At 54.5% G+C, this 57671-nt stretch carries 48 protein-coding genes, 1 tRNA gene and 1 pseudogene (2 of these 50 cut by a window edge); 20 read left to right on the forward strand and 30 right to left on the reverse strand.

Annotation, left to right across the window (positions count from 1 at the left end; translation table 11 throughout):
- The 3 genes in view from gpM to EXW94_RS21410 are tightly spaced (at most 16 nt apart) and all read right to left on the reverse strand, a layout consistent with a single transcriptional unit that may run on beyond the window.
- Window positions 1–157, reverse strand: partial view of a phage terminase small subunit gene (gpM, locus tag EXW94_RS21400; RefSeq protein WP_174340954.1) — the 5' end (the start) only. The gene continues 494 nt to the left of window position 1, outside the view; the window shows 157 of its 651 coding nt (coding positions 1–157); its start codon is at window positions 155–157; its stop codon lies off the left edge, out of view.
- Between the two features lie 3 nt (window positions 158–160).
- Complete coding sequence (locus EXW94_RS21405) at window positions 161–1222, reverse strand: phage major capsid protein, P2 family (RefSeq protein WP_174340955.1); 1062 nt, start codon at window positions 1220–1222, stop codon at window positions 161–163.
- A gap of 16 nt (window positions 1223–1238) precedes the next feature.
- A complete protein-coding gene (locus EXW94_RS21410; protein WP_174340956.1) occupies window positions 1239–2072 on the reverse strand; it encodes a GPO family capsid scaffolding protein in 834 nt (277 codons plus the stop codon).
- A 141-nt stretch (window positions 2073–2213) separates the two neighbouring features.
- Here EXW94_RS21410 and EXW94_RS21415 point away from each other — a divergent pair, with 141 nt between their 5' ends.
- On the forward strand, window positions 2214–3980 hold the full coding sequence (locus EXW94_RS21415) for a terminase ATPase subunit family protein (protein WP_174340957.1): 1767 nt from the start codon (window positions 2214–2216) through the stop codon (window positions 3978–3980).
- Complete coding sequence (locus EXW94_RS21420; protein ID WP_155031592.1) at window positions 3980–5014, forward strand: phage portal protein; 1035 nt, start codon at window positions 3980–3982, stop codon at window positions 5012–5014. The genes EXW94_RS21415 and EXW94_RS21420 overlap by 1 nt, the downstream gene beginning before the upstream one ends.
- A 50-nt stretch (window positions 5015–5064) precedes the next feature.
- Here EXW94_RS21420 and EXW94_RS21425 read toward each other — a convergent pair whose 3' ends face one another.
- The 10 genes from EXW94_RS21425 to EXW94_RS21470 all read right to left on the reverse strand — a co-directional run bounded on the left by EXW94_RS21425 (window position 5065) and on the right by EXW94_RS21470 (window position 12978).
- On the reverse strand, window positions 5065–5955 hold the full coding sequence (locus tag EXW94_RS21425; RefSeq protein WP_174340958.1) for a hypothetical protein: 891 nt from the start codon (window positions 5953–5955) through the stop codon (window positions 5065–5067).
- Window positions 5956–5960: 5 nt separating this feature from the next.
- On the reverse strand, window positions 5961–6947 hold the full coding sequence (locus EXW94_RS21430; protein ID WP_155031594.1) for a DGQHR domain-containing protein: 987 nt from the start codon (window positions 6945–6947) through the stop codon (window positions 5961–5963).
- Between the two features lie 772 nt (window positions 6948–7719).
- The gene (locus EXW94_RS21435; RefSeq protein WP_174340959.1) at window positions 7720–10119 is read right to left on the reverse strand and encodes a replication endonuclease; all 2400 of its coding nucleotides are present in this window, start codon (window positions 10117–10119) and stop codon (window positions 7720–7722) included.
- On the reverse strand, window positions 10116–11126 hold the full coding sequence (locus tag EXW94_RS21440) for a phosphoadenosine phosphosulfate reductase family protein (protein WP_174340960.1): 1011 nt from the start codon (window positions 11124–11126) through the stop codon (window positions 10116–10118). Before EXW94_RS21440 ends, EXW94_RS21435 begins: the two co-directional genes overlap by 4 nt.
- Window positions 11127–11158: 32 nt before the next feature.
- Window positions 11159–11386 (reverse strand): TraR/DksA family transcriptional regulator, encoded by a 228-nt coding sequence (locus EXW94_RS21445; RefSeq protein WP_174340961.1) that lies wholly within the window; start codon window positions 11384–11386, stop codon window positions 11159–11161.
- Window positions 11386–11613, reverse strand: coding sequence for a DUF2732 family protein (locus EXW94_RS21450; protein ID WP_039025453.1), 228 nt, complete (start codon window positions 11611–11613; stop codon window positions 11386–11388). Before EXW94_RS21450 ends, EXW94_RS21445 begins: the two co-directional genes overlap by 1 nt.
- Window positions 11614–11680: 67 nt before the next feature.
- Window positions 11681–12022: a DUF5347 domain-containing protein gene (locus EXW94_RS21455; protein ID WP_047059350.1), complete on the reverse strand. Its 342-nt coding sequence runs from the start codon at window positions 12020–12022 to the stop codon at window positions 11681–11683.
- Window positions 11986–12186 carry a phage filamentation protein Fil family protein gene (locus EXW94_RS21460; protein WP_174340962.1) on the reverse strand — a complete coding sequence of 67 codons (201 nt, stop codon included), beginning with the start codon at window positions 12184–12186 and terminating at the stop codon, window positions 11986–11988. Before EXW94_RS21460 ends, EXW94_RS21455 begins: the two co-directional genes overlap by 37 nt.
- A gap of 7 nt (window positions 12187–12193) precedes the next feature.
- Window positions 12194–12703 carry a phage regulatory CII family protein gene (locus EXW94_RS21465; protein ID WP_174340963.1) on the reverse strand — a complete coding sequence of 170 codons (510 nt, stop codon included), beginning with the start codon at window positions 12701–12703 and terminating at the stop codon, window positions 12194–12196.
- Between the two features lie 32 nt (window positions 12704–12735).
- On the reverse strand, window positions 12736–12978 hold the full coding sequence (locus EXW94_RS21470) for a hypothetical protein (protein ID WP_029463825.1): 243 nt from the start codon (window positions 12976–12978) through the stop codon (window positions 12736–12738).
- A gap of 116 nt (window positions 12979–13094) precedes the next feature.
- Between EXW94_RS21470 and EXW94_RS21475 the strand changes: the two genes are divergently transcribed.
- The 5 genes from EXW94_RS21475 to EXW94_RS21490 all read left to right on the forward strand — a co-directional run bounded on the left by EXW94_RS21475 (window position 13095) and on the right by EXW94_RS21490 (window position 16145).
- Window positions 13095–13727, forward strand: coding sequence for a phage repressor protein CI (locus EXW94_RS21475; protein WP_174340964.1), 633 nt, complete (start codon window positions 13095–13097; stop codon window positions 13725–13727).
- Between the two features lie 2 nt (window positions 13728–13729).
- Window positions 13730–14746: a site-specific integrase gene (locus EXW94_RS21480; RefSeq protein ID WP_174340965.1), complete on the forward strand. Its 1017-nt coding sequence runs from the start codon at window positions 13730–13732 to the stop codon at window positions 14744–14746.
- Between the two features lie 10 nt (window positions 14747–14756).
- Window positions 14757–14993 (forward strand): hypothetical protein, encoded by a 237-nt coding sequence (locus EXW94_RS28320; RefSeq protein ID WP_254797868.1) that lies wholly within the window; start codon window positions 14757–14759, stop codon window positions 14991–14993.
- Between the two features lie 293 nt (window positions 14994–15286).
- Window positions 15287–16015 (forward strand): hypothetical protein, encoded by a 729-nt coding sequence (locus EXW94_RS28325; protein WP_254797869.1) that lies wholly within the window; start codon window positions 15287–15289, stop codon window positions 16013–16015.
- A gap of 40 nt (window positions 16016–16055) precedes the next feature.
- Window positions 16056–16145: transfer RNA gene (locus tag EXW94_RS21490), tRNA-OTHER, on the forward strand.
- A gap of 141 nt (window positions 16146–16286) precedes the next feature.
- Here EXW94_RS21490 and EXW94_RS21495 read toward each other — a convergent pair.
- The 9 genes from EXW94_RS21495 to EXW94_RS21535 form a co-directional block, all read right to left on the reverse strand.
- Window positions 16287–17333, reverse strand: coding sequence for a bifunctional transcriptional activator/DNA repair enzyme AdaA (locus tag EXW94_RS21495; RefSeq protein WP_174341026.1), 1047 nt, complete (start codon window positions 17331–17333; stop codon window positions 16287–16289).
- Complete coding sequence (locus EXW94_RS21500) at window positions 17317–18093, reverse strand: isocitrate lyase/phosphoenolpyruvate mutase family protein (RefSeq protein ID WP_174340966.1); 777 nt, start codon at window positions 18091–18093, stop codon at window positions 17317–17319. The genes EXW94_RS21495 and EXW94_RS21500 overlap by 17 nt, the downstream gene beginning before the upstream one ends.
- A gap of 559 nt (window positions 18094–18652) precedes the next feature.
- Window positions 18653–19663 carry a TauD/TfdA family dioxygenase gene (locus EXW94_RS21505; RefSeq protein WP_010434255.1) on the reverse strand — a complete coding sequence of 337 codons (1011 nt, stop codon included), beginning with the start codon at window positions 19661–19663 and terminating at the stop codon, window positions 18653–18655.
- 87 nt (window positions 19664–19750) lie between these two features.
- Window positions 19751–20290 carry a 3-isopropylmalate dehydratase small subunit gene (locus tag EXW94_RS21510; RefSeq protein WP_010434257.1) on the reverse strand — a complete coding sequence of 180 codons (540 nt, stop codon included), beginning with the start codon at window positions 20288–20290 and terminating at the stop codon, window positions 19751–19753.
- A complete protein-coding gene (locus EXW94_RS21515; protein ID WP_174340967.1) occupies window positions 20280–21635 on the reverse strand; it encodes an aconitase/3-isopropylmalate dehydratase large subunit family protein in 1356 nt (451 codons plus the stop codon). The genes EXW94_RS21510 and EXW94_RS21515 overlap by 11 nt, the downstream gene beginning before the upstream one ends.
- A gap of 108 nt (window positions 21636–21743) precedes the next feature.
- The gene (locus EXW94_RS21520; protein ID WP_174340968.1) at window positions 21744–22970 is read right to left on the reverse strand and encodes an MFS transporter; all 1227 of its coding nucleotides are present in this window, start codon (window positions 22968–22970) and stop codon (window positions 21744–21746) included.
- On the reverse strand, window positions 22967–23572 hold the full coding sequence (locus tag EXW94_RS21525; RefSeq protein WP_174340969.1) for an L-threonylcarbamoyladenylate synthase: 606 nt from the start codon (window positions 23570–23572) through the stop codon (window positions 22967–22969). The genes EXW94_RS21520 and EXW94_RS21525 overlap by 4 nt, the downstream gene beginning before the upstream one ends.
- A gap of 12 nt (window positions 23573–23584) precedes the next feature.
- The gene (locus EXW94_RS28540) at window positions 23585–24811 is read right to left on the reverse strand and encodes an HlyD family secretion protein (RefSeq protein WP_174340970.1); all 1227 of its coding nucleotides are present in this window, start codon (window positions 24809–24811) and stop codon (window positions 23585–23587) included.
- 10 nt (window positions 24812–24821) lie between these two features.
- Window positions 24822–25298, reverse strand: a complete 477-nt coding sequence (locus EXW94_RS21535; RefSeq protein WP_148400964.1) for a YbhB/YbcL family Raf kinase inhibitor-like protein — start codon at window positions 25296–25298, stop codon at window positions 24822–24824.
- Between the two features lie 234 nt (window positions 25299–25532).
- On the opposite strand from EXW94_RS21535, the gene EXW94_RS21540 reads away from it, so the two are divergent.
- Window positions 25533–26312 carry an L-threonylcarbamoyladenylate synthase gene (locus EXW94_RS21540; RefSeq protein WP_148400965.1) on the forward strand — a complete coding sequence of 260 codons (780 nt, stop codon included), beginning with the start codon at window positions 25533–25535 and terminating at the stop codon, window positions 26310–26312.
- A gap of 39 nt (window positions 26313–26351) precedes the next feature.
- The gene (locus tag EXW94_RS21545; protein WP_108416444.1) at window positions 26352–26945 is read left to right on the forward strand and encodes an L-threonylcarbamoyladenylate synthase; all 594 of its coding nucleotides are present in this window, start codon (window positions 26352–26354) and stop codon (window positions 26943–26945) included.
- Here EXW94_RS21545 and EXW94_RS21550 read toward each other — a convergent pair.
- Window positions 26929–27843 (reverse strand): LysR family transcriptional regulator, encoded by a 915-nt coding sequence (locus tag EXW94_RS21550; RefSeq protein WP_042713371.1) that lies wholly within the window; start codon window positions 27841–27843, stop codon window positions 26929–26931. The genes EXW94_RS21545 and EXW94_RS21550 overlap by 17 nt on opposite strands.
- Before the next feature lie 340 nt (window positions 27844–28183).
- Between EXW94_RS21550 and EXW94_RS21555 the strand changes: the two genes are divergently transcribed.
- The 10 genes from EXW94_RS21555 to nudI all read left to right on the forward strand — a co-directional run bounded on the left by EXW94_RS21555 (window position 28184) and on the right by nudI (window position 49435).
- Window positions 28184–29590, forward strand: a complete 1407-nt coding sequence (locus EXW94_RS21555; RefSeq protein WP_174341027.1) for an MFS transporter — start codon at window positions 28184–28186, stop codon at window positions 29588–29590.
- A gap of 184 nt (window positions 29591–29774) precedes the next feature.
- Window positions 29775–30131 (forward strand): hypothetical protein, encoded by a 357-nt coding sequence (locus EXW94_RS21560; protein WP_042713370.1) that lies wholly within the window; start codon window positions 29775–29777, stop codon window positions 30129–30131.
- 556 nt (window positions 30132–30687) lie between these two features.
- Window positions 30688–31493, forward strand: a protein-coding gene (locus EXW94_RS21565; RefSeq protein WP_174339605.1) for an IS5 family transposase whose coding sequence is annotated in 2 segments (ribosomal slippage) — window positions 30688–31038 and window positions 31041–31493 — 804 coding nt in all. Because the reading frame shifts where the segments join, the coding sequence is not laid out codon by codon here.
- A 250-nt stretch (window positions 31494–31743) separates the two neighbouring features.
- Entirely contained in the window at window positions 31744–43176 is an 11433-nt protein-coding gene (locus EXW94_RS21570) for a BapA/Bap/LapF family large adhesin (RefSeq protein WP_174340971.1), read from the forward strand.
- A 79-nt stretch (window positions 43177–43255) separates the two neighbouring features.
- Entirely contained in the window at window positions 43256–44659 is a 1404-nt protein-coding gene (locus tag EXW94_RS21575) for a TolC family outer membrane protein (RefSeq protein WP_174340972.1), read from the forward strand.
- Window positions 44656–46848 (forward strand): type I secretion system permease/ATPase, encoded by a 2193-nt coding sequence (locus tag EXW94_RS21580; RefSeq protein WP_174340973.1) that lies wholly within the window; start codon window positions 44656–44658, stop codon window positions 46846–46848. Before EXW94_RS21575 ends, EXW94_RS21580 begins: the two co-directional genes overlap by 4 nt.
- Window positions 46849–46858: 10 nt before the next feature.
- On the forward strand, window positions 46859–48028 hold the full coding sequence (locus EXW94_RS21585; protein ID WP_174341028.1) for an HlyD family efflux transporter periplasmic adaptor subunit: 1170 nt from the start codon (window positions 46859–46861) through the stop codon (window positions 48026–48028).
- 278 nt (window positions 48029–48306) lie between these two features.
- Window positions 48307–48606 carry a type II toxin-antitoxin system RelE/ParE family toxin gene (locus tag EXW94_RS21590; RefSeq protein WP_010434288.1) on the forward strand — a complete coding sequence of 100 codons (300 nt, stop codon included), beginning with the start codon at window positions 48307–48309 and terminating at the stop codon, window positions 48604–48606.
- Between the two features lie 10 nt (window positions 48607–48616).
- A complete protein-coding gene (locus EXW94_RS21595) occupies window positions 48617–48964 on the forward strand; it encodes a HigA family addiction module antitoxin (protein ID WP_010434290.1) in 348 nt (115 codons plus the stop codon).
- A gap of 45 nt (window positions 48965–49009) precedes the next feature.
- Window positions 49010–49435: a nucleoside triphosphatase NudI gene (gene nudI, locus EXW94_RS21600; protein ID WP_174340974.1), complete on the forward strand. Its 426-nt coding sequence runs from the start codon at window positions 49010–49012 to the stop codon at window positions 49433–49435.
- 46 nt (window positions 49436–49481) lie between these two features.
- Here the strand turns inward: nudI and EXW94_RS21605 are convergent, their stop codons facing one another.
- Together EXW94_RS21605 and EXW94_RS21610 are read right to left on the reverse strand one after the other, a co-directional pair.
- The gene (locus tag EXW94_RS21605; protein ID WP_174340975.1) at window positions 49482–50663 is read right to left on the reverse strand and encodes a PLP-dependent aminotransferase family protein; all 1182 of its coding nucleotides are present in this window, start codon (window positions 50661–50663) and stop codon (window positions 49482–49484) included.
- Window positions 50664–50683: 20 nt separating this feature from the next.
- A complete protein-coding gene (locus tag EXW94_RS21610) occupies window positions 50684–51571 on the reverse strand; it encodes a LysR family transcriptional regulator (protein WP_042715351.1) in 888 nt (295 codons plus the stop codon).
- Window positions 51572–51668: 97 nt separating this feature from the next.
- Here EXW94_RS21610 and EXW94_RS21615 point away from each other — a divergent pair, with 97 nt between their 5' ends.
- Window positions 51669–52271 carry a short chain dehydrogenase gene (locus EXW94_RS21615; protein ID WP_108416435.1) on the forward strand — a complete coding sequence of 201 codons (603 nt, stop codon included), beginning with the start codon at window positions 51669–51671 and terminating at the stop codon, window positions 52269–52271.
- Here the strand turns inward: EXW94_RS21615 and EXW94_RS21620 are convergent.
- The 5 genes and pseudogenes from EXW94_RS21620 to EXW94_RS21640 form a co-directional block, all read right to left on the reverse strand.
- Window positions 52265–52999 carry a bifunctional 2-polyprenyl-6-hydroxyphenol methylase/3-demethylubiquinol 3-O-methyltransferase UbiG gene (locus EXW94_RS21620; protein ID WP_174340976.1) on the reverse strand — a complete coding sequence of 245 codons (735 nt, stop codon included), beginning with the start codon at window positions 52997–52999 and terminating at the stop codon, window positions 52265–52267. The two genes, EXW94_RS21615 and EXW94_RS21620, sit on opposite strands and share 7 nt — an antisense overlap.
- A gap of 162 nt (window positions 53000–53161) precedes the next feature.
- Window positions 53162–54043 (reverse strand): DDE-type integrase/transposase/recombinase, encoded by an 882-nt coding sequence (locus tag EXW94_RS21625; protein WP_174340977.1) that lies wholly within the window; start codon window positions 54041–54043, stop codon window positions 53162–53164.
- Between the two features lie 104 nt (window positions 54044–54147).
- Window positions 54148–55606: pseudogene (ltrA, locus tag EXW94_RS21630) on the reverse strand (group II intron reverse transcriptase/maturase).
- Between the two features lie 369 nt (window positions 55607–55975).
- Window positions 55976–56218, reverse strand: a complete 243-nt coding sequence (locus tag EXW94_RS21635) for a helix-turn-helix domain-containing protein (RefSeq protein WP_174340978.1) — start codon at window positions 56216–56218, stop codon at window positions 55976–55978.
- A 103-nt stretch (window positions 56219–56321) separates the two neighbouring features.
- Window positions 56322–57671, reverse strand: the 3' portion of a protein-coding gene (locus EXW94_RS21640) for an amidohydrolase family protein (RefSeq protein ID WP_174340979.1). The gene runs 30 nt beyond the window's last position; only the last 1350 of its 1380 coding nucleotides appear in the window; its start codon lies off the right edge, out of view; its stop codon occupies window positions 56322–56324.

Genomic DNA, 57671 nt, shown 5'->3' on the forward strand with positions numbered 1-57671 from the left:
TCACAGTGGACTGGATACCCTTGAGGCGGCGGCGGTCTTCTGCCAGCTGCAGCAGCATAAGGTCATAGCCGGACGCATGGCGAACGCTGCCGCCCTCCCGGGCGGCCTGTTCGGCCTGAATGCGCAGGCGGTGCTGCCGTGCGGGACTCAGGCTCATGCGTTACTCCCCACCTTCCGGCGCAGCTGGGGCGGTGAAGTCACCGATAGTGATGTTTTCGACCAAGGCCGCACAGCGGTAGTCTTCAATCACGTACGCTTCGTTGACGGATTCGAAGTTCTCAATTCGGTCACGTTTTGGGTTGTCGATAACAGAACGGCGGCGGGTGTCCTCCTGCCAGTAAATGGACAGGTTATCCAAACGGGTGATCAGCAGGGCATTCGCCGGGAAGAACGGCGCACGAACCGCCTGCAACCCACCCATGCGTTTCTGGCTGATAATCAGATCGGCGGCGATTTTCTCGCTGTTTTCCTGCTCTTTGTTAACCAGCGGGAAATACTTGTCAGACAGCAGCTCGCGGCCGCAGATAACAACCATCTCGTCATCGTCCTGATAAACCACGTCGATCAGCTCGTTGACCGCATCCATCACCAAGGCGTCCAGGTTGGCATAGTCGCCGCCCTTGCCCACCTTCACCGCGCCTGCGGTGATGGTGCCGTCCAGGGTGGTGCTGCCCATAACGTGGTCCGGCGCATCTTCGCGGATTTTCTGCAGCCAGCCCTTATTCACGTCCTGCAGCAGCGGGTTTTCAGCGCGATTAGAGGTTTTGGCACGCTTAACGCCGTTGAAGCCGATCATGATGCGGTCCAGCGCCTGACGCTTGACGATGGCGTTACGGATACGCACCTGGAAGTCCTGGAATTTCGCCCACAGGTCCAGCTTTGCGTAGGTCAGCACCGTATCAAAGTTGGTCTGTTCGCATTTATATTCCACGTCCTCCATCAGCATCGAATCGATAGGTTCGCGCTCTTTGGTGGTGGTGTCGGTGGTCCCGGCAATGGAGGAGCCAACGCCCAGGCCAAGCAGCTGGCCGGACTGTTCCGCAACCGGCGTGATGTTAATCAGCGTCAGGAAAGCGGCGGACTGCTGGATCTGATCTTCCAGCGTCTGCTGTACGGACGGCTCTACGGTGAACTTGCTGGACAGTTCTTCCACTTCCACGTTGTTCAGGCGCGCCAGCTGCTGAAGGTAGGCGTTAAAGGCAAAGCGGGTATTCTTTTTCATCGGGTTTTATGCTCCATCAGCAATTGGTCAGGGTGCCAGCTGGTGCGTCACCGCCCGGCGCGCGCTGGCGGTAATCTTTACGGCTGTCTTCACGGCTCAGCTGCTGCTGAAGCTCGGCAAAGGCGGCCTGCTGCTCCTGCAGCGAGGATTCAAGCTCAGACATGCGCGCGTCCTGGTCGGACAGAGATTTATCAGTACGCTCGCTCAGGTTCTGCTGTTCGGTGACAACCAGCTCGACGGCTTTGTGCACGTCTGAAAAACGCGCATCGTCGGTCTGCTCTTTTTTGGTAAACAGCGCGGAAACGCGGGCAAAGAGGGACGGCTTTTCGTCCTGGGTTTCTTCCAGTTCGATCAGCGTTTCTTCAGCGGCGGTAAACAGGTTTTCAGGACTCTGCTTGCGGTTTGCCAGCGGGTTGTGCTCGGCACTGGCGCTGAAGGTCAGCATCTCAGTGCCCAGGCTCGCCGGATCGTCAGTGGCGGCCAGGCCCACAAGGTAGGCTTTGCCGGTGTCGGCAAACTTCGGGCTGACTTCCATAGAGGTGAAAAGCTTCTGGCCTTTCTTGACCAGTTCAACCAGTGCGCTGGTCGGCTCCACGTCGGCATACAGCGCCATTTTGCCCTTCAGCGGGCCGTCCTGAATTTCTTCAGCAACCAGCCCTGCCACCCTGCCGTAGCGGTTGAAGGTGCTTTCCGGCAGATAAGACTTGATGTGCTCAAGGTTAATCAGCGCGGTGTAGACCTCCGGATTGTAGCTGGCCGCCATCTGCTCCAGCCATTCGCGCTGGATTTCGCGTCCGTCGGTGGTGGCACCTTCCACCCCGATGCGGAAACGCTTTGCTTTCACTGTCATGAGCCGTGCTCCGTTAGAAAAAACTTACTGGAGCCTTATGTTTGCGGTGATGGGGGAGTGAAACAACGCGCGGCGCTTGTAAGGTCCGCCACACAAACCGCAGCCGGGGAAAGCCGACCGGCAAGGCCGTATGTTTGGGCCATGAACACGACAATGCCCCCCGCAGACCTCGATCCCCGTCGGCAGGCCATGCTGCTGTACTTTCAGGGATACCGCGTAGCCCGCATTGCAGAAATGCTGGGCGAGAAAGTTGCAACCGTTCACAGCTGGAAGAAGCGCGACAAATGGGGCGAGTATGGGCCGCTGGATCAGATGCAGCTCACCACCGCCGCGCGCTACTGCCAGCTCATTATGAAGGAGCAAAAAGAAGGGAAAGACTTCAAGGAAATTGACCTGCTGGCGCGCCAGTCAGAGCGCCACGCCCGGATCGGTAAATTTAACGATGGCGGCAACGAGGCTGATTTAAATCCGAAGGTTGCCAACCGCAACAAAGGCCCGCGCCGTCAGCCCGAAAAGAACGTTTTCACCGACGAACAGATCGAGAAGCTGCAGGCGGTTTTCCACGGCTCGATGTTCGCCTACCAGCGCCACTGGTACGAGGCAGGCAACCGCCACCGTATCCGCAACCTGCTCAAATCGCGCCAGATCGGGGCGACCTTCTTTTTTGCACGGGAGGCGCTGATTGACGCCATCACCACCGGCCGCAATCAGATTTTTCTCTCAGCCAGCAAGGCGCAGGCGCACGTCTTCAAGCAGTACATCATCGACTTTGCAAAAGAGGTGGATGTGGAGCTGAAAGGCGACCCGATGACGCTCAGCAACGGTGCGTGCTTGTACTTCCTCGGCACCAACGCCCGCACGGCGCAGAGTTACCATGGCAACCTCTACCTGGATGAATATTTCTGGATACCGAAATTCCAGGAGCTGCGCAAGGTGGCCTCCGGTATGGCCATCCATAAAAAATGGCGGCAGACCTACTTTTCAACCCCGTCCAGCCTAACACACAGCGCCTATCCGTTCTGGTCCGGCGCGCTGTTCAACCGGGGCCGCGCCAAAGCGGACAAGGTGGATATTGACCTGACCCACGGCAATCTGGCCCCGGGCCTGCTTTGCCCGGACGGCCAGTACCGCCAGATCGTCACCGTGGAGGATGCGGTGCACGGCGGCTGTAACCTGTTCGACCTGGACCAGCTGCGCATGGAGTACAGCCCGGACGAATACCAGAACCTGCTGATGTGCGAATTCATTGACGATCTGGCGTCAGTATTCCCGCTGAGCGAACTGCAGGTGTGCATGGTGGACAGCTGGGAAGTCTGGTCCGATTTTCAGGCGCTGGCGCTGCGCCCGTTTGGCTGGCGCGAAGTGTGGATCGGCTATGACCCGGCCAAAGGCACGCAGAATGGCGACAGCGCGGGCTGCGTGGTCATGGCTCCGCCTGCCGTGCCGGGCGGAAAGTTCCGCATTCTGGAGCGTCACCAGTGGCGCGGGATGGACTTCCGCGCCCAGGCAGACGCTATCAAAAAACTGACGCAGCAGTACAACGTGACCTATATCGGCATCGACTCCACCGGCGTTGGCCACGGCGTGTATGAGAACGTGAAGGCGTTCTTCCCTGCCGTGCGCGAGTTCGTCTACAACCCCAACGTCAAAAACGCCTTAGTGCTCAAGGCCTACGACATTATCAGCCACCGCCGTCTGGAGTTTGACGCAGGGCACACCGACATAGCGCAATCATTCATGGCAATCCGCCGCGCCACTACCGCTAGCGGGAACCGCCCCACCTACGAAGCCAGCCGCAGCGAAGAAGTTAGCCACGCAGACCTGGCCTGGGCAACGATGCACGCGCTGTTTAACGAACCGCTGCAGGGCGAAGCCGCCAATACAAGCAACATTGTGGAGATTTTTTAATGAGTGAACACGACGCCCTGACCAGCACTGCGCTAGTACAGGAAGCCGCGCAGCAGAAGAATACAACTCACGCCGAAGCGTTCAGCTTTGGCGATCCGATCCCGGTACTGGACCGTCGCGAGCTGCTGGACTATGTGGAATGCGTGCAGATGGATAAGTGGTATGAGCCTCCCGTGAGCTTTGACGGCCTAGCCCGCACCTACCGCGCCGCCGTGCATCACAGTTCACCGATTGCCGTTAAGCGCAACATCCTGACCAGCACGTTTATTCCCCATCCACTGCTGAGCCAGCAAGCATTCAGCCGATTTGTGCAGGATTATCTAGTATTCGGTAACGCCTATCTGGAGAAGCGCACCAACCGGCTGGGTGGCATTCTTTCGCTGGAACCATCACTGGCGAAATACACCCGCCGCGGGATCGATCTCGACACATACTGGTTTGTGCAATACGGCATGACCACACAGCCCTACGAGTTCACCAAAGGCAGTATCTTTCACCTGATGGAGCCAGACCTTAACCAGGAGATTTACGGCCTGCCGGACTATCTTTCAGCCATCCCTTCTGCCCTGCTGAATGAGTCCGCCACGCTGTTCCGCAGGAAGTACTACATCAACGGTAGCCATGCGGGTTTTATCATGTACTTGACCGACGCAGCGCAGAACCAGGAGGACGTGAACAACATCCGCCAGGCTATGAAAAGCGCCAAAGGACCAGGCAACTTCCGCAACCTGTTTATGTACTCGCCCAACGGCAAAAAGGACGGCATTCAGATCATCCCACTGTCGGAGGTGGCGGCAAAAGATGAGTTTCTGAACATCAAGAACGTGAGCCGGGACGATATGATGGCCGCGCACCGCGTTCCGCCACAGATGATGGGGATTATGCCGAGTAATCTTGGGGGGTTTGGGGATGTTGAGAAAGCAAGTAAGGTTTTTGTAAGAAATGAATTGCTTCCACTACAGGAGAGAATTAAGGAGTTGAACTATTGGCTGGGCATAAATGCAATAGTATTCAAACCCTATAAGTTAAACTAATAGTAAAAACGCCGTAAAAGGCGTTTTTTTTTACTAAATTGCTAAATTAATTATGTTACACATAATCTCCCACTTAAGCTTTCAATCGTTCTATAAAGAACATGATAAATATAGGACAAACTAGCTACAATATTTTTTTCATGTGGTTGTAATGTCCGGTTTCCGGCCCAAGATAAAGAAGAACCGTAACTTCTAATATTCCTATAGAATATTCCCCCAAGGTCCTGTCCTTTTTCCCCGTAATAATTAGAATATCTATAGTTCCAATCATTCCTTATTCTACTGGGTTTATGCCAACGAACATCATCTTCATCACATATATTAAGGAACAATTCCTTTAACTGTACATCCTCGTCTTCAACATCCAATCTCCGTACAATTTCAGCAATATTTTTCCAAACTTCAACATGTACTCGAGGAGATTTTTTCTCGAAATAAACTTTAACCCTCTTATCATATTGTGAATTTTTCAGAACAGCTTGATATCCATAATTAGAATCATTTAATACCACACTCGAAGCTGAGGGATTTGATGACCTTCTAATTATTTCCTTCATATCATCATTTGAAAAATTGATGATATACCTACCACATAATTTTGTAATCTCAGTAGCCATAAAAAAGGCTGCATAATACGCAGTAACTAATACCCAAGATGTTTGACAAGAATTTGAAATTTGCACTTGCAAATTCTTGACCTGCTCTTCAATTCTAACCCTCCCAAAATGGAAGTCTGAAAATAATGCATCCCTATATAATTCAGAAGATAACTCGACCGAAAATGAACTTAAATCTCCAAAATCAAAAATCAAATCATGCCCTGGATCTAATAACACCTCTTTAATAGTATCTTTAGAACGATATTCTTTACCAGGTTCAGGTGAAAGAGAATGCTGACTAATGGCTTTAATCGTCCTGCTAAATAATTTATCAGGCAACATAGTTATTAACCTAACAAGTCATCTGGGGTTTCAAGGGTTCTAATATTAAGCTCAATGAGGTTTTTCAAATCATCAGCCAATGCTTTTACATTTTGAGAGTTCGTGCCGCTATGCAATTCAAAATTAATTTTATTCGCACCAGACAAAACCTTATAAAAAGATGACTGCGAATAATTTCTGTAATAGGTAATTGAGTACGAACAAACATCTTCAAATATTAAAAACAACGCTTGAAAAAACACCGATGTTGCTAGGCGCTTGTCATTACCCTCTATCTCCTTAAGAATATCTGAAGCAGCATTTAAATAATGCATGACTAATATTTTCTTTTTCTCGTAATCAAATTTCTTCAAAGTCCCGCTATCAATAAGTTTTTCTAAACTAGAATGAAATGGCACATGTGATAATTTGCCAGGAATAGATGCCGTTGGTGCTATTCTACCATACAATGGCGACGCAACATCATCCCCCAACTCACGGAACATTCTGACTAAAATAGATTCTTTAGACTCCGGTTCAGACAAGAACTTCAACAATTCAATTCGTAAAGTTTTTGGCACACCAACTTGATTCGAGTTTATATCTAGGAAGTATTGCACTTCTTGCTTAAGATTTAAACCACTAAAGATACAAACTGGCAATTCAATATCATTTTTACTTATGCTCGCACCAAACAATCTATGTTGTCCATCAATAACAAATAACTTCCCTGCAATATCTTCAAAATCTAACATTTTTTCAGCTTCATTATATTTAAGCTTGCATCCTTCCTTAGTACTTAAAATTATCGCACCTGGAATTATATTACCTTCATCAAGATAAGCAGCAATGGATTTCGCTCTTTTATCACTAAGAAGTCTTTGATAACCCTCTTTAGGATTGTCATCGGCCCTGGAAACCTCAGAAATATCAAATAATTTCTTCGCATTCATGACTGTTACGAAACAATCAACATCGCCATTACCTATATTCCATGCTAGAACTTTATTCATGTAACACTCTCAATTCAAAAGGAAAAAGTCAGTTAATGTTAATAGATGCTTGAAAAATTTCAAGTACAGAAATCATGAATCTCATCTAACCAAGAAGCTGAGCACATTTTGTCACTTATTCTAAATTTACTCGCAAAATCTTGACTATGCCCAGTTGACACCGAGTGAGTTAATCTTGAGATTGAACATCGTCTTCAAGGATATCACTCATAATAATCGAGTCAGTGAAGTGTCTATCTCAAAAGCAGATATAAAGCATTTAGCGCGCGCTCGTATCCCCGCCACGCCTGCCCACTTTGTGTAGAGGTTTTCATGCAGGTGCATGACAGGTCGGAAAGCGCGCCAGTTCTGGCGGCCCCGGCCCGTTGCGATCCTTTTTGGATCATGCGAATCCATGCACCATAGACATGCACTGAGTTCTCAAACCGCAGGATGCCATATGGGAGGGAGTTTCCCATGGTGCGGAATCACTAATGCGTACTCTCATCCTGCCCTACTCCATATTCATTCAGCCTGGTAACCAGATCGCTTGTCAGCTCCGACAGCCACGAAATCGCAACCTCCTTGTCGTCATCGCTACAATCTGAGCTGGCAACCAGCCGGGCCATAAGTTCTATCCGCTGCAGTGCAAGTGACTCCATGAACAAATCGTTCACAACTCCCTCCCAATATTACTGTTTATATATACAGTACATCATATAATTTTAAAGCTGAAATAGTTTTTTTACTCAGCTAACTCTTTGATTAATAGATATGCCCTTTCTCTGAGCCGTCAGTACCACTGGCGCCATTTGTCATCCTCCTGTAGGCGCTGGTTCCGGTAGAACAGGCGCAGCCCGGCTCCAGATGGCAGGCTGCCGCCACGCAGAAGCAGATCCACTTCCGTTTCGCAGGCGTCAAAACCTCTGGACAGCAACTCCGCATCGAGCTGTAGCCGTTGGTGCTCCGTAATTTCCTGTTTGTAGCCTTTTCGGCGCTTCGGTTTAACCAGCCGCAGTCTTGCCGTCAGCTCGCGCAGTTCCGTTTTGCTCATGTTTTCAAAGTCTGGCAGCGCTGCAGGTTCTTCGTTGCCCGGTAGTTCGCCCCCTGTTTTAACAAGGGGACAGTTATTGCCACGAGTCCAAGGGGCGCAAGCGCCCTGGTCGGCTGTCGCCTCCTGAAGGTCAACGGCTTTTCGAACCATTTTCCACTTCACTGCATGAGTGCAGATCCGGCCCTCAATGATCGGGGACCAGATACCATAAATACGAACACCGTGATCGCCGTAGGCGCTCGGCTCGTCGTTCAGTTCATAGGCAGTTCTGACCAGGTGATGCTTGCGCGGAACAAGAACGCCGCCCTGCTTCATGATGTAGGTGGCAAAACAGCCAGCATCAGCTGCGGCCAGCACAGCATCCAGACGCGGGTTTTCCAGTACGGGCGCGCCGGCCTTCTTGTCACCCTGCACCCTGGCAGCCTGACCGGCCAGCAGGCGCAGCTCGCGGTACGCCTGGCGGCCAGGAATACCAAAGAAGCGGAATTGCTGGACACGGTGCAGCGAAGCCCAGGCGTTTACATTCTCAGCGTTATCGCGCAGTGATCTGCCTGTTTCTTTGCTGACTTCCTGCGCCAGCCCGCGCCCGTCGATATTCTTGCTGATGTATTTGGCGATATAGCTGGTCGGTGTACCCTTGCGCGGGTTGATAAGCTCAGACTTGAATCGCGGCCCGGTATTGGTGCCCAGTTCCTCCCGGTCCTCACGAATGGCGAATTTACGCAGTAGCGCGGTAATGGATTTGCGGTCTTTTTTGCGCATGAAGCAAAGCAGGTGCCAGTGCACGGTGCCGTCATGGTGTGGTTCGGCAACGCGGACGCCATACCAGCGCAGCCCGGCTTTGTGCATCGCCTTACGGAAGGCAGCGAACATATTCACCAGGTAATCGCTGCTCTGGCGGACCGTGGCACTGGTCCATTTCGGGTTTGGCCTGCCGTTATTAAGCGTCGCGTGAAAGCGTGATGGGCAGGTAATGGTATAGAACACGGCGCATTCACCACGCATTTCTGCGATCAGCTCCAGCCCCTTAACGCAGGCCATCATTTCGTTGCGCCGGTGTGCCGGATTGCTGCTGCTGGCGTTTACCACTTCTTCCATATCCAGCGTGTCACCTTCGGCGTTAACCAGCTCATGCGAGCGGAAAAACTCCAGTGATTTGCGGTGCTGTTCGCGTTTGTGGATCACGGCTTCATAGCTGACATACGGGGACGCCTTTTTGTTAACCAGGCAGACAGCGCGCAGCTGTTCTTCCCGCCATTCACATCGCATCTGCCACAGCTTGCGATACCACCAGTCCGCGCAAAGCATACGGGCAAGCGAGCCCGGAATAAGCTCGTAGGGGACCGGGTTACGGCGGCGCTTTTTCCGGCGCAGTTGCTCGAAAGCAGGCGGGATAACATCAAGGCGCATAGCCTCAGCGGCCACCCTTTCCCATGACCGGCGGATCTCTTCCGGCGTAACGTCTTCATCCGTAAACAGCTCACCGCAGGCAGCATCCAGACACATGCTCATGTGTGCCGCCACCAGGGTAGATAACCGCTTGACCTGCTCCTGGTTCATTTCTGGCAGGACCAGTAAGCCCTCCAGCCCCTCATGGCTCGCCATAAAACGAAATGAAGCAGAAATCTGGCTAGTACGCACGCGCTCCAGGCGTTCAAGGCACGGTCTGATGGTTTCACGCAGATAGCGGGAATATGCCTTCGGTTTACCCAGGCCCTCGAAATATTTAATCCGCTCAAGCAGCGGCTTATTGATATGTGCTGGCTGAGCGCTCACGTCAGCAACGATAACCAGGTTGGGGTTGAATTGCTGCTGTTCGCGGGCCATTTTGGCGCGGCTTAACAGCAGGTCCTGCTCCATTTCTCGCTGAACAGGATCACGGAATTCAATGAAGAAATAGCGATCCCAGACCTCATTACTCAGGGCCTCGCGGCGCAGCTGTTCCTGTTCGTTGTCCGCAGCATAGAGAGTAATGAGGTTTGAAAGCGCTGACTCCGGCGCTACTTCCGCCGGTTCCAGATAGGGGTTAATTGCCTTTTTAGGCGCGGTCCAGGGATACGCCCCGGTAGTTTTACCTCCACTACCGGGGAGTTCTGATACAAGAGGCGCGACGGGACGGCCTGAGCTAATATCCGTCACTCGCAAACTCCTGCGTAAACACTGCTGCAAACCGCGCTGTCATTTGCACTCGCCAGCAAATCAAACTGCGCGCCGCCTCGTGTCGTCAGTGCCCAGTCGCGATAGGTCTCAATGCCATAAGCATCAACAGTGATGACCTCAATACGCTTTTCAGCCCGGCGTGAATCATGCGTGGAGGGAAAGAAAGTTGAATTACCGCGGCGCGAACAGTCCGCAACCATTCTTTCCCATTCAGCAACCCGGCGAACCTCTTCTGGCCAGCGCTGGAAAATTTCAGCAAGTTCAGATTTACGGGCGTGAATGCAGGGCATACAACCGACACGGCTGCAGCCCTGCAGATATAACGGGTTAGGCTTAATGCCATGGCGCTTTGCAATTGCAAAGACATCCTCATGCAGCCAGTTAAGGATCGGACGATAGACGTGCAGGCCCGGCGTGTTGTCTGCATCTTCCTCCCAGTCCGGCAGCAATGCGCGTGCAGGTGATTCCTGAGCCCTGACCCCCTGCCAGCTGATAACCTCGTCATACTCTTCCAGGGCAGGAACGACAACCTGAGTCCTGACAGGCTCATGCTTGAGGTCAAAGGTGCAGAAACGGGCTTTTGTGGTAGGGAACCGGCCTTTCCACATGCACAGGTCCAGAAAAGGAATGCCGGTGGGCTTCAATATTTCCAGGGCACGGTGCACACGTTCTGCCGCCTTATCGGCAGACATACCGCATTCCTGAACCAGAGAAACGGGCCATTTCTCTGCAATGAATTTCCGTTTGCCTTCGATCTGGCGAGTGAAATCAGCTTTAACACGGATAACCTTGCCCAGCTTTGATTCCAGATAGTCCAGATATTCCATCGTCTGGGGGTGTTCATGGCCCGTATCAGCGAAGACAGAAATATGAGGAACATCGTTTTCAATGGCCCGCAGCCACTGGGCAAGGCTATCCTTTCCGCCTGAAATACTGATGGTATTGATGGTGCTGGAAGCAAAGCAGCGCGGATCGATAGAATTCATACGCGCACCACTCAAAGGGTGATTTTTGATATTCATACAGCACCACCGTTGTAGTGTTTGCCTTTAAGCTCTGCGATTTCCTGACAGGTGACGCAGCACTGCGCCCCCGGAATGGCACGACGGCGCGCTGAAGGGATCGGTGCATCGCATTCGATGCAGAGCACACGTGAAACGCCCGGGGCTCTATTGCGGGCAGTGTGGATGTGGCGCTGACGTTCTTCTTCAACGCGCTGTTGTACGAGGTCCATAGAGTCAGCCATTAGTGGAGCTCCTGAGATTCGTTTTCGTAGCGGGTTGCTTCGCAGCGCAGTAGTTCAGCTGCTTCAACACCGTTTAACCCTTTGTTGGTGATGTGGGTTGCCAGCGCCTCAAGGCGTATTGAAACTGCGAGCGCGCGGCCTTTGCGCTCCTCACGTTTGGCAATATCGATCACCGCCATAAGCGAATCGGTTTCGGCTACAAACATTTTTCGTAATTCTTTCTGCATTGTTCTCTCTCCTAAATTTGGGCAAAAGAATGCCCGGCGGGTTTACGCCATTAATTTCTGTTGTGGGTTAGTTCGGCATGGTTAGCCGTTTGGGAAATAAGCTCACCACTGCACGAAAATGATTCATTGCTTTAACCAGTTCCCGCTTTTCGTCAGTAGTTAGATCACTAATATTGATGCCGTGACGTTCTGCCGGAATTTTTGCCATAAAGAATATGGCAGCCAGTGCACGCTCATTTTGTTTATGGTTTATATCGCGACGGTCGCGCATATCTTTAATGAACCTTTCAAGCTCTGGCTCAATATTCAGACCAAACACACTCGCCCTTAATTCAGCTATATGGTTCAGTCCTTCAAGCCGTTGACCCGGGCTTAGTGGAACAGTCGCAGAAGTACCTTCAATAGCCATGGTTTCACCTGTTTGGTAGTGGTCATCCCTGCCAGTAGTTCTTCCTGAGAGCGGGACGGGTGCCAGCGCTTGCCATCTTTCCCGATAATCCAGCCATGGCCGCAGTGCATACCCTTGCTTTGTTTAACCAAAAGCGATGCGAATGAGGGTTCTTTATTAAGCATGAGCACCTCAGATCAGACCAAAAGACGCGCTGAGGCCCGTCACTGTATCAACAGCACTTGCCATTGCCGGGTTGTACTGCAGGCGCGCATGCATGGAAACAGCTGTAAGTGCCATTAAGCGAGTGACAGAATTGATGCTTTCGATAACCTGCCGACGTTCCGTTGTTGTCTGGTGTTCGCCAGAAACAGCGCTTGCTGCAACACGACCAATCTCTGCTGTAGCATTCAACACGTAATGAGGCATTTTCTCGCTGGCAACTTCGTTCAGCGGCACGCATGGCAAGCAATGGATTTGCGCCAGAAACCCATCAACCAGCGTGGAGTCCTCGGTGATATCCGTCAGCAGCCAAATTTCCGGCGCCGTGAGTTGATGCGGCTGGTCCGGGTTCAGCTTATTGCGCAGAGTCTGGACATTCATTCCCGCGCGTTCTGCCAGCTTCGCCATGTTGTGACGCAGTGCGAAAGCCCGACAGGCCTCTTCAAAGTGTGGATGTTTGGAAATCTTATAATCAAACATGTGAGCCTCTTAGAAAGTTCTCATAATTGAAGTTACTGACCAACAACAACGCGGAAGTTGGAATGACCTAGGGACTCACGAACCTGATCGGTTTTGTACATCAAGTAACGAAGACATACGCGCCCCTTATTTTTCTCCTTTTTGACCATGTACTTAGCCAATTGGCCATGGTGGATTTTTTGATAAACAGAGCCGCGAGAAATGCCTTCCCATTCCGCGAACTCTGCAGGTGTAGCCATCTCTTTTGGTACTCGAATTGAAATATCTGTGCTCATAGTGCAGTATCTCTTAGTTTGTTTTCGTTTCATCTCGTTTTATGTGGTTTGGTTTTGCTTTTCAAACCATGAACGGATATTAGGATCACTTTTTATATGCGTCAAGAGGTTTGATTATGAGTTTAATCAAGGCAGGGAATGACAGTGGTGGACGTGATGCAATCAATAGGCTTATTAAAGCCTACAATTTCAGCTCACGTCAGCAGCTCTGCGAACATTTGGACGTATCTAAAAGCACTATGGCTAACAGATACTTAAGAGATAGCTTTCCCGCTGAGTGGGTAATTCAATGCGCCCTAGAAACAGGAATTTCCCTTCTATGGCTGGCAACCGGCCAGGGGGATATGTATGCGAGTGAGAACGAAGAAAAGAATCTCAAAAACGAAACCTCCGTCACGGTAAGACCACTTTCTAAAATCGTTGCTCCCAGTATCAAACATGCTGAGCTCAAGAACGGCGAGCTTCAGCCGTGTGATGAAATCCTTCTCGATAGCAGACTGCTGGATAGTGAATCTTCCAACTCTCTTTTTGTAAAAACAGCTAGTGATAGTTTCGTTGTGGATACGTCAGTGAAACAAATCAGCAATGGTTATTGGCTGGTAGACATCGACGGCGTTAAAAGCTTCGTTAAGATAGCCCGTATTCCTGGCAATAAAATTGTGGTTCATCAGGATGAAGCATCCTTTGAGTGCGCTGTAGATGATGTAGAGGTAGTTGGCCGCGCAGTAAAAGTCATTAAGAGCATCTAACTATGACGATTAGAAAGCAGCCGAACGGAAAATGGTTGTGCGAATGTTACCCAAACGGGCGTGATGGCAAGCGCGTGCGCAAGCAATTTGCGACAAAGGGCGAGGCTGTAGCATTCGAAAACTTCACCATGGATGAAGTGAACAAAAAGCCGTGGCTGGGTGAAAAGGAAGATCGGCGGCATTTGTCAGAATTGATTGAGCAGTGGCACTCCCTTTATGGCCAGACGCTCGCAGACCCCAAGCGCCTCATGGCGAAATTGAACATTATCTGTAATGGATTAGGCGATCCCGTCGCTTCTGAGTTAACAGCCGGTGAGTTTACCAAATATCGTGAAGCACGATTAAAAGGTGAGGTACGTAACGAAAACGGTGGGCTAATGTCACCAGTTAAACCTCGTACGGTAAATCTTGAGCAGCGCAACCTTTCATCTGTTTTTGGCACATTGAAAAAGCTGGACCACTGGTCAGCCCCTAACCCACTCGCCGGACTACCCACTTTCAAAATCGCAGAGGGGGAACTGGCGTTCCTAGCCCCGGACGAGATTAGACGCCTACTGGATGCCTGCGCTGATTCTCAAAGCCCGAGCCTTTTGATGATCGCAAAGATATGCCTGGCAACCGGGGCACGGTGGAGTGAAGCCGAAAACCTTCAGGGCCATCAGTTATCAAAATACCGGATTACTTATACCAAGACCAAAGGCAAGAAAAACCGTACAGTGCCAATATCACAGGATCTGTATGACGAACTTCCCAAGTACAGAGGGAAGTTATTCACGCCATGCAGAAAAGCCTTTGAGCGGGCAGTAAAGAGGGCTGGTATTGAGTTGCCGGAAGGTCAGTGTACCCACGTTCTGCGTCATACATTCGCCAGTCATTTTATGATGAACGGCGGAAACATACTGGTACTAAAAGAAATCTTAGGTCACACTGATATTAAAATGACAATGATATATGCCCATTTTTCTCCAGAGCATCTCGAAGATGCAGTGACGAAAAATCCATTAATCAACCTTTCTTGAAAGAATTATCATGCGCAAATATTCTGAACTAAAAGAAATATCAGATTCACTATTACAATATGAACTACTCCAGCCACCATTCAAGGCCAACGGCGATATTGTATCCAACTTTAAAAACAGGATTAATTGTTACCTTGAAGCTATTGATAAAATAAGAAAGGACTACCCAGAAAACGAAACAATAAAAGAGGTAAAAAAAGATCGAGTTCAATCACAACCTTCTCCAATAAAATCTCTGAAACGTTAACCCATTATCTTAACGGTAATATCAAAGAAGCTTATAACACATTCAACCAAGCTATAATAGGTTCGCCAGCAATGAAGAACCACATTTATCAAATGACAGTTCCGTTAACAAAACTTTGTAATAGACGAACACCGTTATTTCGCGTTAGGAAAAGTGATAACATACTAAAAAACAGAAAGGAATTATTCCACATTCCTTTTAGTCAAAGACATTTAGTAAGCGCACAACGCTTCTCAGTTTCAGGTTTACCATGTCTATATCTTGGGACATCAATATTTGTTTGCTGGCAAGAGATGGGAAAACCAGATTTCGACAAACTTTATATATCATCATTTATAACTGATGACGAATCATCACAAATCAGAATACTCGATCTCGGATACAACTTAACATCAGCACTACGTTCCGCCCCAAGTGAGCATTCTTTTTCATTTGAGCCTGAGCGTGTAGATGAGTATAACAATGAAGATTATACTGATTTTCTTGACCCGATTAATGATAAGGTTTCAAAACTAATCGCATGGCCTCTAGTATTAGCCTGTAATTATACAAAAGATCATGAACATGCAAATTTCCACAAAGAATACATTATTCCAAACTTATTAATGCAATGGATTAGCAGTGATAGCAACAAGAATATTTCAGGAATATCATATCGTTCAACAAAAATACTCAATCAAAAAGATAGCGATATCGGTATAAATGTAATATTACCCCCAAAAATGGAACGAATAACTGTACCAGACACGTTGTACTGCCCTGAATTGAAGAGAACATTTAAAGTTACTAATCCAGTATCATGGGCTGTGTTTAGCACCTTAAAGGCCACTCCCAACTTCCACTCACCAACAGCTATCAGATATCAAACAAATGGCCCAGCAAAAGGCTGGATAGAAGATTTCGATGAATCCCTTGTAGATTACTATGACAATACAACCTTCAGAAAAGTAGAAGTTCTTATCCATCAAATGATGAAATATGAACATCTACCTGATGGCGGCAATTTGGCGGCAGAGCAGTAAAAACTCGTGAAACCATCAAACACCAAATAACACCAAGATACTGTTTTTAAACGAAAATTACTGTTTTCATTATGGTAAAAATGGTATGTAGAAATTTCGGACGCGGGTTCAACTCCCGCCAGCTCCACCAAAATTCTCCATCGGTGATTACCAGAGTCATCCGATGAAGTCCTAAGAGCCCGCACGGCGCAAGCCTTGCGGGCTTTTTTGTGCCCTCAATTTGTCCCGCGAAGTCCGTAAATTTTCCCGACCATACTGGAGCATCACGCCATTAAACATTATTTCTCTCATGCTCAATGAGCCATTCTTTTCGAGAAATACCGCCGCCATAACCTGTCATCGCGCCATCTTTTCCAATTATCCTGTGACAGGGGATCACAATCGCAACCCGGTTTGCACCATTAGCAGCAGCGACGGCGCGCACAGCATTTGGCTTATTCATCCGTTGTGAAATGGCCTGATAGTGTGAGGTCTGTCCATAGGGAACTGCCCGCAGCTCGCGCCAGACGGATTGTTGAAAATCACTCCCCGGGGCATCTACAGAGAGATCAAACTGTCGGCGCGTTCCGGCAAAATACTCGCTGATTTCTTTTACTGTCTGCCGGGTATGGCTGTTTTCTCCGGTGACGATTCTGGCGTTAAATAAACGCTGAATATCGCGAAATTCTGTTTCTAACATCCGACGATCGGTAAACTCCAGTAGACAAACTCCCCGCTCTGTCGCACAGACAAACATAGGACCAAGCGTCGTGGTAAAACGGTGAATGACAATCACCTGGGTAGCCTGAGTTGGCGCTGCACCAGTAAGTCGCTTGTAGGTATAACCAAACCCGCTCAGGGATTCATAGCCGTTGTCCAGCGCAACATCAGTCGCCGTTCGTCCGCTTTTCAGCTCCTGCAGGGCAACGTTCACCCGCTGCATTCGTTGGAAAGCCTGAAAAGTGATGCCGTGATGTTGCAGGAACCAGCGTCTTACCCGCTCCGGACTGATTCCATGCTGGCGAAGCTCCGCGTCTGCAACACGGGATTTAATATCGCGCCTGACAAGAGCAAGCGCCTGTTCAACAAATAATGGCGCGCTGTGCGCATTCTCAGCAGGTCTGCAGACCTTACAGGGTCGAAAACCGGCCGCAAGGGCAGATTTGGCATCTTTATAAAATTCGACATTTTCACGTTTGGGCTTTCGCGCCCGACATACCGAAATGCAGAACACGCCAGTGGTTTTGACGCCGACAAAAAACACGCCAGTATATTCTGAAGCACGTTCCAGTAATGCCTGATACCAGATATCACATAAATTCTTATCGGTTATTTTCATCACCAAAAAGTCCTTCAAACGTCTGACGAGATCGGATCGCATGCATGACACCAGTCAGCGTTGACTGCATGGCTGAATGCACAAAATTGCCCATGGAAATGCGGCTTACTCCGGCCATCTTCAGCCTGTCGAACGACAGAAGCTCGGGCATACACATGACATTAAGAGGCAGACCCGTTGCCTCTGCAATGAGGTTGATGTCTTTCTCTGACGTCAGACAGGGAACAAAAAGGCCGTCAGCACCTGAAGCTTTATAGCGCTGTCCCCGTAATATTGTCTCCTGCAACGCGTCTTCATGCCCGAGCAGGTAAGTATCAGTCCGGATGTTCAGAAAAAGGCTACGATTTTCGCTTCTCAGCGCATCGCATACTGTTTTCAGGGTACAGGAAAAATCAGAGGCATCGTCAAGCTGACGCACGCCGTTCATGACTCTGCTGTCTTCGAGGTTAACGCCTGCTACGCCTGTCTGAGCAAGGCGCCTGAGATTGGCTGTTATCTCTTCGGCTGAATCACCATACCCTGCTTCCATGTCAACGCTCAATGGCAGTTTGCTGACAGCCTGGATACGGGTGACCATATAAAATAACGCATCAAATGGCATTCCCTGCCCATCTTCATATCCCAGTGTGGACGCGATTGCTGCGCTGGACGTTCCCAATGCCTGATAACCTGCTTCTTGCGCTGCGACAGCACTGGCGGCATCCCAGACATTAGCGATAAGAAGTGGCTCATACTGGTTGTGGAGTTCTGCAAAGTTCATATTCAAATCCTCTCGATAGATTGAAAATGAATCTAAGCAGTCGGCTAAAACGTCACAACCGAAATTCAGACGACCATTTTTTTAGCAAACGTCGTCTGAACTTGGGGGCGAACCAGACCGGAACTTTTCAAGTTCCGATTCTGGCTTTCAGCATGGCAAGAACTGCCCAACGTGCCGCATCGTCACCGATATTCTCCGGCAATGCATCAGGGCATTATAGTAACCGCGGGTATTGCAGGCGGATGGGGAGCAGGTGCAGTGTTGGTAGCCACGGTCGTGTGCGCAGCAACTGCACCAGTATGTATTGGTATTGCGGCATTTGTGGGGGGAATAGTTGCGTCGAATTATCGAACGCATCATTTCTGCCCGGCTACTGTTAAAACAACGGCGTAAACACATCAGCAAGGAACTTAACGGGCTATCCGCTGAGCTGGATAAAGGTGTAATAAGTTAGAAAGCGAGATGATAACTAAAGGATGTTAATAGCACAGGTCTTCTCGCACAGACAAAAAACCGCACACCTCAGGCATGCGGTTTTTATATACCCGTCAGGTCAACCTTACTCGGCGACCACAAACCCCGGCAGCTCGGCATCGAAATAGTTGTGATACATATTCATCACCTCAGGGTTGCGGAAGCTGTAGGTTTTCAGCAGCCAGCGTTTTTCCGCGGAGTAAGGATCTCGCACCTGGATGATTTCCCGGTTATGCAAAGAGTCCTGATTGGCGAAGGAGAACAGGTCACCTTTGTTAATCGCGACGCGGCCTTTTGCCGCTTTGGTGATCGACACCTTAAGGTCAATCAATGCTTTGATCGCCTCTGCTGGCGCGTCCGGAGAATAAGTCGTTCGTGTGTCGTAGTAGCGGAAAGTATGAATATTTTCCAGGATCGGATGCAGTTCAGAATCAATCTGGCTGGCGTTCGAGTCGCGAGAGTATTCATCAAAAGGGGTAATAAAAAGCGGCTTTCGTAACCACTCCTGGGATTCAGCTTTCAGGTTATCCAGAATCGCTTTACCGTCCAGGTAGCCGGTAAAAATCAGGTTTTCTTCGCTGCAACGCATGCCTAATAAGCTGAGAAAATCAGCGCGCACGGGGTGAGCGGTACGATCGTTGTGGTAGTAAAGTTCGCCGTCCGTTTTTTGCGTTTGTGTGTTGCTGTATTTTTTGTCGGCATAAACATCATGGAAAAAATCACCGTTGTTGCGCGTGCGGTAGGCCAGTAACGGGGAGTCGGTGAGCTGAGCGAACAGCTCCAGCAGCGCCTCTCCAACAAAGGTCAGCTTTTTGGCGTACTTATCGTTAACGGGATTGGTCTGATCAAATTCAGGAATGATGGTGTCGAGTGGAACGTTTTTTAATAAATGCGCGTTAATCCCCTGATCCTTGCGTTCTTGCCTGACGCGCTCGCAGGCCTGTACAAAAAAAGTGGGAACCAAACCATTTTCAATGAGTTCGGTGATGGACTGCTTGAAAAGTTTGTAGTCCGTATAAGGGCTGATGGTGACGCGGCTGATAAGTTTTGATAGCTCATCTTTTTGAAGATCGTTAAACTCTAGCTGGGTGATCATAGTTTGATTGCCTTATGTACGCTCAAAACAGACGCTGCACCCTGAGAAAGTAAGGCGTCTTGTTTTGAGTCTTATGGTTGTAATGGATTAAATCTTTCCTGTTTGCCTTGCGTAAGCGAACAAGCCACCCGCGGCGACAATGTTCGCAAGTTCCCCTACCGGAGCGGTTTTCAGAATCCCATCAGCAGTAGCGATCTGATGAGCGTCTAAATCGATTTCAATGGTATCCCCCGTTTTCAGCGCACGGATATCGCAGCCTTCATTCAGCGTGACGGGCATGATTTGCCCCGTGGATACACAGTTGCGGAAAAAAATACGGGCGAACGACTGCGCGACAACGGCCTTCACGCCGGATGCTCCCAGTGCCACTACCGCATGCTCGCGCGAAGAGCCACAGCCAAAATTTTTCCCGGCCACAATAAAGTCATAACCGGCACGCTGCGTCTGCGGATTGATAAACGGCAGCGCCCCTTCCGGCAGTCCGCACATGGCAAGCGTTGCCAGCTCCTCACGCCCCTCGGCAGAGGCCGGGTTAATTTTCAAATATTCCGCCGTTAATATCTGGTCGGTATCGATATTGTCGCCTAACACATAAACCGTACCGCGCATTACGTTATTAATAGTCATTAGTTAAGTACCGTTCTGGATTAGTAATAAAACCGGACACTGCTGCGGCAGCCACGGCATACGGTGAGGCCAGATAAATCATCGCGCCCTTATTTCCCATTCGTCCCACAAAATTACGGTTGGTGGTTGAAATCACGCTTATCGGATCCCTGACTCTACCAAAGGTATCCGCGGGTCCGCCGCAGCAGGCCGCGCAGCCGGGTTCAGACGATAATTTGACGCCAGCACGGGTCAGAATTTCGTAAACGGAACGGCCCTTCACCTGCGTGGTGATCAGATTATGAAATACCTCTTTGGTCGCAGGGACGGCATAGGTTGGAATGGTCACCTTGCGCTGCCAGAGTATTTCTGCAGCAGCAATAAAATCATCCGTTTTACCGCCCGTGCAGGAGCCAATATAGGCTTGCGAAATAGCAATGTTTTCCAGCTGCGCTACCGCCACCACATTATCCGGCGAGTGTGGCCGTGCAATAACGCTGGTTAATCCCGAGACGTCAATATCAATCGTGCGAACGTATTGAGCATCTTCATCAGGCGTCACCACGGTATACGGGATGCGGGTTCGGGTCGCCAGATAATCCAGCGTGGCCTGATTTGGCACCATAATTCCGTTTTTAGCCCCGCACTCCACGACCATATTGCACATCGTCATCCGCTCTTCGACCGATAATTCGTCGATGACGTTTCCGGTAAATTCGATAGCATTATAGGTCGCCCCTTCCACGCCCAGCTCTTTCATCAACACCAGAATTAAATCTTTCGCCTGGACGCTTTTCGCTTTCTTTCCGTAGTAATTCACTTTTATGGTGGCGGGAACCATCAGCGGGATCTCCCCCGTGCCCAGGGCATACGCCCCGTCAGTGATCCCCACGCCAATGGCGAAAGTGCCAAAGGCGCCAGCGGTCACGGTGTGAGAATCGGTCCCCAACAGCACCTCTCCCGGCCGGGTATGTCCCCCTTCCGCCAGACCGATATGGCACACACCTTTATAGTCTGGGGTACCCACATCATAAAAATGCGTAATATTTTGCGCGTTTGCGAATTCCCGCATCACCCGAATATTTTGATTCGCCTGTGGGTCTGCGGAATAAACAAAGTGGTCAGGGATCATAATAAAACGATCCGGGTCCCAGACTTTTGCTTCCTCACCAAACTCTTTTTTAAATACGCTGGCGACGCCAGGCGTGCAGGGGTCGTGGGACATCAATACATCAACATTCACGAAAAGAACTTCACCCGGTGAAACATGCGTTCTGTTACTGGCTTTGGCGATAATTTTTTCGGTTAACGTCATCCCCGGATTGATATTTACCGACGCATAATCATCAGTCTCGTGAATATTCATTTTTTTCTCCTCATTATCTGATGAGGAAATTACACCGTACAGAGGAGGGGCTTTCAACGGGAATTCGTTATTAGTCAGGTTAGTTTCATTTTGCGTGTGAATTGTTCCTCAGGTGGAACTGTGGTCCCCGCTGCGCAGATTCTTTAAGTAAAGAAGAGCAGATATGCATACCACCGAAATATAGATCAGACAGAAGATCAGCATGAGCGTGGTAAAGTCCCGACTCACCAGCAGCCACGCCCCGACGGCCAGTAAAAATGCATTGGCCAGCCCGAAATCACGCTCCATGCGTGCAAACACGCGCATGCGTTCATCCGGGGTATTGGCAGAGAGATCGAGGTTAGCAAGCGTGACGGGCCGAATCGTCCCTGAGCCAAACCCCAGCAGCACCAGCGCCAGCAGCCCGGAGATAAAATAGTCCATGCCTTTCGCTGCAAGCCATTCATTGCTGGCAAAAAGGCCCAGCGCCGCCGTCATGAAAAGGCTGGTCGTCGCCAGCAACGCCGTTACCCCAAACCGGGCGATGAAAGGTCCGGCTATTTTGATTGCCCCCCAGGACGAGAGCGTGAAGCAGCTCAGCACGGCACCGAAAAGCAGAGGATCGACATTCACCATAATAAAGTAGAACGGAATAAAGCCGATGAAAGGTGCCAGCGTAAACGCTCTTGAGATGGAATAGAACAGCATCCAGAAGAGCTGATCCCCTCTGGGCGAAAAAGAGACCCGCTCAACAGGCCGCGCAGGTTCATGCTCTGACCCCTGCACGCGAATCAGCAATACGCATCCGGAGGAGATAACGCTCACCAGAATGGCGGCGATAAACGGCCACTGGGGATTATAGTCAAACAGAATGCTCCCCAGCGATCCTGCCACAAGCGTGGCAATAAACATCCCGCTTTGCGACGTGGTCTGGATCTGCATAAACCGGTGCTGATCGCCTGCGGTGAGCTGGCGCAGCAGGGCCGCATCCGTGGTTAGCGCGATGGTAAACCCCGCGCCGCCAAGCAGCTGCGACGCCACCAGCAGAGTAAGATTGACCTCACTTTGCCGGGTACTCCACAGCATCAGCGCCATTCCCAGCGCCTTCAACAGTTCGCCTGCAATCACCGTCTGTCTGGGAGACCAGAAGCGCAGCAGCCAGCCGGGTATGCCGCTGCTGAAAGTACTGGTTAATCCATACAGCGCCAGCAGGAAAATAATCCGGTACATCCCCATATCTATCGTCCAGAAATAGAGTAACAAGACGGGAAGATGGAAATAGCAACGGGAAATAATACGGTAGGCCAGGAACAGGCCATGGTTGCCAGATCCGGGAGGTGACCGGCGCGACGTCATGACGACAGCATCGCCATAATGTCCATATCTCCCGCACGAAGGATGTTAATCTCCTCCTCCAGCAGCGAGACGATGGTGCTCGAGACCGTTGTCACAGGGCGCTGGGCTGCGGGCAGAATATAGCCCACACGGTCGCCAAACGTCTGGCGGGCAGCATCAATGTCGATCAGGCAGTCAGACTCCACGCCGGAGATATTGGCAGAACTCATCCCCAGCGGGCGGCCAAACAGCGCAATGACCTCTCGCAACACGCTCTGATGGTTGCACACCAGAGAAACAGATTCAGGCTTCAGATACGGGTTCTGCGGTACTTTATCCGATGCCGGAACCACCACATTCAGCGCGCCGGGCATGGCACCAATCAGCTTGTCGAGCGCAGCGCGGTGCTGAAGCTTATCAACAGCGATGTACTCCCACGCCTGTGCCGGTTCCGCGACAAAAAGCGTCAGCGGTTTCTGTCGTTCGCGTTTTTTGAGATCGTAAATTTTCTGGCAGGCGTCAATATTCCACGGGTCTGCCGCCAGGGCGTAATTGGTGTCCGTGGGAACCAGAACCACCTCACCGCGCTTGAGGGCGGCGACCGTATTGTGTATATGCTGCATCTCTTTTCCTGTTTAAATGTTGACGGTTACGCTACGGCCCGCGAGACAGAAACTGGCGGGATCCGGCACGTCTTTCCAGTCGATATCGATATGTGCAGTCAGGACTTTCACGGGCAACTGGCGCCGCGCGATTTCAGGTGGGGGCTGAACGTCCCTTTCGCCTACCGCCACACGTCCACTCCCCGCGCGGAGGGTTCTTATCGTGCCTTTCCAGCGCATGGCTGACGAGGTGCTCAGGCGAACCGTGACGGCCATCCCCGGACGCAGACGATCGGCATCAGACTCATCAAAAAACGCCTCAACCCAGCGGGTGCGGCAATCCAGAATGCGCACAATCGGCGAGCCGTTATGAACGCTTGCGCCATTCTCCTCGGTGACGTCCCAGATCACGCCGTCCGTGCTGCTGCTGAGCGCCGCCTGCTGACGAGAGTGAAGGAGCGCGGCAACTTCCTGAATGCTTTGCGTCGTCGCCTGCCTGCGGGCAATCAGCTGTAGCCTCTCCTGCTGCATATTCTCGATCGTGAGCGACATATCGCGCTGATTTTGCTGTGGCGCATCCAGCGTTCTTGGCCCTGTCAGCTGAAGGCCGGATTTCGCGGCATTCACGTCCAGTAAACGCTGACGCAGCTCGGCCGCTTTTGCCTCCTGGCTGGCCTGTAGCACCCGCGTGTTGTTCTTACGCTCTTCATACTCCATGCTGCTGATAAAACGCTGCTGGTAGAGGTTTTTATAGCGCTGAAGCTGCTGTCGGGAGAATGCGGTTTGCGCCGTAATCGCGCTCAGCTCCTCCTTCAGCTGCACAAACGTGGCAGCCGATTGTTTCTCACCTAACTGCTGCTGCATCCTGCTCTCGGCGAGGTATTGCTGTCGCTGCTGCTGATAAACCTGCAGTCGCTGATCGATCCCCGAAATGTGCTTGTCGAGCTCAGCAAGCTGGATCTCCAGCGCGCTGCGCTGGGCCACCAGGCCAGGGATCTGATCGTTTGCCTGTGTGGTCACCACATTGCCCAGGGACTGTCGGGCCTGGACCGCCTGGCCCGGCGCGATGTTCTTCGCCAGCACGAGCTGTCCCGGCAGCGGGGAGAGCACCGTGGATATTCGGCCATTGATAAAGGCCTCCTTGCTGGAGACCCCCATTCCCACGAAAAACAGCAGAACAATGGCCGCCAGCACGCCACCCGCCACGCCCCATTTGAGGAGGCTATGCCGGGCGAAAAAAGCTCTGATTCGGTTAATCACACACGCCTCATTAACGCTTATACAGCGTGACGACGCTGGCTTTCTCAAGGGTATGCATGTTGATGAGGAAACGTATCACCGCGTTAGGCAGATCCGGCGTCACGCCCAGATCATCACAGCTCAGGGCGTGCAGGGTGAAGATGTAGCGGTGCGGAATATCGCCTTCAGGCGGGCAGCAACCGCCGTAGCCAGGCGCGCCAAAATCTGATTGTGCATGTGTGATGTCGGGTGTGTTCGCCGGGTTTCCCGCTCCCGCCGCTAGCGCGGTCAGGCTGGCAGGAATGTTATAGGCCACCCAGTGCCAGAAACCGCTGCCCGTTGGCGCATCAGGATCGTAAGCGGTGACGGCAAAACTTTTGGTCCCCTGCGGGACATGTTCCCAGGACAAGGCGGGAGAGACATTATCGCCATTTCCGCCAAAATTATGATATTCGTTCGCTTTAGTAAGAAAACCGTAGTCGCATAAACCTGAAATAGATAATTTCATAGCATTAACCTCTGCTTGATTGTTGGCATTTACCGGTGGGTTGTTCTATTGGTAACCGATTGAAAGCAAAACCGGTAACAGAATTCGCCAACCCGGCGAATTGCCCAGGAATAACGCGATATTGTTCCAACACTGAAACAATGCGGTGAAAATTTCTCTGCCGATTGCGAAGCCTCTTATTACACGACATCCTTGCCCTAAATTTATGACACCAGTGTGGTGCAGGGAGAATGAATGATGAATAAGAAAGTCGCGTGGAATGGTCAGGTTCAGCCGGAAGCGATTAACGTATTATCGGCGGAAGGCGGAATGATTGTTTGCCCTACGAAAGTGGGTTATATCATTATGACCTCGGATAAAGAGGGGCTTGAGAGAAAATTCGAAGCGAAACAGCGAAACCGTAATAAACCCGGCGTGGTATTGTGCGGCAGTATGGAACAGCTGAAATCGCTGGCGGAAATGAACCCGGAAATTGAGGCATTTTATCAGGCACACTGGGATGCAGACGTATTACTGGGCTGTATTTTGCCGTGGCGAGAAGATGCCATCGCCAGATTGCCTGATAACGGCCTGAAAGATCTGATGATGGACGGCAGAAAAACCAGCTGCTTCGTGATTAAATTTGGCAAACCCGGTGAAATGATTGCCAAAGAGCTGTGGGAAAAACATCAAAAATTCTCTTTTGCCAGCTCGGCGAATCCGTCAGGCAAAGGCAACCGCGGCATGGTGGAGTTCATTGGGGAACGCATCGAAGCGCGTGCAGACGTCATTATTTGTGCCAACGAGTACGTTAAGTCTATTCAGCCTGATGAAACCCTGGAGAGTCGCTATGAACAAGGCGTCATGGTGTCAATGGTAGACAGTGAAGGGAAACTGGTTCCTGAACAGGGTAGCGCCCGAAAAGTGACCCCTTGCCCGGTATTAATTCGCAAAGGTCTCGACGTCAATAAAATTATTAACTTCATGTCAGCCCAGTTTAATACCTGGGACTATCGCCACGGCGATTATTATTAATATTTCGGGTTTAACCACGTCATAGGGATGTCGATAATTATGTCATTTATAGACAAGGCCATTACCGTATTGCGTAATAGCGGGATCATACTGATCCCTACCGATACCCATTTTGCACTGGCGGCCGATCCTTACAGCCCGGACGCCATGGAAAAATTGACGCTGTTAAAAAGATCGCCCGGTACGAGAGAGATGACGTTTTGCTTCTGCGAACTGGCTGATATATGGGAATGGGTGGATGTCAGCCCGTGGCAAAGAAGCAAAATTGAAATGCTCAGCCGGGCCTGCTGGCCCGGCACCCTGAAAATCAGCCTGCGAAAGAAACAGCGAGCCGGTTTTCTTCCCGGCGCAGGCGATATTCTTCCGGTCGTCTGCGTGAAAAACAGTCAGATGCGAACCATCATCAGCCGGTTAGGCAGGCCTTTGGCGGTCATCCCGGCAGGATATCCGCAGGCTGAGGGCGATCTTGTGAGTTTTACGCTCGCCCGCGAAGACATGGGAGACCGCGTCGATCTGGTCGTCCCGTCCAACTGCAAAAATCCCAGCCGTACCGCCACCACGCATATCTCTTTGCTGGATGACAACGTCTCGATCCTTCGTCATGGCGAGCTGGATATCAGTAGCCTGCTTTGACCTCAGCTCCGGTGATTAGCTGCTGAAGTTCGTCGCTAAAACGCTTAATGCCTGATGTCATCGTATTTTTATTTTTTGACAGCAGCCAGACTTTATATTCATCCATCTGCCAGCCGGGTAAAAGCCGGACCAGTTTTCCGGTGGCGAGACTTTCTCGCGCAATGTAATTGGGCAAGTAGGCAATGCCCAGACCGGAAAGTGCCATGCTGATCAGCGCCACGCTGTTATTGCTTCTGAAGCGGCTATGAACGTCAATATTGACCTTCTGTTTCTCTTTTCTGAACGGCAGCGAAACCGTACGTGCCACACCACGGAACAGGATGTAGTTATGGGCGGGGAGATCGCTCGGGGTCTGGACAGGACGCATCCGGGCAATAAAGTCAGGGGTGGCATACAGCCCCCACTGGATGGAGCATAAAAATTTGGTATGCTCATGCGTTGGCGTGTCCTGAGCCACGATGATGGACAGATCGTACGGGCTCTCTTTGATATCCACCGCTTTATCGGATAAATCGAGATCGACGTTGGCCATAATATTTCGTTCTAAGTAAGCATTTAAAGCTGGCACAACATACTCTTTTCCGAACGTCACCGGGGCCAGTATTTTTATTGTCCCCGCCGGCTCCTCATAATAATCCCGTATAAAGCGTTCTGCGGCACGCAGCTCATTTAATATTTTGAAGCAGTGCTGATAGTAGCTCAACCCCAGCTCCGTAATCTCTATTTTCCGGGTGGTACGCTTAAGCAGCATTGCACCAATACGTTTTTCCAGCGTTGAAATATCCCGGCTAACTGACGACTTCGACATTCCCAAAGAGAGTGCGGCCTCGGTGAAGCTCAGGGTTTCGACGACACGCGCGAAAACCACCATCGGAATTAAATTCTCGATTTTTTCCATTCTACAATCTGCACCCGATCAGCAAACGTCACCCGACAATTAGTCGCAAAAGTCCTTGCTAGCGTCAAGTGAAAAATTCCCAGCGTGCCGCCCTCTTTGCGTTTGTTATTAACGCAAAGAGGGCGTGTTGATATTTTTTCTCATCGTCACAAGGATATATTTTCGTCGAAAAATGAGAGGAGCTGGCAGGTGAATATCCACGCACTAAAAGAAAAATATCTGGTTTTTTATGCTTTATTTATTGCTTCTGAATACGAATTAAATATTTAAATCCGCTAATTTCCCACTAGCATAACGACTCAGGGTGAATGTTACTAGAGGGTTAACAGTGAGTGAATGCATAGTTTCAGGAGCACAGTGGGGGGCACAAAACCCCATCCGCGAGGACGATCTTGCGGCAAGGATCGATGCCTTACCGGCTTCCGCCGGGCTGTGGCGATTCATCGCCTTGCTGTCTCTTGGCGGTTTTTTTGAGCTTTACGATCTGTTTCAAACTGGCTACATCAGCGCCGGGCTCATTGCTGATGGGATCTTTCATACCGGGCAGCAGGGTGTGTTCGGTATGGCCGACCAGGCCGCATTTGCTTCCGCGACCTTTCTGGGTCTCTTTATCGGTGCCAGCCTGCTGAGCCCCTATGCTGACCGCATTGGACGACGCGCGACCTTTATGTATGCCCTGCTCTGGTACGGGCTGTTTTCCCTCGTTATGGCGTTTCAGCATCAGGCGGAATGGGTGATCTTTTTCCGTTTTATGGTGGGGATCGGGCTCGGCGTTGAACTGGTGACCATTGATACCTATCTGACAGAGTGGGTACCCGCTCACCTTCGCACCCGCGCATTTGCTTTCGCCTTTTTCATTCAGTTTCTCTCCGTCCCTGCCGTGGCGCTGATGTCGTGGTGGCTGGTCCCGCAGACGTGGTTTGGCCTGAGCGGATGGCGGTTCGTGGTGATTGCCGGCGCGCTGGCGTCCATCGTCATCTGGCTTGTACGTAAGGGGCTACCGGAATCGGCACGCTGGCTGCTGCAGCAAAAGCGCTATCTGGAGGTGAGGAACGTCATGCATGAGATGGAAAAACGCTGCGGTGCCGACGAGCAGGCTGATTTCCCTCTCCGTGCCGGGCAGCACAGCGACCAGGCTTCCCTCAAGGGCAGATTTAAGGACATCTGGTCCCCGCGCTATCGTGGCCGGGTTGTCATGCTGGTGGTGATGAATATCTTTCAGGCGATCGGCTTTTTTGGCTTCGGAAACTGGCTCCCTGCCCTGCTGTCCGGCAATGGGACATCGGTCACGCACAGCCTGCTGTATGCCTTTTTCATCACGCTGACCTATCCTCTCGGCGCGCTCATCTGTAGCCGCTATGCCGATCGGATGGAAAATAAATGGCAAATCGTCTTGTCCTGTCTGACCACGGTCATCTTTGGTTCGCTGTTCGCGCTTCAAAGCAACCCGCTGCTGTTGATTGCCTGCGGCTTCTTTATTACCTGGTCCAATGCCTGGCTGACCTACAGCTACCATTCCTATCAGTCTGAGATTTTCCCCACCCGTATTCGGGCGCGCGCGGTCGGCTTTTGTTATTCCTTTAGCCGTTTATCCACCGTATTCAGCAGTATAATTATCGGTCTTATCTTGCAATATAGCGGCTCGACGGCGGTCATTGCCTTCATTGTAATAAGTATGCTGATTGTGATGCTGACCATTGGTATTTTTGGCCCCAACACGCGCGGTATCGACCTGGAAAATATTTAATCACCGTGACTAATAAAATGCCGTCTCACGCCGGGTGAGCGGCATCCATGATTATTTTTGCTGCCCCGGAAATAATTGCGCCGTCATGGCATCTCCTTTTTTACAGTTTTTTCCTAAAGCCGCTTCGCTTCGTCTGTGACATGCTGAATCACGCTCATAACCGATAACGTTAAATGAGGATATTATGAAAAAAACAATTATCGCATTATCTGCCGTTCTGCTGGCTTCCCCCGTTTTTGCTGCTACCACACATGCAACTGACGACACTGTCGCCGCGGCGAAAGCAAACGCCAACGACGCGAAGCAAAAACTGCACGAAGAACAGAACAAAGGTGAAGAACTGAAGCTGAAAAACGAGCATGCCGCAGAAGGTAAAAGCGAAAGCTTTGGCAGCAAGGTCAGCGAAGACTCCCAGAAAGCCTGGCATAAAACCAAAGAAGGCACCGAAAAGGGGTGGGATGCCACCAAAGAAGGTGCTGAGAAAGGCTGGAATAAAACCAAACAGGGTGCCAGTGAGTTAGAAAAGAAAGTCACTGAGTAATCCCCAAAGAGGTCGCGTTAGCGGCCTTTTTTTTGTCTCTCCGAACAAAGACGCAAGATACCAGCGTGGCGTGCAGAAAAAGATCGGTGTTGCTATCAACCGAATGTATTTACCCTTCTCTCAACGACGTTTAGTGCTCTCTAATTAGCAGAAATTTGTCTGCGCATCAGAATATATTTTATGACTTCAAAAACATAATATATCTTACATCAAGAATGTTACCCTAACTTAAACACGTATTAAGCAACCATAAATAATATAATTAAAAATAAAGGATAGCTTTCTTTCCGCCGCATTAATTTACTTCTTAAGAAACGTTCAAAAAGATGTCATGCCTTAATAAAAAGCCTTCAAAAACAGAGCGTTAATTATTTGCATCGATAATTAACATCAATATATTAATGCCAACTTCACAATATCCACCTGTATTTACAGCAGCTTAATTTGCATATCGAGACTTTTCTGACTATATCATTTTCATACCGTTTCGGATTAAGAACCTATCCCAGAAGGGATTGTCAGAATGTCGTAACTGATAATTTCTGAAGGTGAAAAGATGACAGGCAGCAAATGGCGGATCAGCGATGAACTTTGGGAAAAAATGGCACCGCTTATCCCTGAGCACAAAACCTGCCATCCACTCGGTACGCACCGGAAACGCGTTGATAACCGCGCTGCCATGGACGCCATATTCTTCGTCCTCAGGACCGGTTGCCAGTGGAACGCCCTGAACGCCACCGGGATATGTTCATCGAGTTCTGCACACCGGCGCTTTCAGGAATGGCGCGATGCCGGAGTCTTCGAGCGCTTCTGGCAGAACGGTTTGCTTGCCTGCGGGCATCTGGACAGCATTGACTGGTCCTGGCTGTCAATGGACGGCTGTATCACCAAATCGCCGCTGTCAGGAACAAAAAAACAGGCCGTAACCCCACTGACAGAGGGAAACAAGGCGTAAAGCGCAGCCTTTTGACGGACGCCTGCGGGCTTCCTCTGTCGCTGGTTGTCTCAGCAGCGAACACGCACGACATCAAACTGGTTGCGGATACGCTCGATGCCCTTCAGACGGGTCGTCCGGGGCAAAAACTCAGACTCTGCCTGGACAAAGGTTACGATGCAGGCTGGCTGAAAACATATCTGCAGAGCCGCCGCTACGAGCCGCATATCCAGTCCCGTAAAGAAGAGTCAGATGCCAGTAAAAACACGGACTTCAAAGCCCATCGCTGGGTTGTCGAAAGAACTCATAGCTGGATGAATCGCTTTCGCCGGGTTCTGACACGATGGGAAAAGAAGACTGAAAATTACGAGGCCATGTTGCATTTTGCCTGTGGTCTTATTGTCTGGAATAAAGTCCTATTGAGATAGGCTCTAATTCCTCTATTAATTACAGGGTTATCTAGAGCACAAAAAAAAGAATACGCAATATTTTCCATCAAATAAATAGATTCGCTCTGATGTTGCCACTCTATATCCTGGCGGGCATCGTTCCCTCTAAAAAAAATACGGTGAGTACTGCTTAATTGCAGTGACTCCGCCGGGGGCGCGCTTTTCCCTTCATAAACAGATGGCTCATCTTGCACGCCGTTCACGACAACTCGTCTGGAGTAATGACTAAATGAGCCAAATCTCTGTTATATCGAAACTTACTGGCGTGGAAACCACCACCGAGGGCACCCAGGTTACGCTGAGCCATTCCTCTATCGTGGAGCTACACGTAGAGCGAACCGATATTTCTCATTTTGCCCGTAGCGGTAACGATCTGGTGGTGACGCTGCACTCCGGCGAGGTGATCACACTAAAAAACTTCTACGTCACGGATGCCCAGGGCGTGAGCCAGCTGGTGCTGGAGGAGAGTGACGGCGCGCTGTGGTGGATTGAAGACCCTACTGGGGCCGCCACATACGAATCAATCGCCTCCACGGACGTATTACTTGCCGCGTCAGGGAGTGATGCAGGCGGAGCCGCCGTCTGGCCATGGGTGCTGGGTGGTCTTGCGGTAGCGGGTGGGATTGCCATCGCGGCGGGCACCGGCGGAGGAGGTGGCGGTGACGATGATGACAACAGCAACCCCGGCAATCCGGGCACGCCGACGGATCCCGATACCACGGCGCCAACCGCGCCAACCAACTTACAGTTCTCCGACGATGGCAAAACCGTCACGGGTACCGCGGAGCCGGGCAGCACCGTCACGCTAAAAGATGCCGACGGTAACGTGGTCGGCACCGGAAAAACGGGCAATGACGGCAAATTTACCATCGTGCTGGATAAGCCCCTGACCAACGGCGAGGTGATCACCGCTACCGCGACGGATTCATCCGGTAATACCAGCCAGGCCGGGCACGTCACCGCGCCCGATACCACCGCACCGGATGCGCCCACCAATCTGCAGGTATCGGATGACGGCACCACCGTCACGGGTCGCGCTGAACCGGGCAGCACCGTCACGTTAAAAGATGCCGACGGTAACGTGGTCGGCACCGGGAAAGCAGGCAGCGATGGCGCGTTTACCATCGAGCTAGGTAAACCGCTGACCAACGGCGAGCAGCTTACCGCCACCGCGACGGACACCGCGGGCAACACCAGCCAGCCTGGTCAGGTCACCGCTCCAGACTCCACCGCGCCGGATGCGCCAAACCTTCTCATCGTAAACGATAACGTCGGCACGGAAACGGGCCCGCTGGACAATGGCCAGCGCACTGACGACGCCCGCCCTACCCTCAGCGGCATTGGCGAAGCCGGAACCACCCTCACCATTTACGATAACGGCACCCAGATCGGCACCACCAAAGTGGATGCTAACGGCAACTGGAGTTTTACCCCAGCAGGCAATCTCGCCAACGGAAGCCACACCATCACGACCACGGCAACCGATGCGGCGGGCAACACCAGCGCGCCATCGACCGCCGTGACCTTTATCGTCGATACCGTCGCCCCGACGGCGCCGGTCGTCATCAGCGTTGTTGATGATGTCGCCCCCATTACCGGTACGCTGGGCAATGGCAGCAGTACCAACGATCCGCGGCCACAGCTCACCGGTACCGCAGAAGCAGGCTCAACCGTCACCATTTATGACAACGGTATCGCGATCGGTACCGCCGTGGTAGCCGCTAACGGAAGCTGGACGTTTACGCCATCCGTGAACCTCAGCGAAGGCAGCCATCAGCTAACCGTGCGTGCCACCGACGTCGCAGGCAACACCGGCCCAGCCTCCCCGGCGTTTACCCTTACCGTGGATCTCACCGCACCGTCAACGCCGTCTGCATTCGTGGTTAATGATGATACCGGAAGCCTCAAAGGTGCCATCAGCGCAGGACAGTTTACGGATGCCTCACAGCCGCGTCTGACGGGCAGAGGTGAACCTGGTAGCACCATTACCGTTTACGATAACGGCGCGCTCGTAGGGACTGCCACGGTGCAGCCTAACGGCACCTGGAGCCTGACCCCGACATCACCTCTTGCAGAAGGCGCGCACTCGATTACGGTGCGTGAAACCGATGCGGCAGGCAACCAGAGCGGCCTGTCCCAGCCGATTAATTTCATCGTTGACACCACACCGCCGGATCAACCCGTCATTTCTCTGAATCCGGCTGGCACGCAGATTACCGGCACCGCCGAGCCCAACAGCAGCATTGTGATCACCAACAGCGACGGAGACGTCATTGGCCGTACGACCACGGACGGCAACGGTAACTTTGTTGCCACGCTTACCCCTGCGCAAACCAACGGCCAGCTGATCTCCGTGGTGGCGTCTGACGCTGCAGGTAACCAGAGCACGCCAGCGACCGCTACCGCGGCCGATACCACCCCGCCAGCCCTGCCCGGCAACCTCGTGGTATCCGACGATGGTCAAAGCGTCAGCGGGACGGCAGAACCGGGCAGTACCGTCACCATTAAAGCCCCGGATGGCACAGTCATCGGCGAAACGACAGCCAATGGCGACGGGACCTTTAGCACGCCAATCAGCCCGGCCCAGACAAACGGCGAAGTGCTGACAGTTATCGCAACCGATGACAGCGGTAACGTTAGCCTGCCGGCTACGGCCACTGCACCTGATTCGACGCCACCTCTCGCGCCGGATAACGTCGTCGTGTCCGGTGACGGCACAACGGTCACGGGCACCGCTGAACCGGGCAGTACGGTGACTATTCGTGAAGGTAACGTCACGGTGGGTCAAGGCAAAGCCAATGATGACGGTAGCTTCAGCGTCACGCTCACGCCGCCAAAAGCCAACGGCGAAAGTTTGACCGCAGATGCCACCGACGCCGCAGGCAACACGGGGCCAACAACCCCTACCGTTGCGCCGGACATCACGCCTGCGCAAACGCCGGTGATTATTTCCGTGGTGGATGATGTGCAGGCCACCACGGGTCCTGTCGCCCAGAATGGCCTCACTAACGACCGGACGCCTACCATCAACGGGACGGGTGAACCCGGTACAACCATTACCGTTACCAGCGGCAGCACCGTCATCGGTACCGTGACCGTTCCGGCGTCCGGCGAATGGAGCATTACCCCCACCGCACCGCTGCCTGATGGCGGTTACGTCCTGACGGCAACGGCAGTCGATGGAGCAGGTAACCCGAGCGGATCCTCAAATCCCTGGAGCATCACCGTTGATGGCACTGCGCCGGTCGCACCGGTCATTACGCAGGTCGTGGATGATGCCCCTGGACGCACCGGCCCGCTCGATACCGGTGAAACGACAAACGACGCCACCCCGACGCTCAACGGTACCGCCGAGCCTGGTTCAACGGTCACCATTCGTCTTGATGGCAACGCTATTGGTACTGCGCTGGTCGACAGCAACGGTGCGTGGACCTTCACGCCCACAACGCCGTTGAGCGAGGGGCCGCATACCCTGACCGCCGTCACCACCGACGCGGCGGGTAACACTAGCCCGGCATCCGGCGGCTTTACGCTGACGGTCGACGTTACGCCGCCGGTGGCGGCCACTATTGAGACGGTGCTGGATAACGTGGGTCCGGTGCAGAACCCGCTTCAGGACGGTGATACGACGGACGACACCCAGCCTCAGCTGCAGGGGACGGCACCGGCGGACACCATCATCACACTTTATGACGGTAATACCCTGCTCGGCACAGCGACTGTAACGGGGGGAACATGGACATTCACGCCAACCACCCCGCTAACCAACGGCCCACACTCCCTGACGGTGCACGCCACGGATGATGCCGGTAATACGACGATTTCGCCTCCGTTCGTGCTCACCATTGATACCATCGCGCCTGATACACCGGCGATACCGGATATCACCGTAAACCCGGACGGCAGCACGCCAGGTACCGCACTGAACCCGGGTGAAACGACCCGCGATACCACGCCAACCCTGAGCGGAACGGGCAACCCGGGTGACGTGGTGAATATTTATGATGGCACGACCAAAATCGGTGAATCTCTGGTGGACGGTGACGGCAACTGGACCTGGACGCCGAACCCACCGCTGGGTAACGGGACCTACGATCTCTCCCTGACGGTCACCAATCAGGATGGCGCAGGCAACGAAAGCGCCCCGTCCACACCGGTGACGATCACCATTGATACTGAAGCCCCTCTGGCCCCAACGGTGCCGGTCGTGACCGACAGCGTGAGCCAGATCACCGGCCCCGTAGCCGACGGCGAAACCACCAACGATCCGCGCCCGGTATTGAGCGGAACAGGTACGCCAAACGATGTGATCACCATCTATGACAGCCGCGATGGCGGCACAACGACGACAGCCGTAGGCACGGTGACGGTAGACGGAAACGGCAACTGGAGCTGGCGCCCTGAGAGCAACATTGGGGAAGGCACGCATGAATATACCGCCACGGCCACCGATGAGGCGGGCAACGAATCAGATCCGTCAACCGGCATCACCATTACGGTAGACACGATCGCGCCCGATACGCCGGCGATCTCGGCCATCGGTGGTGCACAAAACGGTGGTTCAACGACGGATAACACCCCAACGATCGGCGGAACCGGTCCTGACGGTGAAACGGCGATCATTTACAACAACGGTGTTGAACTGGCGCGCGTGGATATCGTCAATGGCCAATGGTCATACACGCTTCCGACGGCCCAAACGGACGGCCCGCTGAATATTACCGTTGCGGCAGTGGATAGCGCAGGTAACGTCAGTGCGCCAGGCCCGGTCTTTACCGTGACGATCGATACGCAGGCTCCCGCGACGCCAGCTATCGACGCGGTTTCTGATAGCCAGCTGACAAACGGTACCCTCTATACGCGCGACGGCACCCCGGCTCTCAGCGGTACCGGCGAGCCGGGCTCAACAATCATCGTTTCAGTGGATGGGACGCCATCAACCATTACCGTAACGGTTCCTCAAAACGGTATCTGGACGTGGACCGCCGACAGTACCTTACCTGATGGCCCGCACACCTTCTCGGTCTCATCCCGCGATCCCGCAGGCAATATTTCGGGTAGCTCTCCGAACCTGGCGGTCACCGTCGATACGGGTATTCCGGCAGACCCAGCCAACCTCGCCATTACTCAGCAAGGCACCCCGCTTACCGGGACCGCTGAAGCGGGAGCCACCATCACCGTGTATGCCGCAGACGGTACGACGGTCCTCGGCACCGGCGTTGCCACCGGTGGCAATTTCTCCATTGCGCTCAGCCCGGCACAGCTGGATGCCACCACGCTGAAGGTGACCGCCACGGATGCCGCGGGGAACACCAGCCCAGGTGCAAGCTTTGTCGTCACCGACTCGCCGCTGGACCTTCCGGACGTACCGATCATTACGGCTATTAACGATAACGTTGGACCGGTCACGGGCAATGTGAAAGACAAAACCTCTGATGACACCTCGCCTACGCTGACCGGGACAGCAGAACCTAACGCCGTCATCACGATTTATCAGGATGGCGTACTGGCAGTGCCGCCAACCGTGGTTGCGGATGGAAGCGGCAACTGGAGTTACACCCCGCTCTTCCCGTTGACAGCAGGTCCACATACCTTTGAAGTCACCGCGACGGATATTGTTAGCGGCGAAACCAGCGGACGCTCTCCTGCCGCAACCGTCACCATTGACCTGACCGCACCCGACACACCGGCTATCGGCTCCATCATTGATGACGTCGGTCCGGGCATTGGGCCATTGAGCGACGGCCAGACCACCAACGACAACCGCCCAACGCTGAACGGCGTGGGGAACGTGGGTGATACGATTACCATTTACAATAACGGTACTCCGTTAGGCAGCGTGGTCGTCGGCGCAACGGGTACATGGACTTACACCCCGCCAGCGCTGGCTGATGGCGATCATACCCTGACGGTCCGGGCCACCGATCCGGCGGGCAACGCGAGCGGACTCTCTACGGGCATCACCATCACCGTTGACACCGTCTCCACGACGCCGGTGATCACCAGCGTGACCGACGACGCGGGGAATGCCGCGACCGTAGTACCTAACGGTGCGCCAACCAACGACGCCACGCCAACCCTGACCGGGACGGCGGAAGCGGGCAGTGTCGTCGTTATTTATGATGGCACAACGCAGATCGGTGTCGTGGCAGCAGACAGCGTCACCGGCGCATGGACCTTTACGCCTGAAACCGCCCTCGTGGAAGGCTCTCACTCCTTCACCGTCAAAGCCACCGATCCGCAGGGCAACGTGAGCCAGACCTCCAACGCCTGGAGCGTTGACATCGACCTGACGGCGCCAACGGTGCCGACGCTCGATGCGGTTAACGACAACGTGGCGGGCGGCGTGACCGGTAATCTTACCGCCGGCCAGGTCACCAACGACAATACGCCGACGCTGAGCGGGACAGGTGCGCTGGGCAGTACAATCCACATTCTGAATAATGGGGTGGAGATTGGTACCACCACGGTAGACAGCAACGGCAACTGGACCTTTACGCCTGGCACTGCGCTTGGCGATGGCAACTATAACATTCGCGTCAACGCCACGGATGCCGTAGGCAACGTCTCGGCTAACTCTCCGGTATTCGCCTTCACCGTGGATACCGCAGGCCCTGACGCGCCGGTTGTAACGACTGTCATTGACGATGTCGGGCCGGTCACCGGGACGCTCCTCACCGGTAACAGCACCAACGATGCGCGCCCAACCTTCAACGGCACGGGCGAAGTCGGTGCGACGGTTCATGTGATTGTGGATGGCACTGAAATTGGCACCGCCGTGGTGAACGCTCAGGGGAACTGGACCTTTACCCCGGGCACGGCGCTCGGTGAAGGGCTGCACGCCATCACCTTCAACGCCACCGATACGGCGGGTAACACCGGTGCCACCTCGCCAGCGTTTAACCTGACGGTGGATACCGTCGCACCGCTGGCACCGGTCTTTACGCCAGCAACGGATAACCAGGGTACCGTTCTCAACCCACTGACCTCGGGGCAAAGTACCGACGACACTACGCCAACGCTGAACGGAACCGCAGCGGCCAACGCCACTATCACCCTTTATGAAAATGGTCAGCAGGTCGGAACCGTTCAGGCCAACGGCAGTGGCGTATGGAGCTTCACACCTGCTAACCCGCTCAGCAGCGGTAGCCATACCTGGACCGCCACGGCAACCGACGCGGCAGGCAACGTCAGCCCGGCTTCACCGGCCTTTACGCTGATTGTCGATACCACTCCACCGAACGCGCCGGTTATCTCGCAGGCTATCGATGATGTCGGCACGGTGACGGGCACGCTTGGTTCAGGGCAAAGCACCGACGACACCGTACCGCGTCTTGTGGGCACCAGCGAGCCGTTTGCTACGGTGAACATCTATGAAGGCACAACGCTTGTCGGCACGGGCACTGCAGACGCCAGCGGCAACTGGAGTATCTTGCTCAACACGACGCTGGCGACTGGCCCGCACAGCTTTACGGCACAAGCCACCGATGCGGCTGGCAATACCAGCGCGTCATCAGCCACCTTCACGCTGACCATCGACACCACGCCGCCAGCGCTGCCGGTGCTGACAAGCATCACGGATGACGTCGGTAACGCCGCCACGCCAATCGCCAACGGTGGCTTAACCAACGATGCGCAGCCGACGCTCACGGGCACGGCAGAAGCGGGCTCGACGGTGAAAATCTTCGATAACGGCGTGCAGATAGGCAGCGTCGTTGCGACCGGCGGAAACTGGAGCTTTACCCCTTCTCCGGCGCTGGGCGACGGCTCGCACAGCCTGACCTTCTCGGCGACCGATCCGGTAGGTAACGCCAGTGCGCAAACCCCTGGATATGTGATTAACGTTGACGCAACCGCGCCAACCGCGCCGGTTATCAGCTCTGTTGTCGATGACGTGGGCACCGTCACCGGTCCGGTGACGGGCAGCACCCCGACCAACGACACGCGCCCTACGCTCAACGGCACCGCGGAAGCCAACGCCACCGTTCGCATCTATGACGGTACGACGCTTGTGGGTACCGTGACGGCCGATGCCAACGGGAACTGGACGCTACCGCAAACCAGCACCACGCTGGCGGAGGGGCAACATAACTTCACCGCCACGGCGACCGATGCGGCAGGCAACACCAGCGCACCATCGTCGGTCACCACCATCACCGTTGACCTGACGCCGCCAGCGGTTCCTACCGGCCTGGCGGTGATCACCAACGGGACGCACGTCACCGGCACCGCCGAAGCGGGCAGCACGGTTACCATCACCACCAGCACCGGTACGGTCCTCGGTACGGCGGTAGCGGACGGTAGCGGCAACTTTAACGCCACGATCTCCCCCGCGCAGACGGGAGGAGAGTCGCTGGTGGTCTACGCCACCGACAAAGCCGGAAACGCCGGTGTGAGCGCATCGGTTACCGCGCCGTTCACGACGCTGCCGAACGCGCCGGTAATCGCCACCATTACCGACAACGTCGGTACGGTCACCGGTAATCTGACCAACGGCAAAACGACCGATGACACCACGCCAACCCTGAGCGGAACGGCGCAGCCTAACGCCACCGTCACGCTCTACAATAACGGCGTCGCAATGGGCAGCGTTGTCGCCGACGGATCGGGCAACTGGACCTTCACCACTCCGGCGATGAGCGAAGGCTCCCATGCGTTTACTGCCACCGCGAGTAACGGCTCGGGAACCGGTCCGTTCTCTTCCGCCACGACGGTGATTGTCGACCTCACCGCGCCAAACACGCCAACCGGCAGCTTTAACGCCGACGGTAGCGTCCTGACGGGTAACGCCGAAGCGGGCAGCACCGTCACCATCCGTCTGGCAGATGGCAGCACGGTGACCACAACGGCAGGCAGCAACGGTACCTACAGCTATACCTTCCTCAATAAACAGACCGAAGGTCAGACGCTGCAGGTCACCGCGACCGATGCCGCAGGTAACGTTTCGCTGCCAGGATCGGCCCTCGCCCCGGTCGTGCCGCTGTCGGCCAGTAGCAACGTTGAAGAGTTGGACCTCACCACAACCGCAACGGTCACCAACTCGCAGTACAGCGATTATGGCTTCCTGCTGGTGGGCGCGCTGGGTAACGCGCTGACGCTGCTCGGCAATGACACCGCGCAGGTCGGCTTTACGGTGGGCAGCGGCGGCAGCGCGGACATCACCGTCAACGCCAACGCCACGGGTGCAGTGCTGTCGCTGCTCAATACCCTTGAACTGGTGGTGCAGCGGTTCGACAGCGTCAACAACACCTGGACAACGGTAGTGGATACCGGCCAGCCGCAGTTTGCCGATCTGCTCACGCTCGGGGCGACCGGCGTTTCGCTGAACCTGAACGGCCTGGCCAACGGTCAGTATCGCGTCCTGAGCTACAACACCAACCTGCTGGCGACGGGCTCTTACACCAGCATTGATGTGGGCGTGAAAGAGACCAGCGCAGGCACCGTCACCGGCGAAACCAGCCTGGGCGGCAACGTCATCCTCGACGTTGACCCGACTACCGGTAGCGATAACGCCCCGGCGGGCACCACGGTTACCGCCGTCACTAACGCGCTGGGGGTAACCACCAGCGTCACCGCCGACGGCACGGCAATTCAGGGGCAGTACGGTACGCTGACCATCAACCGCGACGGCAGCTACACCTATACCCTGACGAATACCAGCGCCTCGGTGATTGGCCGTACGGAGAACTTCACCTACACCATCTCCCACAACGGAACCAGCGCCTCGGCGAACCTGGTGCTGTCGCTGGGAACAGGCACGGCCACCAGCGGCATCGTGGCCGTAGATGACACCGCATCGCTGACCTTTGACACCACCGTGAGCGCCATTAACAACGGCACCTCGTCGCAGGGCGGCTTTACCGTGGTCGGGATTAACCTCGGTAATACCCTGGGCCTGAATCTGCTGGATGATTTGAGCAATCCGATCATCTACAGCGTGGAGGAAGGCACCACCCGCACCATGACCATTCAGGCCTCCGTGGGGGGCGTAGCGCTGGCCTCGGTGTTTGACCTGTACATCTATAAGTTCAACGATGCGACCCAAACCTTCGAGCAGATGCGCGTTCAGCCGGGCTGGCTGCGCGCGCCGCTGCTGGGCGGTACCTCGTCCACGCTGACGCTGAATCTGCCGTCTGGGGAGTACCTCTTCCTCCTGAACACGGCGGCGGGGATCACCGCGCTGACGGCCTACACGCTGAACGTGCTGGAAGACCACGTCTATAGCGTGGCAAGCGTCGGTACCAGCACCACCGGGGATGTGCTGGCGGATGACGTCGCGCCATCCGGCACGCTGGTGACGGAAGTAAACGGCGTGGCGGTAAACAGCAGCGGCCTCACCACCATCGTGGGGGAATACGGCACGCTCTCCATTAACGCGTCCGGTCAGTACACCTACACCCTGAAGAGCGGCGTTGGCGCTGACCACATCAGCACGCCGGATACCTTCGTCTACACCATTACCGCGCCGAACGGTGCCAAAGATACGGCCTCGCTCAACATCACCCCAACCGCGCGGGCGATGGATGCGGTGAACGATGTCAGCACCGCGATGGACGTGACCTCGGTACACCATACAACGGCCTACTCGGATACAACCGTAGGGACGGCGAGCTGGAACGCCGCGCTGTTGGCATCAACCCAGGGTAGCGGAAACGGTACCTTCGTGGTGGATCCGAATACGGCCCTGCACAACGTGGTCTTGACCTTTAACGTCGCATCGCTCCTTTCTCTGGGCGGGTTGACGGTGGACTGGACGATAACCAATGGCGCGACCACCGTAAGAAGTGGTTCATTCAACGGCGGGCTGCTGCTGGGCGGCACAGCCACCATCAACCTGACGGGACTGGATCTGGATGCAGGTACCTATACGCTCAGCTATACCGGCAAAATGGGCCCACTGGCTGCGGGGAATATCACCATTACCCCAAGCGTCAGCGGCACCGCCTACTCCCTGACCCAGTTCGACTCCACCAGCGGTCATACCGTCAATGGCAACATCTTTGACGGCACCGACTCCGCCGGGGCAATGGATCAGCTGCACTCGGTGGATACTCGCCTGAGCATCACGGGCTACAACGGCGTGACCACCACCCTGGATCCTTACACCGGCAGCACTGCGGTGAACATTGTTGGCCATTACGGCACGCTGGCGATTGCGGCAGACGGTCATTACACCTACAGCCTCAACGCCGGGGTATCGCTCTCAACCATCACCTCGAAGGAGGTCTTTAACTACACCTTGACCGACGCGACCGGTAAAACGGATACCGCCTCGCTGACCATCAATATGGCGCCGCAGTTCATCAGCTCTGAACACAACGACGTCATTACCGGTACGGCTTACGGCGATACGCTGATTTACCAGGTGCTGAACAGCACGGCAGGTAACGCAACGGCGGGGAACAGCGCGGGCGACCACTGGACCAACTTCTCGCTGGCGCAGGGAGACAAGATCGACATTGGCGATCTGCTGGTGGGCTGGAACGGCAGCGCGTCGACGTTGGGTAACTATCTCACTGTTTCACAAAGCGGTGGCAATACTGTGATCTCCATCGACCGTGACGGTACGGGGGCCGCCTACACTAAATCTGCACTCGTTACGTTGGATAACGTTCAGACCACCTACGACGAGCTTGTTAACCAGCAGCACATCATTACCTGATAGCAACAGAACCACCTGACCCGGGCGCACAGCGCCCGGGCACAACAATAAAGCTGTACCATTTTATTAGGGACAAGACATGGGAAAGAAGATGCCTTACTGGTGGCTCTCGTGCTGCCTGATATCTGTGCCCGCTCTAGCTGCCAACCCGGCGGGAACGATCAATGCCGAACAACTCAGCGAAACGCAGGAACTCCCCTCTTTGAACGGCCGCGTGGCCCCGGTGGCCACGAAAGCCGCGCCCGGCACGCTGCAGCTGGGCGAAGCCGTAAACCGTGCCGTCACCTGGCACCCGGCCATCAGCGAAGCGGTAGGTAAACTCTACCAGCAGAGCGAAAACGTGGACGTCGCCAAATCGAAATACTATCCGCAAATCAATGCCGGAATGGAGAACGGCTATACCCACGACGGTGACGACAACGGCTTCACGCCGTCGCTGGTGCTCTCCCTCTCGCAAATGCTCTACGACTTCGGCAAAGTGGCGAGCCAGGTGCGCGCCGAAAGCGCGGGCGTCGCCCAGCAGCAGGCTAACGTGCTGGTCAGCATTGACACCATCGCCCACGATACCGCCATCGCCATGGTGCAGGTTCAGACCTTGCAGCAGATGGTAGACACCGCCAAAGAGCAGCTTGATGCCCTCTCCTCTATCGGAAAGCTGACGAAGCTGCGCAATGACGAAGGGGCCACCTCACTTTCTGACGTGGTGCAGACCGATGCCCGTATCGAAGGCGCGCGCGCCCAGCTGATGCAGTACCAGGCCAGCCTCGACAGCGCCCGCGCCACGCTGATGAGTTTTCTGGGCTGGGACAGCCTGAACGTCGTCAGCAACGACTTTCCGCAGAGCCTGGCCCGCAGCTGCGACATCGCCGAGCCGGACGATCGTCTGGTGCCCGCCGTGTTAGCGGCCTGGGCGCAGGCCAACGTCGCGCAGGCCAACCTTGACAATGCCAACGCGCAGATGACGCCGACCATTTCGCTTGAGCCGGAAGTGCGCCACTACCTTAACGACCGCTATGCGGGAAACGAAACGCGGGATCGCACCCAATACTCCGCCTGGGTCAAAGTGCAGATGCCGCTCTATCAAGGGGGCGGCCTGACCGCCCGACGTAACGCAGCCGGACACGCGGTCGAGTCGGCGCAGTCCACCATTCAGCGCACCCGCCTCGACGTGCGGCAAAAACTACTCGAAGCGCGCAGCCAGGTAATGAGCCTGATGGCCACGCTGCAAATTCAGGGGCGTCAGGAAGCGCTCAGCGCCCGCACCCGCGAGCTATATCAACAGCAGTATCTCGACCTCGGCTCGCGTCCGCTGCTCGACGTGTTAAACGCCGAACAGGAGGTTTATCAGGCGCGTTTCACCCAGCAGCAAACCGCCGGACAGCTGCATCAGCTTCAGCTCAACTGCCTGTACAACACCGGGCGCTTACGCCACGCGTTCGATCTTGATAACCGTACCATCCAGACCGTGGAGATCCAGCCATGAAGCAACGCGATATCCCGCAGGGTGAAAACATGACGGATGATGCGCTGGAACAGTGGGCACAGGCGTTTGGCTACGTGGCAACGCGTTATCGCGTAGCATGTTCACCCGGCGCGCTGATGGCGGGTGCGCCGTGGCTGAAAGGTAAACCGATGGTGCCTGCCCTCACCCAGCTTGCGCGCGAGGCCGGACTGTCATTTGAGCTGCTGACGTCAGATCGGCAGTCTATCAATAGCTGGCGTTTGCCCGTCGTGGTGGAGCTGAGCGAGGGGAAAATCGGCGTCATTGAACATTTCGACGGCGAGGACACGCTTGAGGTCAGCTTTTTCGACAGCAACACGCACACCAACCGCCTGTCGATGACGGCCATGCTCCCGGCCATCCGCCATGTGATCGCCCTGCGTCCCCTTGCCGCCCTGAAGGACAGCCGGGTGGATGCCTATATCTCTAAATATCGCCCGGACTGGCTCTACCGGCTGGTGATGCGCGATCTGCGCCCTTACAGCTGGGTCATGCTCGCCGCGCTGTTTATCAACGTGCTGTCGCTTTCGGGGATCGTGTTTTCCATGCAGGTTTACGACCGGGTGATCCCGGCTCAGTCCTACCCGACGCTGTACGTTCTGACTATCGGGGTGCTGATCGCCACGCTGTTTGGTTTTGTGCTGCGCGTGGCGCGCGGGCACATTATGGATCTGCTGGGCAAGCGCTCGGATCTGCGCGTGTCGGATCGCGTCTTTGGCCATGCGCTACGCCTGCGCAACAGCGCCATCCCTCGCTCCACCGGCAGCTTCATTTCCCAGCTGCGCGAGCTGGAGCAGATCCGCGAAATGGTCACCTCCTCTACCATTTCCACGATTGTTGACCTGCCTTTCTTCCTCCTCTTTGTGGTGGTGCTGGCGATCATCGCGCCGCAGCTGGCGTGGATCGCCCCGGTCGCGGCGGTGATCATGGTATTGCCCGGCCTGCTGCTGCAAAAGCGGCTGGCGGAGCTGGCGAAGCAGTCGGCACACGAATCCACCCTGCGCAACGCGGTGCTGGTGGAGAGCGTGCAGGGGCTGGAGGACATCAAATTGATGCAGGCGGAAAACCGCTTTTTGCAGCAGTGGAACAGCTATATCCAGATCACCGCGGAATCTGGCCTGCGTACCCGCGAGCTGACGCAGAACCTGATCAGCTGGGGGATGACCATTCAAAGTCTGGTCTACGCAGGCGTCATCGTGGTCGGCGCACCGATGGTGATCGACGGGACGCTCACCACCGGTTCGGTGGTCGCCGCCTCGATGCTGGCCTCCCGCATGATCGCTCCGATGGCGACGCTGTGCGGCGTGCTGGCCCGCTGGCAACAGGTGAAGGCTGCCAAAGAGGGGCTGGACAGCATCATGCAGCTGCCCACCGAAAACCAGCGCGAAGAGACGCCGATCCGTCAGGACGTGTTGCGAGGCCATTACCTGTTCGAGCAGGCGCAGTTCCGCTATCACCCGGAAGATCCCCGCATGGCGCTGCGTATTAACCGTCTGGAGATCAAACCTGGCGAGAAAGTGGCGATCCTCGGGCGCAACGGCGCGGGCAAGTCCACCCTGCTGCAGGCGATGGCGGGCGGGATGGATCTGGCGGGCGGCGAGCTGCGGCTCGACAACTTCAGCCTGCCCCATCTCGACGTGGCGGACGTGCGGCGTAACGTCGGCTTTATGACCCAGAACGCGCGGCTGTTTTACGGCACCCTGCGCGAGAACATCACGCTGGGTATGCCGCGCGCCACCGATGAAGAGATTTTTGAAGTGCTGGAGATGTGCGGCGCGGCGAGCTTTGTGCAGAAGCTGCCGAAGGGGCTGGACTACCCGATTATGGAGAATGGCGTAGGGCTGTCCGGCGGGCAGCGGCAGTCCATTCTGCTGGCGCGCATGCTTCTGCGCGATCCGAATATCGTGCTGATGGACGAACCCACGGCGTCGCTTGACGAGCATACCGAGCGGGAATTTATCCAGCGCCTCACCGCCTGGCTTGGCAATCGTACGCTGGTTGTCGCCACCCACCGCGTCCCGGTGCTGGAGCTGGTGGAGCGCGTGGTGGTGTTGAAAGAAGGGATGCTGGTGATGGATGCGCCAAAAGCGCAGGCCCTGAGCAACAGCCGCATGCAGCAACAGCAGCAGGCAACCGGACGGGAGTGGAAAAATGAAAATCAGTCAGCGTGACGTTGCCGCAATGGACGATCTGGATAACGCCCTCGACTCCGAAAGCGGCTACACCGGCGCGCGGCGGATTGTCATCTTCTCTCTGCTGCTGTTTGTGGTGCTTGGCGTCTGGGCGTGGTACGGCATTCTGGATGAAGTTTCCACCGGAACCGGCAAAGTGATCCCCAGCTCGCGCGAGCAGGTTTTACAGTCGCTCGACGGCGGGATCCTGACGGAACTGAACGTGCACGAAGGGGATCAGGTTCAGGCAGGACAGGTACTGGCGCGGCTCGATCCGACGCGATCGGAATCGAACGTCGGCGAAAGCGCGGCACGCTACCGGGCATCACTCGCCTCCAGCGTCCGGTTGTATGCCGAAGTGAACGATCTGCCGCTGAAATTCCCGCCTTCGCTGGCGAAATGGACGGATCTGATCGGGGCTGAAACGCGCCTGTATAACTCACGTCGCGCACAGCTTGAAGATACCCAGCGGGAACTGCGCTCGGCGTTAGATCTCGCCAATAAAGAGCTGGCGATCACCCAGCGGCTGGTCAAAACCGGTGCCGCCAGCCACGTGGAAGTGCTGCGTCTGCAGCGGCAGAAAAGCGATCTGGAACTCAAGCTGACCGACGTGCGCTCGCAGTATTACGTCCAGGCGCGCGAGGCGCTCTCCAAAGCCAACGCGGAGGTGGATATGGTTTCCGCCATTCTCAAAGGGCGCGAAGATTCGGTGACGCGTCTGACGGTGAAATCCCCGGTACGCGGCATTGTGAAAAACATCAAAGTGACCACCATCGGCGGCGTGATCCCGCCCAACGGCGAGCTGATGGAAATCGTACCGGTGGACGATCACCTGCTGATTGAAACCCGCCTGTCGCCGCGCGATATCGCCTTTATCCACCCTAATCAGGAAGCGCTGGTCAAAATCACCGCCTACGATTACGCGATTTATGGCGGGCTGCATGGCGTGGTGGAGACCATTTCACCGGATACCATCCAGGACGAAGCGAAGCCAGAAGTGTTCTATTACCGGGTATTTATCCGCACCAGCCAGGATTACCTGGTGAATAAGGCGGGCAGGCACTTCTCGATTGTGCCGGGGATGATTGCGACGGTGGACATTAAGACCGGAGAGAAAACGGTGCTGGATTATATGATCAAGCCGTTTAACCGGGCGAAAGAGGCGCTGAGGGAGCGGTAGTCAATCGCCGGGTGGCGGCTCCGCCTTACCCGGCCTACATCTGTTTTGTTGGCCCGTGCAAGCGCAGCGCCGCCGGGCAACAGATAAAGCACCGGGTCTGAGAGATAAACCTTTTATGGAATCCACCTCGAAGATCTGATGTTCGATTTCCTCTTTTTCTTCCCTCTTTCCTTCACCCAGGTAACATTATCGCCAGCGACAAAAAACGCACTTGCGCACAGTGCGGGAGTGCATTACTATGCCTTTCAGCTTCAGGGATCGGAGCTAATATACGTATTATGATTAATCATTTTCGCGATCAATGGCTTATGGATTTTTTCCTCTTTGGAAAATCAAGCAACGTTATCCCATCAAGCCTTGAGGCAGCCCTGGCGAGGAAGCTGGACATCATCAATGCAGCATCCTCATATCGGGATTTACGATCCCCGCCAGGTAACATGTATGAATCGTTGAATCCTCCACTCGAGGGATATTCCTCAATTCGCGTGAACAGGCAATACAGATTGGTATTCAGGTGGACTGAGGGCAAAGCGGACGATCTCTACCTCTCTCCCCACAAATACACATCGCACAAATGAGGTATCAAAGATGACCCTTCAGCAAGCTCTGAGAAAACCCACCACGCCGGGTGACGTGCTGCAGTATGAGTATCTCGAACCGCTAAATCTCAAAATTAGCGATCTCGCAGACATGCTTAATGTGCACCGGAACACCATAAGTGCTCTGGTTAACAACAATCGAAAACTGACGGCTGATATGGCAATCAGACTGGCGAAGGCGTTTGATACCACCATTGAATTCTGGCTAAATCTTCAACTGAACGTCGATATTTGGGAAGCCCAAACTAACTCCCGTACTCAGGAAGAGTTAAGCCGTGTAAAGACGATTGCAGAATTAATTGCCAGAAGAAAATCGGGCCAGCCGGACGTTGCCTGACCCGGAACGATATTATTCACTCAAACTCATTTTCAGGAAGAAACCATGCGCCAACGTACTATTGTCTGCCCCATCATTCAGAACGACGGGGCCTATCTGCTGTGCAAAATGGCCGACGATCGCGGCGTATTTCCCGGCCAGTGGGCGCTGTCCGGTGGAGGGATGGAGCCGGGTGAAACGATGGAACAGGCGCTGCGCCGGGAAATCCGCGAGGAACTTGGCGACGCGCTGGAGATTACCGAGGTAAAACCCTGGACATTTCGTGATGACACTCGGGTGAAAACCTACGCCGACGGCACCACGGAAGAAATTTATATGATTTACCTGATCTTCGACTGCATCAGCGCCAACCGTGAGGTGACCTTCAACGAAGAGTTTCAGGAGATTGCCTGGGTTCGCCCGGCGTCCTTACAGGATTTGGATCTGAATGAAGCCACTCGTATGACATTTGCCCAGAAAGGGCTGCTGTAAGGAAGGCTTGCGCATAATGGCAGGAGCACCATTATGCGCAGATCGTTTACAGCGAGATTTTCAAACGTCGAACCGCTTCTATCAGCTGTTCATCCGTTGGCGTCACAAACGACATACGCAGCGTCGTCTGGTCCGGTTCATTGCAGTAGAAGAACTCGCCCGGTACAAACACCACGCCGTTGCTTAACGTCTTCTCCAGCCAGCGCGTGGTGTTCATGCCGTTGTTCATTTTCGCCCACAGGAACATGCCGCCCTTCGGCTTGTGGAACGACATCACATCGCCCAGCTCTGCCTCCAGTTCAGTGGCAAACGTCTGATATTTCTGGCGATAGGCTTCGCGGATCATCTTAATCTGCCCCGCCAGACGACCGGTTTTCAGGTACTCATAGGTCATCAGCTGTGACAGCGTGCTGGTGTGCAGATCGGTGGTTTGCTTCAGGTTCACCACCGCACGTTTCAGCCACTCGGGGACCAGCACCCAGCCCACGCGGGTTCCCGGTGCGAGGATTTTAGAGAAGGTGGAGGTGTACACCACGTTCTCTTCATTGCCGATATCTTTGGCGTGAGCTATCAACGGGCGGAACACTTCGTCGGTGTAATTAATTTCGCTGTACGGGTCGTCTTCGATAATCACGAAATCATAACGTTTTGATAATTCCACCAGCTGTTTACGGCGCGCTTCGGAAAGCGTCACGCCGCCGGGGTTACCAAAGGTTGGAACGATATAGACCGCTTTGATGGCTTTCTTTGCCACCAGCGCTTCAAGCTCATCCACCTTCATACCGTCGCCGTCAGTGCCAACGGATTCAAAGTTGGCCTGCGCCAGGCCGAAGACCTGCAGCGCGGCGAGATAGGTTGGTCGCTCAACGACAACGGTGTCACCCGGGTTGATTAACGCACGCGCCAGCACGTCAAGTGATTGCTGCGAGCCAGAAGTAATAACGACATCATCGGCCTTACAGGCAATACCGCGCCCCTCGCAGATGCGTTTAATTTCCTCGCGCAGCCCCGGGACGCCTTCCGTCAAGCCGTACTGGAACGCCTCGCCAAAATGCTGTGATAAGACGGAATCGGCAGCAATTTTAAGCCCTTCGTGATCGAACAGATCGGGATTAGGAATACCACCGCCCAGCGAAATCACCCCTGCCATTTTGCTATGTTTTAATAATTCACGGATGGCAGAGGATTGCAGGCCCTGCGCGCTGCTGGCGAGTTTGTTTGCAGACATTCTTTGATTACCTTCTTTTTTTATATTGTGCCCAATCTTAGCAGAATATGGGCGATAAATTCCGTAAGCTTAGGCAGTTGACGTAAATCCTGACGCCACAATAAATGCACCGGCCTCGGCGCGGGCGTGTACTGCTCCAGCACCCGCACCAGCCTGCCGCTTGCCAGCTCTTCCGCCACCAGCACCTCCGGTTGCAGCAGTAATCCTGCACCTGCCCGCGCCGCCATGCGTAATCCATAGCCATCGTTGCATCTTAAGATCGCATCCCGCTTCCAGCGCACTTCTCCTTCCATGCCCGGTAGCCGCCACTCATTACGCGCGGTCCACACCGTGTGCGATAGACACAGATGATTCACCAGATCGGCAGGCGTCTGTGGCGTGCCGTAGCGCGCTAAATAGTCCGGCGCGGCGCAGATCACCATCCGGTAGGGGCAGAGATACTTCGCTACCAGATCGTCGTTTTGAATGTCGCCAATGCGAATGGCCAGATCGACCCCTTCATCCACCAGATCGACCATCCGGTTGGTGAGATCCAGCTCCACACGCACCTCCGGATACCGCTGTAAATAGGTGGCGGTGAGCGGTGCAATCACACAGCCACCAAACGACGTCGGTGCCGTGACGCGCAACGTTCCGGCAGGCGCAGCACGCAGCCGCTCGACTGCATTTTCAGCAATGGAGACCTGCTCCAGCACCCGCTTCGCCTCCTCGAAATAGACGCGCCCGGCGTCGGTCAGGCTTTGACGGCGCGTGTTGCGCTCCAGCAGTCGCGTGCCGAGCTGGGTTTCCAGCAGGGCAATATACTTCCCCACCATCACCGCCGACATCTCCAGACGTGATGCAGCACCAGTAAAGCTACCGCTTTCCACCACCGCAATAAACGTCTCCATACCGCGAAGCTTATCCATATTCCGAACCTCTGGTTAGCAATCTTCTAACGTTAGCCCAGTTTATCTGACTTTTTATTTATTAAAGAATGAAGTCTCACAACATAAGGAGTCTGCTATGAAAATCGTCATTATTGGTGCCAGCGGTACAGTCGGTCGTGCAGTAACAGAAGCGCTGAGTCGTCGTCACGAAGTCATCCGCGTGGGTCGCACGCAGGGCGACGAGCAGGTGGATATCACCTCGCAGGCGAGCGTCCAAGCGCTGTTTGAGAAAATCGGTCCGGTGGACGCGATTGTCTCCGCCAGCGGCAGCCTGCACTTTGGCCCCCTCGCGACCATGAAGGACAGCGATTTCAACCGGGGATTGCAGGATAAGCTTTTGGGGCAGGTGCGCCTGGCGCTGACCGGCCAGCACTACCTGAACGAAGGCGGCTCGATTACGCTGATAAGCGGGATTGTGGCGCACGAGCCGATTGCGCAGGGCGTGAATGCCACCACGGTCAATGCGGCGCTGGAAGGGTTTGTGCGCGCTGCCGCCTGTGAGCTGCCGCGCGGGATCCGCATCAACCTGATTAGCCCGACGGTACTCACCGAGTCCGTCGAAGCGTACGACGGCTTCTTCCCGGGCTTTGAGAGCGTTCCCGCCGCGACCGTGGCGCAGGCCTACCGTCGCAGCGTGGAAGGCGTGCAGAGCGGACGCGTGTATAAGGTGGGTTACTGAGCCTTACGGGCGGCGATCAGCACCAGCATCGGGCGCTCTGCCTCTTCGGCCAGCGCGGGCCAGGCGTCAATCTGCGCCTGCGTTGGCCCCCACTCGTTGACCTCGCTTACCGTTAACCCGGCCCCGATCAGCGCGTTAAGCGTGGTGCCCAGCGTGCGGTGATACTTGATAACGCCGTCCGCCAGCCAGTTGCTGACGCGCTTGCCTTCTTCCTGATAATGGTTCACGCCCCAGAACCGCTCGCCACTGTCGTCGGTCAGCCAGCCTTGACGGGTGGCGCAGGTGTAAATGGGGTGCTCCATGGAAAAAACCAGGCTGCCGCCGGGCTTAAGCGCGCGCTGAACCTTCGCTAACAGGGTATCCAGCTCCGGCAGGTAGTGCAGCGCCAGCGAGCTATAGACCAGATCGAGGCTGTTCTCGTTGAGCTCGAGTGATTCCATATCGCTACGCTGATAGTGAATCTGTGGGTCAGCGGTAAGCTCCCCAGCGCGGGCGAGCATCTTTTCGGAGATATCAACGCCCGTGACGTCAGCAGCGCCCAGGTCACGCGCCGCGCGGCAAAACCAGCCGTAGCCGCAGCCGAGATCGACAACCGATTTGCCGGTTAAATCCGGCAGCATGGCCTTAAGCGCGGGCCACTCCGGCGCGCCGTCGAGCCCCTGAACCGAGCGAGGAAGCTGGGCGTAGCCTTCGAAAAATGCCGGGTTGTCGTAGATGTTTTGTGCCATGGCAGATCCCTCTTAAAGAATGTGCATAGCAGTATACTGCATTGTCGGGTGGCGGCTTCGCCTTACCCGACCTACAAAATCTCCGAACCGTAGGCCGGGTAAGCGCAGTGTATGACCGGATACATAGGTGACAGATCAGACCGGGAACATAGGTAACACTTTTCAGTCTATCCGGAGCACACTCTCGGTTTTTCGGTCGTAGTACGCAAGCGTTATTCCGTTAAAGATGATGGCCTCAAGGCCATCATCCTGTTCTTCCAGCATGATGTACTCATCAGTCAGCGCTTCACTCAGGAACACCGTCCCCTTTTTCCCCATATAGAGTGTCCCCCGCGATTTTACCCTGTAGACCGTACCGCCTTCCGGATACGCGTATTCAGGAACACGGCCATCCCAGTGTCGGTTCGAGGGGTGCCATACCGTTCCGGGCGTTGCACCCGCCAGGGCTTCATGCGGCCTTTCGTGGTTAAATTCTTCCCGGTAGCCACTGAACCACCGCTGTTGTTCTTCCATCGTCATGAAGGTGTTGCCCTGTTTCACCGCACTTTTCAGGGAGCGGTGCATTCGCTCATGACGGCCATTTTCTTCCGGATGCCCCTTCCTGATACGCTCAGGCCTGATGCCCAGCTTGATTAGCCAGACGGCAAGACGACTTAGTCCGGCTATCCCTGTTCCCGCGAAGGGCTGACCGTTATCGGTTCTGAGCACTTCCGGCAGACCGTATTCCAGGAACGCATCCGTCAGGCACTGTCTGACGAAGGGCTCGCTCTCCCTGTCCGTTCCCCGGCAGCTCAGAAGATACCGGCTGTGATTGTCGGTCAGGGTGAAGGGATGGCAGTACTCTCTGCTCAGCAACCTGAACTTGCCTTTAAAATCAGCGCTCCAGACCTGGTTGTTCTCACTGATGGTGGTCAGGGGCCGGCGATTGCCCGGGGCCCTGCGTTTTCGCTTTTTATCCGGAACCAGGCCTTCACGCTTGAGGATATCGCCGATAGTGCTGGCAGCAGGTACGGTAAAATCGACATGATGATTGAGCAACCACATCCGCAGTTTTTTGGGGCCCCAGTCAGGGTGTTTTTGCCTCAGGGCCGGTTGCGGTAGGAATAGCCGTTACCGGCTACCCCCCGCGCGGATCCGGACGTGCGCTGCTAACGCATCCGGCTCTTACCTTGGGTTCTGGCGTGAAAGCGGTGCATTGGGTGCGGGTGGACAATTCTGGGGGCGGGTATCCAGCGTTTGCACAACTCTCTGAAGCGTTTCCATGTCATTCGGTGCCTCTGACTTCTCCGTTTCAGTGACTTCAGCCACAACTTTTTTCACTTCCTCCACGAACCGGGTCAGCGCTCTGCTGTTGAAGGGGACACCGTAATAATTGATGTGCCCCTCAACCACTCGCCTTAACCATCGGCCTGTTGCGGCCGGTTTCTCGTGAAGTCGCTTTCGAAGTGTCTGTTTGATTGCCTTCAGTTGTGCCAGACGACGGCTACGTTTGGTCTTGCGCATCACCACCGTGTTGCCTGCCCGGTTTTGTCCAACGTAGTGGGTAAATCCCAGAAAATCAAACGTTCCGGGCTTTCCCTGCTCTTCCCTGTAGTGGCTCAGGGCGAAACGCCCAAAGCGTACCAGTCGGGTTTTCTCCGGATGGACTTTCAGACCAAATTTCCCCAGCCGCTGTTTCAGAGCTGACAAGCACTCCCGGGCATCCCGGTGCTTCTGGAATCCCAGCACAGCGTCGTCAGCATACCTGACCATCACCACGTCCCCCTGCGCATACTTTCGGGTTTTGTTCATCCACTGATCGAAGCTGTAGTGCAGGTAAATGTTAGCAAGTATCGGTGAGCACACCGCGCCCTGCGGGACGCCGACGCGCGAACGCTGCCGGTGTCCGTGTTTATCCCTTACTCCAACCGTGATCCACTGTTTGATCAGCCTCAGTATGCGCTCGTCCCCGATCCGGTGCCGGAGAAACCGGAGCAACCAGTCATGTTCCACGGTATCGAAGAACTTACTGATGTCCAGATCCAGCACCCAGTTTACCTTTCGCGTCATAATCGCCGAATGCAGGGCATCCAGTGCGTCATGCTGACCTCTTCCCGGTCTGAATCCATAGGAAAACCCCAGAAAATCAGCCTCGTAGATTTGGTTCAGCACCGTCACCATCGCCTGCTGTACGATTTTGTCCTCCAGACACACAATGCTCAGCGGTCTTTCTGACCCATCTTCTTTGGGGATGAACACCTGCCTTGCTGGCAGGGGTCTGTACTGCCCCCGCTGAAGTCTGCCGTGGAGTGCTCTGAGATTGTCATGCGCGTTCTGCGCATAGCTGTCCCATGTCACTCCGTCGCAGCCCGGTGCAGACTGACGTTTGAGTTGATGGAAGCTCTGCATCAGCAGCGCTTCGCTTATGTGGTGGAAGAGACTGGTAAACTGTTGATGTTTATCCCTTTGTGCAGCTTCCCGCACAGCCAGCAGACGTGACGTCGTATTTCCCCGGCTCTGAGTCCGGATACGGTCGTGCTGTTGGCTGTTCCCCTTGGTCACGGGCCTTCCCTCCGTCAATTCCGCCACACTGTTACATGTTTTGTTCACTGATTTCTCCGGTACTATGCCCGTGTCCGACTTCCTGAACTCCGTTGCACCTTGTCTTTACGCTTTAGTACAGCGGCCCGCGACTGCGGGGCTGGTTCAGGATCTCCCAGGTTCCGTCTGACGAACTTCTCCACATGCGCCGGGTCTCCGACCCCGGGAGGTATGAACACGTCTCGCCATGATGACATGTCCATTATTGGTTTCTGCTTCGCTTAACAACATCACCACCTCCAATTAGCTTGTATTTCGTGGCTCAATACCGGGCCTGTGGATGCCTTCGCTAACACTTCACGTCAGAAGTTACCCGCTGCCGCGCATAGCTAAAGGACCGGGCGAGTGGCTGGCTCTTACCCGGGAGGGACTTTCACCCTCTGTTCTGTCACCAGCTTATCCTGGCGTACTAAGCTGTCCGGCGATATCATCAGGAACCGTCCGGGAGTGGGAGTGTGGCGCGCGCGACCGGTCAGAGAGAGATGACAGGTCAGCGGGGTCAAAACGCTGAAGCCATTTATAGCCGGTTTTACGGCTGATGCCAAAAAGACGGCAAAGCGCGGAGAAGGAGTCCGTACCTGCATGGCAGGCACGGATAAAATCAAGGCGTTGCATAGGTCGGGTCTCAGTCCAGGGCATAGCGAGTCTCCTCTTCTATGCCAGTTATAACTGTTACCCATGTATCCGGTCTAAAGTGTTACCCATGTTTCCGGTTCATACCGCAGCGCCACCCGGCACCACATTAGCCCACCGAGCCCCAGACGAGGTTGCCCTTGTGGAACGTCGCGGTACGCGGTGAAATGCGCGCCACGGCCTCGGCGGAACAGGAGGCATCCACCAGCACAAAGCTGGCGTCGTCCTGCGCTTTCGGCCACACGCGCTCGCCTTTGTCGTTCAGCGGCAGCACGTCGCCGGTGGCGATACCGAGCGCGCGGGAGAGCGTCTGCTCGTTCGGGCGGATGTAGAGCTGCGCATAAAGATTCGCTTTTTCCAGCATGTCCCCCAGACCGTAGGGCGACCAGTGGTCGATCACGCTGTCGGTCCCCGTCATCACAAACACGCCCTTCTCGCGCAGCTGCTTCAGCGGCATATGCAGGGTGCCAATCGGCACGGTGGAGGCGATGGTCACCTGCTGCGCCGCCATGCGGGTGGCGATCTCATCCACCTGCTGCTCGTTGAGCGTCGCCAGCGCGAAGGCGTGGCTGATGGTCAGTTTGCCCTTCAGCTCCGGCGTTTTCTCCACGGTTTCGACCATGTAGTTCACCGCCGCCACGCCCGCCGGGCTGGTTTCGTGCAGGTGAATATCCACCCCTTTGTCGTAGTCCAGCGCGATCTGGAACATCAGATCGAGAGATTTCTCCATCGCACCGTCAACGTTAGTCGGGTCCAGCCCGCCTACGTAGTGCGCCCCGGCCTGCATCGCCTCGCGCATCAGCTTTTCAGAATTCGACAGCAGCAGCCCATGCTGCGGGAAGGCGACGATTTCGCAGTCAAAACCCGCTTTGCGGCGCGCCAGCACTGCCTGCAGATTTTCCAGGTTTTTCAGGCCGGAAACCGGCTCAATATTGCAGTGGCTGCGGGCGATGGTAGAGCCTTTCGACTGGATCAGGTCGATCAGCTTTTCCGCGCGCTCCTGGGTGTAGGGCTGCAGCTCCGGCAGCATTTTTTGTTCCAGGCGGATCATGTCCTGAATCGTGGTACCCGCCGGACGGTTCAGCGAGCGCCACGGGCCGCCGTAAAAGGTTTTATCCAGATGGATGTGCATGTCGCGCATCGCCGGGAGCATCAGCTTGCCGCCCGCGTCATAGTGCGGCAGCGTGGCGTCGGCATGGATTTTATTGTCGCGCAGGGCGACGATCTTGCCGTCTTTGATTTCCAGCGTTTTCAGCTCGGTGCGGGTGCTTGTCGCCACGCTGTCGTCAACGTTAAACCCGGCTTCGAGTAGCACGTTGTCGAGGTAGTAATGCTTTGCGGTGATGCTCATCGGTTTGCCGGTCTCGCAGGTTGGCTTTGCTGAGTCAGCAGCATACGCGACGGATCCGGTCGCGCCAAACAGCGCGCAGGCGGTGACCATTTTGCCGCTCTGGCTGAT

The sequence above is a fragment of the Enterobacter sp. JMULE2 genome, from assembly GCF_013337145.1.
GTDB classification, from domain to species: domain Bacteria; phylum Pseudomonadota; class Gammaproteobacteria; order Enterobacterales; family Enterobacteriaceae; genus Enterobacter; species Enterobacter mori.

Coding starts and splice junctions, on each gene's coding strand:
- EXW94_RS21405 (WP_174340955.1), bottom strand. CDS start 1,222: ATGAAAAAGAATACCCGCTTTGCCTTTAACGCCTACCTTCAGCAGCTG.
- EXW94_RS21410 (WP_174340956.1), bottom strand. CDS start 2,072: ATGACAGTGAAAGCAAAGCGTTTCCGCATCGGGGTGGAAGGTGCCACC.
- EXW94_RS21415 (WP_174340957.1), top strand. CDS start 2,214: ATGAACACGACAATGCCCCCCGCAGACCTCGATCCCCGTCGGCAGGCC.
- EXW94_RS21420 (WP_155031592.1), top strand. CDS start 3,980: ATGAGTGAACACGACGCCCTGACCAGCACTGCGCTAGTACAGGAAGCC.
- EXW94_RS21425 (WP_174340958.1), bottom strand. CDS start 5,955: ATGTTGCCTGATAAATTATTTAGCAGGACGATTAAAGCCATTAGTCAG.
- EXW94_RS21430 (WP_155031594.1), bottom strand. CDS start 6,947: ATGAATAAAGTTCTAGCATGGAATATAGGTAATGGCGATGTTGATTGT.
- EXW94_RS21440 (WP_174340960.1), bottom strand. CDS start 11,126: ATGAATTCTATCGATCCGCGCTGCTTTGCTTCCAGCACCATCAATACC.
- EXW94_RS21445 (WP_174340961.1), bottom strand. CDS start 11,386: ATGGCTGACTCTATGGACCTCGTACAACAGCGCGTTGAAGAAGAACGT.
- EXW94_RS21450 (WP_039025453.1), bottom strand. CDS start 11,613: ATGCAGAAAGAATTACGAAAAATGTTTGTAGCCGAAACCGATTCGCTT.
- EXW94_RS21455 (WP_047059350.1), bottom strand. CDS start 12,022: ATGGCTATTGAAGGTACTTCTGCGACTGTTCCACTAAGCCCGGGTCAA.
- EXW94_RS21460 (WP_174340962.1), bottom strand. CDS start 12,186: ATGCTTAATAAAGAACCCTCATTCGCATCGCTTTTGGTTAAACAAAGC.
- EXW94_RS21465 (WP_174340963.1), bottom strand. CDS start 12,703: ATGTTTGATTATAAGATTTCCAAACATCCACACTTTGAAGAGGCCTGT.
- EXW94_RS21470 (WP_029463825.1), bottom strand. CDS start 12,978: ATGAGCACAGATATTTCAATTCGAGTACCAAAAGAGATGGCTACACCT.
- EXW94_RS21475 (WP_174340964.1), top strand. CDS start 13,095: ATGAGTTTAATCAAGGCAGGGAATGACAGTGGTGGACGTGATGCAATC.
- EXW94_RS21480 (WP_174340965.1), top strand. CDS start 13,730: ATGACGATTAGAAAGCAGCCGAACGGAAAATGGTTGTGCGAATGTTAC.
- EXW94_RS28320 (WP_254797868.1), top strand. CDS start 14,757: ATGCGCAAATATTCTGAACTAAAAGAAATATCAGATTCACTATTACAA.
- EXW94_RS28325 (WP_254797869.1), top strand. CDS start 15,287: ATGGGAAAACCAGATTTCGACAAACTTTATATATCATCATTTATAACT.
- EXW94_RS21495 (WP_174341026.1), bottom strand. CDS start 17,333: ATGAAAATAACCGATAAGAATTTATGTGATATCTGGTATCAGGCATTA.
- EXW94_RS21500 (WP_174340966.1), bottom strand. CDS start 18,093: ATGAACTTTGCAGAACTCCACAACCAGTATGAGCCACTTCTTATCGCT.
- EXW94_RS21505 (WP_010434255.1), bottom strand. CDS start 19,663: ATGATCACCCAGCTAGAGTTTAACGATCTTCAAAAAGATGAGCTATCA.
- EXW94_RS21510 (WP_010434257.1), bottom strand. CDS start 20,290: ATGACTATTAATAACGTAATGCGCGGTACGGTTTATGTGTTAGGCGAC.
- EXW94_RS21515 (WP_174340967.1), bottom strand. CDS start 21,635: ATGAATATTCACGAGACTGATGATTATGCGTCGGTAAATATCAATCCG.
- EXW94_RS21520 (WP_174340968.1), bottom strand. CDS start 22,970: ATGACGTCGCGCCGGTCACCTCCCGGATCTGGCAACCATGGCCTGTTC.
- EXW94_RS21525 (WP_174340969.1), bottom strand. CDS start 23,572: ATGCAGCATATACACAATACGGTCGCCGCCCTCAAGCGCGGTGAGGTG.
- EXW94_RS21535 (WP_148400964.1), bottom strand. CDS start 25,298: ATGAAATTATCTATTTCAGGTTTATGCGACTACGGTTTTCTTACTAAA.
- EXW94_RS21540 (WP_148400965.1), top strand. CDS start 25,533: ATGATGAATAAGAAAGTCGCGTGGAATGGTCAGGTTCAGCCGGAAGCG.
- EXW94_RS21545 (WP_108416444.1), top strand. CDS start 26,352: ATGTCATTTATAGACAAGGCCATTACCGTATTGCGTAATAGCGGGATC.
- EXW94_RS21550 (WP_042713371.1), bottom strand. CDS start 27,843: ATGGAAAAAATCGAGAATTTAATTCCGATGGTGGTTTTCGCGCGTGTC.
- EXW94_RS21560 (WP_042713370.1), top strand. CDS start 29,775: ATGAAAAAAACAATTATCGCATTATCTGCCGTTCTGCTGGCTTCCCCC.
- EXW94_RS21570 (WP_174340971.1), top strand. CDS start 31,744: ATGAGCCAAATCTCTGTTATATCGAAACTTACTGGCGTGGAAACCACC.
- EXW94_RS21575 (WP_174340972.1), top strand. CDS start 43,256: ATGGGAAAGAAGATGCCTTACTGGTGGCTCTCGTGCTGCCTGATATCT.
- EXW94_RS21580 (WP_174340973.1), top strand. CDS start 44,656: ATGAAGCAACGCGATATCCCGCAGGGTGAAAACATGACGGATGATGCG.
- EXW94_RS21585 (WP_174341028.1), top strand. CDS start 46,859: ATGGACGATCTGGATAACGCCCTCGACTCCGAAAGCGGCTACACCGGC.
- EXW94_RS21590 (WP_010434288.1), top strand. CDS start 48,307: ATGATTAATCATTTTCGCGATCAATGGCTTATGGATTTTTTCCTCTTT.
- EXW94_RS21595 (WP_010434290.1), top strand. CDS start 48,617: ATGACCCTTCAGCAAGCTCTGAGAAAACCCACCACGCCGGGTGACGTG.
- nudI (WP_174340974.1), top strand. CDS start 49,010: ATGCGCCAACGTACTATTGTCTGCCCCATCATTCAGAACGACGGGGCC.
- EXW94_RS21605 (WP_174340975.1), bottom strand. CDS start 50,663: ATGTCTGCAAACAAACTCGCCAGCAGCGCGCAGGGCCTGCAATCCTCT.
- EXW94_RS21610 (WP_042715351.1), bottom strand. CDS start 51,571: ATGGATAAGCTTCGCGGTATGGAGACGTTTATTGCGGTGGTGGAAAGC.
- EXW94_RS21615 (WP_108416435.1), top strand. CDS start 51,669: ATGAAAATCGTCATTATTGGTGCCAGCGGTACAGTCGGTCGTGCAGTA.
- EXW94_RS21620 (WP_174340976.1), bottom strand. CDS start 52,999: ATGGCACAAAACATCTACGACAACCCGGCATTTTTCGAAGGCTACGCC.
- EXW94_RS21625 (WP_174340977.1), bottom strand. CDS start 54,043: ATGTGGTTGCTCAATCATCATGTCGATTTTACCGTACCTGCTGCCAGC.
- EXW94_RS21635 (WP_174340978.1), bottom strand. CDS start 56,218: ATGCCCTGGACTGAGACCCGACCTATGCAACGCCTTGATTTTATCCGT.